The organism is Nocardiopsis mangrovi, assembly GCF_042653925.1.
In the GTDB taxonomy this organism is placed as follows: Bacteria; Actinomycetota; Actinomycetes; order Streptosporangiales; family Streptosporangiaceae; genus Nocardiopsis_B; species Nocardiopsis_B mangrovi.
Window position 1 is genome coordinate 57672 of record NZ_JBHSFQ010000013.1, and the last position, 57671, is coordinate 115342.

Here is a 57671-nt window from a genome sequence, read left to right on the forward strand (position 1 = left end):
GACGGCGTTGTAGCCCTCACCCTGCTTCAGCTCGGCGATCTTGTAGGTGACGACGTAGCCCTCGGCGCCGGCGTTGACGGCGATCCAGCGGGCCGGCTCGACCAGCGCCTTGCGCACGATGGCCACGCCCGTGGCCTCGTCGCCGGTGCGGCCGAGGTCGTCGAGGGCGGCCGCGGCGTGCACCAGGGAGGCGCCGCCGCCGGCGATGATGCCCTCCTCGATCGCGGCGCGGGTGGCCGAGATCGCGTCCTCCAGGCGGTGCTTCTTCTCCTTGAGCTCCACCTCGGTGGCCGCGCCGACGCTCAGCACCGACACGCCGCCGGACAGCTTGGCCAGGCGCTCCTGGAGCTTCTCGCGGTCCCAGTCGGAGTCGCTGGCCTCGATCTCCTTGCGGATCTGCGCGACGCGGTCCTCGACCTCGGACTGCGCGCCGGCACCGTCGACGATCGTGGTGTCGTCCTTGGTGACGGTGATGCGGCGGGCGCTGCCCAGGGTGTCGAGCTCGGCGTTCTCCAGGGTCAGGCCGACCTCCTCGGCGATGACCTGGCCGCCGGTGAGGGTGGCGATGTCCTGGAGCATGGCCTTGCGGCGCTCGCCGAAGCCGGGCGCCTTGACCGCGGCGACGTTGAGGGCGCCGCGCATCTTGTTGAGGACCAGCGCGCCCAGGGCGTCGCCGTCGACGTCCTCGGCGATGATCAGCAGCGGCTTCTTGGTCTGGGCGACCTTCTCCAGCAGCGGCAGCAGCTCGTTGAGGGAGGAGACCTTGCCCTGGTTGATCAGGATGAGGGCGTCCTCCAGCACCGCCTCCTGGCGGTCGCCGTCGGTGACGAAGTAGGGCGACACGTAGCCCTTGTCGAACTGCATGCCCTCGGTGAAGGCGAGGTCCAGGCCGAAGGTCGGGGCCTCCTCGACCGTGATGACGCCGTCCTTGCCGACCTTGTCGAACGCCTCGGCGATCAGGTCGCCGATCTGGGCGTCCTGGGCGGAGTTGGTGGCCACGTAGGCGATGTCGGCGCGCTCGCCGACCTCGCGGGCGGCGTCGAGCAGGATCTCCGAGACCCGCTCGGCGGCGGCGTCGATGCCCTTCTTGAGCGACATCGGGGAGGCGCCGGCGGCGACGCTGCGCAGGCCCTCGCGCACGAGCGCCTGGGCGAGCACGGTGGCGGTGGTGGTGCCGTCGCCCGCGGCGTCGTTGGTCTTGGTGGCGACCTCCTTGACGAGCTGGGCCCCCAGGTTCTCGTAGGGGTCGTCCAGCTCGACCTCACGCGCGACGGTGACACCGTCGTTGGTGATGGTCGGGGCGCCGAACTTCTTGTCGATGACGACGTTGCGGCCGCGCGGGCCGAGCGTCACCTTGACGGCGTTGGCGAGGTGGTCGACACCCCGCTCGAGGGCGCGCCGGGCGTCGTCCTCGAATTCCAGGATCTTGGGCATGGTGAGCTTTCCTCAATCCGTGCGCGTTCGTCGGGAGTGGTATCCGCTCGCCCCGGGGTCACCGATGCCCCGGTGGCTCGCTCAGCGAAGAAAACCGCCCCGTCCGGCATCGAGCCGGCCGGGGCGGGTGTCACGCGGATGGGCGTCGAGGCCGATCCGGGGTCTACTTCTCGACGACCGCGAGCAGGTCGCGGGCGGAGAGGACGAGGTACTCCTCGTTGTTGTACTTGACCTCGGTGCCGCCGTACTTGCTGTACAGGACGACGTCGCCGACCTTGACGTCCAGCGGGATGCGGTTCTCACCCTCGTCGTCCCAGCGTCCCGGGCCCACCGCGAGAACCTCGCCCTCCTGGGGCTTCTCCTTGGCGGTGTCGGGGATGACCAGGCCGGACGCGGTGGTCTGCTCGGCCTCGAGCGTCCTGACGACGACGCGGTCCTCGAGCGGCTTGAGCACAGTCTTGGTGGCGGTCGACACGGTTGTGACCTCCCCCTTCAGGTTCATCGTGATCCGTAAACGGCATGCTGCACAAGGGGCGACCACGGCGGCCTGTCGTCGCGGGTGTCAGACCGGCCTCGTCGCGGTTAGCACTCTATCGTGGAGAGTGCCAAGATGGAAACCGGCGGCGTCCCCGCGCCCGCGGGCCCCGCACTGAACACATCAGGTCAACACAACAGGTCACAACAGGTCATTGGGGGCGAGTTGGCGACCAGCGCGCAGTCGGCGGCGTTCCGCGCGCTCCGCACACCGGCGGGGCGGCGGCTGCTCGACTCGATCGACCCCGCCGAGGTCGACGCCGACCCCTTGGGCGCCGCCACGCGCCTGCGCCGGGCCGGCCCGGCGGACGCGCCGGACGCGCCGGACGCGCCGGACGCGGAAAACGGAGGGGAGCCCGGAGAGGAGCCCGGCGTCCCCCACGCCGACCTCGTCACGGCCGCCCTCACCCAGGCGCGGCTGCGCGGCCGGGCCCGCTCGAAGTTCGGCGACCTCGCGGCGCGCATGTACTTCACCCCCGACGGCCTCGAACAGGCCACGCGCCGCACCGTCGCCGAATACCGCGCCCGCCGCTTCGCCGCCGGGGTCGCCCCGGGCACGCTGGTCGGCGACCTGTGCTGCGGCATCGGCGCGGACATGCTCGCCCTCGCCGCCGAGGGCCTGGACGTCGAAGGGGTCGACTCCGACCCGTTCACCGCCGCCGTGGCCGAGGCCAACGCGGCGGCGCTGGGCCTGGCCGGGCGCGCCCGCGTCCGCGGCGGCGACGTCGCCCTGGTCGCGCCGGGCGACTACGGGGCTGTGTTCTGCGACCCGGCACGGCGCGGGAAGAAGGGCCGGATCTTCGACCCGCACGCCTACTCCCCGCCGTGGGGCACCGCCATGGACCTCGCGCGGGGCGCTTCGGCCGCGTGCGTGAAGGCGGCGCCGGGCATCCCCCACGAACTGGTGCCCGACGGCGCCTCGGCCGAGTGGATCTCGGTCGACGGCGACGTCAAGGAGGCGGCGCTGTGGTTCGGCGCGCTGTCCGACGTCCCGCGCCGCGCCACGCTCCTGCGCGGCGACGGGCGCGGCCCCGCCACCCTGACCGCCGACCCCGGGCTGGGCGCACCGCCCGTCGCCGCGCCGGGGCGCTACCTCTACGAGCCCGACGGCGCCGTGATCCGCGCCCACCTCGTCGCCGAGGCGGCCGCCGCGGTCGGCGGCGCGCTGCTCGACCCCCGCATCGCCTACATCACGTCCGACCGGCTCGCGGCCACCCCGTTCGCCCGCGCCTACGAGGTGACCGACGTCCTGCCGTTCTCCCTGAAGCGGCTGCGGTCGGTCCTGCGTGAACGGGGCGCCGGAACCGTAACGATTAAGAAACGCGGATCGGCCGTGGACGTGGAGAAACTCCGCCGCGATCTCCGGCCGTCGGGGCCGGAATCCGTTGTCGTCGTCCTCACCCGGATCGGCGACCGCCCCATTTCCCTCCTGTGTTCCGAGGTCACAGGCCCGCGGTGACTCCACGGCACCGGAACCCCCGCCCCGCGGGGGCTGCAGCGGGATGACGGGCCCGCCCATCCGTACTACCGTGACGAGTGCGGTCATTCCGCGGCGATCGGCACAACGCACATTTTCCCCGCTTCAACCCGGCGAGCACGGCTCATGTCGGTAAACTGACCCCGCTGAATCCTTTCCCCTTCTCGCGGATTCCCGGGGCCGGCGTTCCCGGGGACGGCCGGCGGTATGCGCCGGTTCTCCACCCTTTCGCCATGCACTGGCCGCTAACGGCGAGTGCGCATGCCATGTCCGTGTGTGATGACCACACGTCGGGCCCTATCCCGCCCGCGCCCGCTGCATCCGTTGAGAACACCACCCATCCGCGTGCGGACGCCGATGGGGGCGCCAGATCAAAAGGAGCACCTCGGTGGAACAGAGCAACCACAACTTCCTCAACGGGGGAGGGCAGACCGGGATCTCCGACCGCATGCGCGACCTGCTCTCGCGGGCGGCGCAGGACCAGGTGTCCGAGCAGAAATCGCAGGGCGCGGTCAGCGAGGAGATGCGCCAGCGGCTCGAGGGCATGGAGTGGCTGCTGCGCGAGTTCCGCGAGCGCGAACTCGCCTCTCTCGCCGAATCGGTCACGGCCGTCCGGTCCCGGGTCGACGAGCTCAGCTCGCGCCCGCCCGAATGGGCCGAGACCCTGGCCGAGCACATCGCCCTGGTCGGCGAACGGGTCAAGCCGCTCTCCGAACTCCCCGCGCTGCGCGCGGACGTCCGCGGGATCAACGGCCACCTCGAATCCGTCATGTCCCGGCTGAAGGGCCTGGCCGACGCCGAAGAGGCCACCTCGGCCAAGGTCGGGGTCCTCACCGAACGGCTTGAGGGGCTGGCCACCGGGGTCGAGGCGCGCTTCACCCAGATCGACGAGGCCATCGAGTCCGCCGCCGCACAGGCCAAGGCCATCGACGACGCACTTGCCGGCGCCGCCGAACTCGCCGAGCGCCGCCACGAGGCCGCCATGACCGCCGCCGGCGAGCGGCACGCGTCCCTCGCCGCCGCCGTCACCGAAGGCCGCGAGGCGCTGGAGCAGGTGGTGGCCGACGGCCGCGAGACGCTGCTCGGCGCGGTCTCCGAGCGCTCCGACGCCGTCGACGCCACCCTGCGCGAGCAGCACCAGGCCGTCACCGACCGGTTCGCCGCCGCGGCCGAGGAGCTGCGCACGGGCACCGAGGAACTGCGCGCCGCCGCCGAGGAGCGCCACGCCGCCCTCACCGCCGGGCTCGACACCGCCGCCCAGGAGATCCGCACCGAGGCCGCCGAACACCACGCGGCACTCACGGAGCGGGTCGACGCCGCCACCGGCGAGATCCGCACCGCCGCCGAGGAGCGCCACGCCGCCCTCGTCGAACGGCTCGACACCACCGCCGACGACCTGCGCACCACGTTCGAGGAAGGGCACACCGCCCTCTCCGGGAACCTCAACTCCACCGCGGCCGACCTCCGCACGACCGCCGAAGAGCACCACACCGCGCTCAACGAGCGGCTCGACAACGGCGCCGACGACCTCCGCGCCACAGCCGCGGAGCTGCGCGTCGCGGCCGAGGAGCGCCACGCCGCCCTCACCGCCGGGCTCGACACCGCCGCCCAGGAGATCCGCACCGAGGCCGCCGAACGCCACGCGGCGCTCACGGAGCGGGTCGACGCCGCCGCCGACGAGCTGCGGACCGCGTTCGGCGAGCGCCACGACGCGCTCGGCTCCCGGCTCCAGGCCACGGCCGAAACCCTGCGCTCCGCCGCCGAAGAGCGCCACACCGCCCTCTCCGCCGAGCTCGCCGACGGCCTGCGGGACCTCGCCGCCCAGACCGACCGGCGCCACGAGGAGGCGGCCACCCGGTTCGCCGAGCGGCTGGGCCTGCTCACCACGCAGGCCGAGGAGAACCACGCCGAGGCGACCGCCGCCATCGCCGACGCCAACAGCGCCGTGGTCAAGCTCGCCGAGTCCACCGACGACAAGCTCGGCGACCTCCGCACCCACCTGCGTCAGCGCCTCGGCGAACTCCACGAGCAGCTGGAGCTGCACCGCGCCGAGCTGCGCGAGCGCGACGACCAGCACAACGAGGCCGTCACCGCCCGGCTGGACGAGACCGCCACGGCGCTGCGCGACAAGGCCGACGCGGACCTCGCAGCGTCCACGGCCGCCCTGGCCGAGCTGCGCGACTCCGTCACCGCGAGCGTGCGCGGCCTCCACGAACAGGGCGACGAGCGGCACACCGCGCTCGCCGGGCTGGTCGAGGAGCACCGCGAGGCGGTCGACTCCCGCCTGGCGCAGCGGCAGCGCGAGCTGTCCGACCGCGTCGACCAGCACCTCAGCGCCATCACCGGGAAGTTCGAGCACGGCCTCGGCCGGCTCGGCGACCGCTTCGACACCTTCGAAGGGCACTTCGAGGGCAGCTTCGAGGGCCTCGAAGGCAAGGTCGAAGGTGTCGACGGCCGGCTCGACGGTGTCAACGGCCGGCTCGACGGCATCGAGGGCCGGGTCAACGGCGTCGAAGGCCAGTTCGAGGGCGTCAACGGCCAGATCGACGGGGTCGACGGCCGCCTGGAGGCGGTCGACGACCGGCTGGAGGCGCTCAACCAGCGGCTCGCCCAGCTGCCCATCGCCATGGAGGTCAGCGAGGTGCACCGGCGCCTCACCGAGCTCGTGGAGCGGCCGGTCATCGACCCGTCGCAGCGGCTCGACTCGCTCGACGCCCGCCTGCTCGAATCGCTCGAACCGCTGCTGCGCGAGGTGCAGGCGCGCCCCGACCGGCACGAGTTCGAGGAGGCGCTGACCGAGGCCGTCGAGACCTCGCACGACGACGTCACCAAGCGCCTGGCGGCCTTGGAGGAGACCATGCTCGCCCTGGCCGAGGCGCTGCTGACCCCGGTCCGCGACGGCAAGAAGAAGCGCCGCCGCGACCTCGACGAGGACGACGACGAGTAAGGCGGGTCACCCGCCGCGCGGCGCACCGCCCGCCGGGTAGGCGGCCGCGCGGCCGGGCACCGGGGCCGGTCCTCTCCGAGGGCCGGCCCTTCGCCTTCCCGCCCGGCGGAGCACCCGCCGGAGCCCTTACGGCGGCCACGTTCCGGCCGCCGTGAACAGGGATGCTTTCCTCGACCGCGGGGATTTGTAACAATCCTCCGACCGCACACCGGCACATCGGAGGAAACCGCCATGCCCCCCGAATTCAGCCATGGACCGACCCGACGCTCCCTGCTCGCCGCCGGCGGCGGGCTCGGCGTCGCGGCCGCACTCGGTTTCTCCGCCACGCCCGCCGGCGCGGACGTGCCGTCATCCCCCCGCTTCGACCTGAGCACGCCGTCGCACGACCTGTTCCGCCACAAGGCGCTCCAGGACGACACGGTGATGCAGTCGTTCACCTTCGACAACGTCAACAAGCGCCTGTTCGTGGCCCAGCTGAAGAACGGCGGGTCGTCCAACGCCAACGGCGACCTGTGCGTCACCCAGCTCGACTTCGCCGGCAACCGCCAGGGCCACATGTACCTGATGGGCTTCGGCCACGGCGTCTCCATCGGCGTGGAGCCATCGGGGTCATCGTCCTACCTGTGGACCGAGGTCGACTCCGTCGACACGCGCGGGACCCGGCTGGCGCGGTTCCGCTTCAGCAACGGGACCACGCTCACCAACACGTCATCGGCGCTGGCCAAGCACACCCCGGTCCCCGGCTCCGACCTCATCACCTGCGCGACCGACCCGGTCAACGACACCCTGGTCATGCGCTACCGCAACAGCAGCGGAATCCGCTACGCCGTGTACCGGATCTCCGACGTCCGCAACGGGAACTACGGCGCCAAGCTCGCCGACATCGCCCAGCCGCCCCGCTTCTCCGGCTCCGGGGCGCCCACGTTCCAGGGCTACGCGGTCTACGGCCGGTACCTGTACCTCTACGACGGGACCGCCTACGGCGACGCCAACCCGCCCCCCGGCAACGCCCACATCACCTCGGTGGACCTGAACACCGGCGCAGAGATGGAGCGCAGGTTCACCCGGGCCGGCGAGAGCCTGGTCTTCCGCGAACCGGAGGGCATGGGGGTCTACCGCACCGACGCCGGGCAGGTCCGGCTGTTCCTCGGGCTGGCGTCGGGCGAGAGCGGCGACCGGCGGGCCAACCTGTTCTACAAGAACGTGTTCGTCTGACCGCACCGGATACGGCGGGCGGGCCGCGGCATGCGCCGCTTCCCGCCCGCCCGCCGGCCGGGAAGCGGCGTCCGCCCGGGTCAGCCCGCCAAGGGCTGCTCGACCGGCAGCGAGGTGTCGGTGGCCAGGTCCAGCGCCGACGGCGGCAGCCCGGCCGCCACGACCTCGGCGCCCAGCGCCGCGATCATCGCGCCGTTGTCGGTGCACAGCCGCGGGCGCGGCACGCGCAGCTCGATGCCCGCCGCGGCGCAGCGCTCGGCGGCCAGTGCGCGCAGCCGCGAGTTCGCCGCCACTCCCCCGCTGATCACCAGGTGGCCGACCCCGTGCGCGGTGCAGGCGTCCACCGCCTTGCGGGTGAGCACGTCGACCACCGATTCCTGGAACGCGGCGGCGATGTCGGGCACCGACAGCGCGCGCCCGGTGCGCCCGGCGTCCTCCACCCACCGGGCCACGGCGGTCTTGAGGCCGGAGAAGGAGAAGTCGTAGGTGCCGTCGCCCCACTTCCCGCGCGGGAAGCGGATGGCCGCGGGGTCGCCGTCGCGGGCCGCGCGGTCGACGTGCGGCCCGCCCGGGTAGGGCAGGCCCAGGAGCCGGGCGACCTTGTCGTATGCCTCCCCCGCCGCGTCGTCGACGGTGTCGCCCAGCGAGCGGACATCGGTGGCGAGGTCGCGGACCAGGAGCAGGGAGGTGTGCCCGCCGGAGACCAGGAGCGCCACGGTCGGCTTGGGCAGCGGGCCGTGTTCCAGCTGGTCGACGGCCACGTGGCCGACGAGGTGGTTCACCCCGTAGAGCGGTTTGCCCAGCGCCATGGCGTAGGCCTTCGCGGCCGACACCCCGACCAGCAGCGCGCCGGCGAGGCCGGGGCCGGCGGTCACGGCGATCGCGTCGATGTCGGCCGGCTTCACCCCGGCCGCGTCGAGCGCCCGGCGCACCGTGGGGGTCATCGCCTCCAGGTGGGCGCGGCTGGCCACCTCGGGCACGACCCCGCCGAAGCGCGCGTGCTGGTCGACACTGGAGGCGACTTCGTCGCCGAGCAGCTCGCAGCCGCGGACCAGGCCGACGCCGGTCTCGTCGCAGGAGGTCTCGATCCCCAGGATCAGGGGCAGGTCGCGCGCGCTCACGGGGTGGCCTCCTCGCCGGACGCGCCGTCGGAGCGGCGCATCACGATCGCGTCGGCGCCGGCGTAGTAGCCGCGCCGGATGCCGATCGGGGTGAACCCGAACCGGCGGTACAGTTCGCGTGCCCGGGGGTTGTCGGAGCGGACCTCCAGGAACACGTCCTCCACGCCGAGCGTGCGCGCCCGGCTCAGCAGCTCGGTGAGCAGCGCCCTGCCGACCCCCCGGCCCTGGTGGGACGCCGCGACGGCGATGGTCTGCACGTCGCCCTGGGGCGGCACCGAGCGCAGCCCGGCGTAGCCGACCATCTCGCCGTCGATGCGGGCCACGAAGTAGTGGCGGGAGTCCTCGGCGAGTTCGGAGCGCATCATCTGCTCGGTCCAGGCGTCCTTGGGGAACAGGGCGCGCTCCAGCTCCATGACGCCGGCGATGTCGTCCTCGGTCATCGGGCGCAGCTCGGCGCCCCCGGTCACGCCTGCCACTGGCGCACCTTCTTGGGTGCTCCGGGCACGGTGGCGTCGGGGCGGCGCAGGTAGAGGGGGCGGGGCTCGGGGAGCCCGGCCCCGGCCGACAGCCGGTGCAGCGCGAGTTCGCCCAGGGCCCGGGCGGTGGGGTAGAGCGGCTCGGCGGCGCCGGCGTCCTGCCCGAAGACGTCGGCGTAGATCCGGGCGCCGTGGCCGATCACCGGCAGCCCGCCGGTGTCGAGCTCCGCGGGCCGGCCGACCGCGATGTCGCCGGTACGGGTGGTGGCGTCGTCGTAGCGGGCCCAGAACACCTCCTTGCGCCGCGCGTCGGTGGCAGCGATGAAGGGGGTGCGGCGGCCGGAGGCGAAGGCCACGGCGTCGAGCGTGGCGACACCGTGGCAGGGGATGCCCAGGGCGTCGGCGAGCGCGTCGGCGGTGGCCAGCCCGACGCGCAGGCCCGTATAGGGGCCGGGGCCGATCCCCACCGCGATGTGGGTGAGTTCGCCCAGCCCGGCGCCTGCCCGGCGCATGACGTCGTCGATGCCGGGGGCGAGCAGCTCGCCGTGGCGGCGGGCGTCGACGGAGGAGAGTTCGGCCCGCACGCGGACGGTGCCGTCGCGGGATTCGCAGACCGCGGCGGTGACCGCCGGGGTCGCGGTGTCGAAAGCGAGGAGCAGCACGGTCGCCCAGCCTATTCCGTGCCGAGGTCCGCGTCGGCCCACCGGGCGCCGACGCCGGTCAGCCGGAGGACGCGGGTGTCGTCGGCGCGGCGTTCGATGACGATCTCCAGCCGGTCGTCGGACAGCTCCTCTGCCACGCCGGCGCCCCATTCGACGATGGTCACGGAGTGGGGCAGCTCGCTGTCGAGGTCCAGATCATCGATCTCGACGGAGTCGCCGAGCCGGTAGGCGTCGACGTGCACCAGCGCGGGGCCGCCCGAGAGGGACGGGTGGATGCGCGAGATCACGAAGGTCGGCGAGGTCACCGGGCCGCGCACGTCCAGCCCTTCGCCGATTCCCTGGGTGAGGGTGGTCTTGCCCGCCCCCAGCGGGCCGGACAGGATGAGGACGTCGCCCGCGCGCAGCAGCCGGCCGAGGCGGCGGCCCAGGGCGCGCATGGCGGAGTCGGTCGCGGCCTCCACGGTGGCGGCGACGGTGTCGGAAGTGCGGGTGGTGTCGGTCATCGGCTCGCAGGGTCGTCTCGGAGAACCGGGGCGGTCGGCGCCCCTCACCAGGGTAGGCACAACGCCGCACCGCTGCGACGTCATTCCCGGGACCGGCGGGGTCAGGCTCCGGTATAGGTCCGCGGGACCCGGGGGCCGACCCGGGTGACGATCTCGTAGGGGATGGTACCGAGGGCGTCGGCCCAGTCCTGCGCGGTGGGCTCGCCCCGGTCGCCCGGGCCGAACAGGACGGCGTCGTCGCCGGCGGCGGCCGGGTCCTCGCCGATGTCCAGCATGAACTGGTCCATGCACACGGTGCCCGCGATGCGGCGCCGCCGTCCGGCGGCCAGCACTTCTGCGGTGTTGGTGGCCGCGCGCGGGACGCCGTCGCCGTAGCCGACGGGGACGAGGGCCAGGCGGGTGGAGCGGTCGGTGGTGTAGCGGTGCCCGTAGGAGACCCCGCTGCCCTCGGGGACCCGCTTGACCAGGGCGATCCGGGCGCTGAGGGTCATGGCCGGCCGCAGCCCCGTGCCGGTGAGGGCGGGGATGGGGGTGATGCCGTAGCCGGCGATGCCGGGGCGGATCAGGTCGAAGTGGGTCTCGGGCAGGGTGAGCGCGGCCGCGGAATTGGCGAGGTGGCGCACCTCGGGCCGCAGCCCGGCCTTATCGGCGATCTCCAGCGCCTCGTGGAACGCCGAGATCTGCATCCCGATGGAGGCGTGGCCGGGCTCGTCGGAGCAGGCGAAGTGGGAGAACAGTCCGGTGACCCGGAGCAGGCCGTCGGCCTCGGCGCGCGCGGCGGCGGCGACGGTGTCGGGCCACTGGGCGGCGGTCACCCCGCCGCGGTTGAGGCCGGTGTCGGCCTTCAGGTGGACGCGTGCGGGGCGGCCGGTCTCGCGGGCGGCCAGGCCGATCGCGTCGACCAGCTCGGGGGTGCTGACACCGAGGTCGATACCGGCCGCGATCGCCGAGGCCAGCGGGGCGCCGGGCGGCAGGATCCAGGCCACCACGGGGGTGTCGACCCCGGCGGCGCGCAGCTGGAGCGCCTCGTCGATGAAGGCGGTGCCCAGCCAGGTCGCGCCGCCGGCGAGCAGGGCGCGGGCGGCGGGCAGCATGCCGTGGCCGTAGCCGTCGGCCTTGACCACGCCCATGACCTGAGCACCGGGCGCGGTGCGACGCAGCAGCTCGGTGTTCTCACTGATGGCGCCCAGGTCGATCCGGGCTTCGGCGTGGTGCGGAGGCATACCCCAAGTCTGGCACGCCCGCCTGCGCGGACGTGCCCCGATGGGCGCGGTGCCCCGGCCGGGCGCGCGCCGGTGCGCACCCGGCCGGAGTGCCCGTCAGGAGCGGAACTCCCAGCCGGGATGGTCGGGCGACGGGCCGTCGAAGAGGTCCGTCGGCTCTCCGCGCAGGTGGAGGTCGAAGAAGGCGGTGGTGTAGGCCCGCTGCGCGGCGAGGCTGCGTTCGGGGTCGGCGGTGCCTATGGCGGCGGCCACGGCCTCCTCATCGAGGTCCAGCGAGCGGCCGATACCGGGCAGCACGACCTGGAAATCGGTGAACCCCATGTGCTCGCCCGCGGGCAGGTAGGGGGCCCGCTTCCACCCGGTCGAGCGGTCCGTGAACCCGCGCCACCCGAGGCCGTGGTCGAGGTCGTGCGGGTCGCCGTCGCCGTTGGAGCCCGCGCCCATCAGCATGAACGGTCGGTCCGTGCCGCGGACGTCCGTCTCCAGGGCGTAGTTCGGGCTCATGTCGCCGTCCATGTTGATCCCGGCCCGGATGCGGGGGTCGGCGAGCATGGCCTCGGCGGTGGCGAAGCCGCCGGCGGAGTGGCCGAACATCGCCGTCCGCGACAGGTCCATGGCCCCGCCGAGCCCGCGCGGGAGGCCCCGTCCGGCGGCGTCGCGGACGCCGCCGCCGGCCGCGTCCGCCAACCGGTCGAGCACGAACCGGAGGTCGGCGACGCGTTCCGAGACCACCTGCGCGTAGTCGGGTCTGGGGGCGGGCGGTTCGAACCGGTCGGGCAGCTGCACCGGCGCCTGGTAGGTGTGGTCGACGGTGACGACGATGTAGCCGCTGCCGGCGAGCTCCTCCACCAGCGTCGTCCCCATGGCGCGCGACATGCCGCCCCCCGGTGAGTAGACCACCACCGGGGCGCCGCGGAGCCCGCGGGCCACGGGGGCGCGCACGCCGGCGTGGCTGAGCGCTCCGGCGAAGTCCACGTCGCCCGGGTCGATGCCCACGGACGCGGAGGTCCGATCGAGGTGGTCGGCGACGCCCGCCGAGAGGTAGGGGGCGCGCGGGACGCCGCGGACGTGCTCGGCCGGGTACCAGACGTTCGCCATGATCTCGCGGGGGCGTCCCTGGTCGTCCCAGGGATCGGGGCGGTCCTCGTCGACCAGGTGGAGCTCGACGGTGCCGATGTCGTGGTCACCGGTCGGCTCCGGCAGCGCGATCTCGACGGGACCGCCGGAACCGCCCGCCGCCGGGTCCCCGGCGAGAGCGGGCGGCGCCACGAGGCCGGCCGCCGCCAGCGCGGCGGCGACGGATACACCGAGCACCCGCCGCGGGGAGAAAGAAGATCGGAGTGGTGTCATGGGCTTCAGCGTGCCGACGCGGCCGCGGCGTTCCATCCGACCTTCGCTTCCCGTCACCCTGCCGAAAGTGATAGACGATCCGCCGTGGCGGAGGGCGGCCGGGAAGGCGCGGGCGGCACGGCTCCGCGGCACGGTTCCGCAGCGGCGCGGTCCGGGCGGCTCCCGGCACCGCGGAAGGGCCGGGCGGCGACGCGTCCGTGCCCCGACCGACCGCGGATCGGCGCCCGCGCCGGAACTCCACCGCCCTGGGACAGCGGTCCGCGGCCGAACTCACGGGCGGGCGGGCGCTGCGGGCCTCGCTCTCCATGGGACGGGTCCTGACCGTGGGAGGGGACGGCACGCAGCGAGACGCGGCCGTCCCTCTGCCTTGGCGCCCTCGGGCCGTGGCCGGATCGGAGCCGGCACGGGGCCCGCGCGTCAGAGGTGGCCGTCCACGAGGCCGGCCTCGTAGGCGATGACGGCGGCCTGGACACGGTTGCGGACGCCCAGGGAGCGCAGGATCGCGCTGACGAAGACCTTGACCGTCCCCTCGACGACGTGCAGCCGGCGGGCGATCTCGGCGTTGGAGGAGCCCGCGCCGACCAGGGCCAGGACCTCACGCTCCCGGTCGGTCAGCCGGGCGACCTGCTCGCGTGCGCGGGCGGCGCGGGTCATCCGGCCGCCCGCGGCACCGGAGGTCAGGGCCGTGATGACCCGCTGCGCGATCAGCGGCGAGAGGTAGGCCGCTCCCCCGGCGACCGCGTGCACGCCGGCCAGGAGTTCGCCGGGCGCGCCGAGCTTGAGCAGGTATCCGCTCGCTCCCCCGTTGAGCGCGCGGGCGATGTGGTCGTCCTCGGCGAACGTCGTCAGCATGATCACGCCGGTGCCCGGGACCCCCGAGGCGATCTCGGCCGCGGCGGCCAGGCCGTCGAGCCGCGGCATCACGATGTCGAGCAGCGCCACATCGGGGCGGTGTGCGCGGGCCAGCTCGACGGCCTCGCGTCCGTCGGCGGCTTCGGCGACCACCTCGATGCCCTGGTCGGAGCCCAGCACGGCGCGCACACCGGCGCGGATGAGCGGCTCGTCGTCGGCCAGCAGCACGCGGATCACAGCGGGCGTCTCCGGTTCTCGGTCGATCGGTTCACTGGTTCGGCGACAGGGCGCTCAGCGGCAGGGCGTCCTTGGCCGCGAGCCGGTCCTCCGCGAAACATAGCCGGAAGAACTTCCGCTCGTCGGTCTGCTGCGCGGACCAGTAGTAGACGCATTCGGCATCCGCCGGAGCGGCCGGCATGTCGCCGACCGGATCCGCGAACATCCGGAAGAACGGCAGCCGCCGCTCGACCTCCCCTCGGTCGTGGCCGACGCGCAGGTCGGCGTAGACGGCGGGGTCGAGGCCGTTGACCGTGGACACCGCGCCGTCGGCGGCGAGCTTCAGCACCCCGATCGCGGCGGGCACCGCCACCGGGACCAGGAGGAGGACGGACAGCCCGCGGCGCACCCTGAGCCGGCGCTCCTCGTACTGGCGGGCGGACTCCGTCGCGGGCCCGCCCCCGACGCGCCCCGGACCGGCGGCGATGCGCCCTTGGCCGACGGAGACGCGCCCCTGGCCGGCGGCGCCGACGTGCTCCGGGCCGGTGGCGCCGATGCCGTCCGCCCCCATGGCGGTGGCGGCCTCCGTGCCGCCGCCGTCGGTGCTGTGCGGACCCGCGACGTCGGTGCGGTGCGGCAGAACGGCGTCGACCGCGAACCCGCCGCCGTGCGGGGCCGCGCGCAGCGTGCCGCCGAGCAGCCGGGCGCGTTCCGCCATGGCGGCCAGCCCCGTGCCGGTGCCGGGCACCCTACGCACACCCGCGTCCGGCCCGAGTGCCTCAGGGGCCGGGGCGTCGGGCGCCCCGTTGACGACCCGGACCTCGGTCGCCGTGGCCGTATGGCGCAGGAGCACGGTGACCGCGGAGCCCGGCGCGTGTTTGGCGGCGTTGGTGAGGCCCTCCTGCACGATCCGGTGCGCGGCCCGCCGGACCGTGTCCGGAACCCCGTCGAGGCCCCCGTCGCCCGTCAGCTCCACCCTCATCCCCGCCGCGGCGGCCCGGTCGACGAGCCCGGAGATATCGGGCCGGGTGGTGCCGTCCGGCCCGGCGACATCGGGACGGGTGACGCCGATGACCCCGGAAATGGCGAGGCCCGACGTGCCGCCGAGGTCGGGAATGTCGGGGCTGGAGGCGCCGCCGGGGTCGGTGGCACCGCTAGGTCCGGCGCCTCCCTCGGGCCGCAGGACGCCGATGACGTCGCGCAGCCGCTCGGCCGCCGCGGCGACATCGGCGCGCAGTGCGCCGGCGGCCTCCCGGTGTTCGGCCGCAGCGCCGGGCGCGACCTCGAGGGCCGCGGCGCGCAAGGCGATGAGGCTGAGGTCGTGGCCCAGCGAATCGTGCATGTCCCGGGCGATCCGCGCCCGTTCGCGCAGCCGGGCGCGCTCGTCGCCGTCGCGCCGCAGCGCCTCCAGCAGCTCGGCGCGTTCCCAGCCCGCCCGGACCAGGTCGGCCGCCTGCCGCCGGTAACGCCCGAGCAGCCAGGGGGCGACCGGAGCCGCCGTTCCGGCGGCCGGCAGCAGTGGCCAGTCGAAGACGGCGGACACGGCGCCGAAGGCCCCGGCCTCGGCGGCACCGGTCGCCACCCCGGCCACCAGCCCCGCGACGGCCGCCGCCGCCATCAGGAGCAGGAACGGACGCGGTTCGGTGCCGCGCCGCCCGGCCAGGTAGCCGAGGGGAATGAGCGCCGCGAAGGGGGTGATCGAGAAAGGCGGTGCCGCCGTCAGCGCTCCACCCAGGTACGCGAGCACGGGAGCGGACACCGCCATCGCCAATGGCGGGACCAGGGACCGGAGGGGACGGGAACGCGCCAGTGCGACACTCAACGCGAGCAGCAGCGCCCCGACGACGAACTCGACCGGACGCCGCGCCGCCACGGGCCCCGCGAGGGTCTCCAGTGCCAGCACCGCGGTGAGCCCCGCCCAGAGCACGACCGCACCGGGCGCGGGCCAGTGGACCCTGCCCCGCACCCGCGAGCGAACATCAAAGGGGTTCATCACCGACCGCCATGAGCACCGCAGCACCAACTGCTCCTACAGAGACTGTAGGACGCCCGGGTGAACGGGAACGCGGCGGTGGGCGGGAGCCCCGGCTCCCGCCCACGGTCACATGGGGGTTCATTCCGCCGTCGCTGCGCGGAGTGCGGTGAAGATGTCCTCGGCCCTGCTCACCTTGGTCGCCCGCGCGATCCAGAGGAAGAGGGTGTCGAAATCGTCACAGGCCAGAACCCGTTTCTCCACGGAGTCGGGAACGTCGACCACTTTGAGGACGAGGAACGCCAGCAGGGCCGTTGCGATGCCGTGCGCCGTGCTGCCGCCGGACGCGGCTTCCGCCTGGACTTCGGCCCGGCCGCACACGTACCCCAATCCGTATGGGATGCGAAAGATGTCTGACTTATACCGATCGTTCTTCATGGCGAATTTTCACTCGAAGAGCTCTTCTACGCGGTCCGCTGTGACCGCACGCCCGAGCCAGAGGGTGAGGGTGTCGATGTCGCCACAGGAGGCGATCCGCGTCCGCGCCTCACCGGAGATCTCGATCCCCCTCTTCTCGAGGACCAAGAGGACATCCTCCGCACGGCTCTTCATCTCACCTTCGAGGAAGGGGCGCTTGAATGCCTCCGTCTCATAGCCGTCGATCCGCAGGTTCATGGCTGCCTCCAGGTACTTCTTGGCTCGGGCCGGAAGGGCCGTGAGTACGTACTCAACATATCCGGTGCTCGACGCTTCGATACAGGCGCGCAGGGCCGGGACCAGCGCGTCCAGCGCCGTACGGTCATCGGTGCGGCTTCCGGCCGCCGCGAGCATCGCGAGCTCGGGATGGCGGCGCACCTTCTCGTGGTCGGTGAACGGCTTCAGACCGGTCAGGGACAGCGCCACGGGCCGGACCTCGCCACATCCGAAGTCGATGGGGGCGGCGCACCACTTGGCGACGCTGTCATCGGGGGTCAAGACCAGCAGCGCCACGGGGCATGCGAGACGCGCGTGGAGATTGGTCGCGTACTGGGGCCAGCTCCGGCGTTTCCCCTTAGCGATATTGAGCTGGACCTCGGTGATGATCGCCAGCTGCGGCTCACCGCGTCCGTCCTCACAGACCACGACCGAGTCGGCCCGAAGTTCGGTGGGAGCGATGGACGTGACGTCACCGGATTCACAACGAACCCGGGAGAAATCAGGCAATTCCCGGGGTGCCACGCGTGAGAACAGGTCGACGGCCATATCCGGGACGTTCCGGATCATTTCCAGGGGGACCTCGTGTTGGATTGAGGGCATGCCAGGAACATAGGGGTATCCGCAAATCGCCGTGCTCGCGAACGACGGAATGCCGGGAAATGCCCCTTTGATTTCTCGCGGAATTATTTTCGCTCAGGACGAAAGTAGCCCCTGCCGAACCCGATTCCCGGAATACGGTCACTGCCCCAGGCCGCTCGGGGTGTGTTCGGCGGGGCGGCGGCCCGGTGGGGCGGCGGCCCCGTTCGGGGTGTCAGGCGGGGTTTTCGGCGATGGCCTTGAGGCGGGGCAGGGTACGCTCGATGCTGCGGGCGTTGCGCTGCGGAAGGCCGCCGAGGATGTAGAGGGCGGCCGTGGGGCCCGAGTAGTCGAAGGTCTCGGTGACCCGGGTGCTGCCGTCGGCCAGGGGCTCCAGCTCCCAGCGCCAGCGGTGGGGACCCATGTGGCGCCAGGCCAGCAGGCGGTTCTCGTCGAACTCCACCACGCGGTTGGCGATCTTGTACCCCACCCCCATCCGCATGTCCATGCCGAAGCGGTCGTCGGGGCCGAGCCGCTCCGGGCCGTGGACGAGCTCCTGGACGGTGCCCGATCCGTCGATCTCGGCGTGCCGGCGCGGGTCGGCGATGATGTCGAAGATCTTCTCCGCGGGAGCGTCGATCACGACGCTGCGCGAGATTTTGTGTTCGGCCATGGCCGCATCATCTCAGCCCCTGCCCGCTTCCCCCATCCCCGGGCGGGACGCCGTCCGGGTCCCTGTCCCGGACGGAACGCAGCCCTGGTCCTCGCCTCGCGGTGGAACACCGTCCGGGTCCCGCCGTGGGGCGGGGCTCCGGCCCGGTTCGCTACCCGCGGGCGGAATGGCGTTCGGCGCCGGCCAGGGTGCCGTCGGCGGCGTCGAGGTGGATCACCCAGAACGATCCCTTGCGCAGGCCCGGCTGCTGCGGGATCGCCGCGCCCAAGCGGCCGAGTGCGTCGCGCAGCAGCCCCCCGATCAGCTCCCCGTGCGTGCACAGCAGTGTCGGACCGCGCCGCGCCAGCACGCCGGCGAACGCCTCGCGGGCGCCCTCGGCGTCGAACCCGCCGTCGGCACCCGCCCCTGCGGTGTAGGGGCGGCCGGTGGCCACCGTCGCCGAACGCGCCATCGCGTAGGGCAGCACCGTCTCGGTGCACCGGGCGGCGGCCGAGCTGACGACCTCCATCGGGCCGAAGGCGCCCAGGACGTCAGCCAGTTCCACGGCGTCCGCGCGCCCGGCGGTGTCGAGCGGGCGGAGCAGGTCGTCGTCGGCGGCGGCGGAGCCCTTCTCCCCCGCGGTGGCGTGGCGGAGGACGACGACCGGCACGGTGCGCGCCGGCCCCAGCGCGAAGTTGTCGAGCACCTGGACGTCGTGGTCGTAGGTCAGCCGGTCGCGGGCCGCGCCGAGGCCGACCCACTCCGCGGCGTCGATCTCGTCGTTGGGGGTGAAGGCGGAGGCGCCCGCGGGGGTGGCGGCCCACCATTCGACCTGCTTGGGCCAGCCGTTCTTGAGGTAGCGCTGCGGCGGCAGCCGCCGGCCGAGGACGGGCGCGCAGCCGGTCTCCTCGGTGACCTCGCGGACCGCCGCCGTGAGCGTGTGCTCCCCGCTCTTCAGCTTGCCCTTGGGCAGGGACCAGTCGCCGCGGTCGGGGCGGTGGACGAGCATGACCTCGCGGTCGGAGGCGGCCGTGTCGCCGTCCCCGGCGGGGCCGCCGCGGCGCGGGCGCCACAGTACGGCCCCCGCGGCGCGGATGGGCTCCAGGTAGCCGCCGGGGGCGGTGTCGCGCGGCGGAAAGGCGCTGGTGACGACGGCCTCGCCGAGCGGGGGCCGGGACGGCTCAGACATCGACGACCCTCAGGTGGCGGTCGCCCCGCAGGGTGTTCTGGAGGTCCAGCAGCGGTTCGCCCGCGTCGTCGCGGGTGGCGCGCGTCCAGGAGCCGTCGGCCGCCATGCGCCATGCGGAGGTGTCGTCGGACATGGCCAGGTCCATGAGCCCCACCAGGCGCGACACGTGGTCGGGCTCGACCACCCGGATCATCGCCTCGACCCGGCGGTCCAGGTTGCGCGGCATCAGGTCGGCGCTGCCGATCCACACCTCGGGCCGTCCCCCGTTCTCGAACACGAACACGCGGGAGTGCTCCAGGTAGCGGCCGAGGACGCTGCGCACGCGGATGTTCTCCGACAGCCCGGGGACGCCGGGCCGGAGCACGCAGCTGCCGCGCACCCACAGGTCGATGGGCACGCCGGCCCGCGACGCCGCGTAGAAGGCGTCGATCATCTCCTCGTCGACCAGCGAGTTGACCTTGACGCGGATGCGCGCGGGCGCGCCTTGGGCGTGCTGCTCGATCTCGTTGCGGATCAGCCGGACCAGGTCGTCACGCAGCCCGGTGGGGGCGACCAGCAGGCGGCGGTAGTCGCGCTTGCGGGAGAATCCGGTGAGGTGGTTGAACAGGTCGGTGAGGTCGGCCCCCACCTCGGGGTCGGCGCTGAACAGGCCGAAGTCCTCGTAGGCGCGGGCGGTGCGCGGGTTGTAGTTGCCGGTGCCGACGTGGCAGTAGCGGCGCAGCGAGCCGTCGTCCTCCTGGCGCACCACGAGCGCGAGCTTGCAGTGGGTCTTGAGGCCGACCACCCCGTAGACGACGTGGCAGCCGGCCTCCTCCAGCTTGCGCGCCCATTGGATGTTGTTCTGCTCGTCGAAGCGGGCCTTGATCTCGACCAGCGCCACGACCTCCTTGCCGGAGCGGGCCGCCTCGATCAGGGAGTCGACGATCGGGGAGTCGCCGCTGGTGCGGTAGAGGGTCTGCTTGATGGCGACGACGTCGGGGTCGGTGGCGGCCATCTCCAGGAACCGCTCCGTGGTGGCGGCGAAGGACTCGTAGGGGTGGTGGACCAGCACCTCGCCCGCGCGAAACGCCGCGTACAGGTCGTCGCCGGTGAGGGGGCGCGGCTCGATCGGCACCATCGGGGGGAAGGTCAGCTCGGGCCGGTCGATGTCGGCGATCTGGGACAGCCCGGCGAGGTTGAGCGGCCCCGGCACCCGGTAGATCTCCTCGGGCTCGGCGCCCAGCTCGTTGCTGAGGATGTCCAGCACCTCCGGGGAGATGGTGGGCTCCACCTCCAGCCGGACCAGCGGGCCGAAGCGGCGCCGCAGCAGCTCGTTCTCCAGCGACTGCACGAGGTCGTCGGTCTCGTCCTCGTCGACCTCCAGGTCGGCGTTGCGGGTGACCCGGAACGCGTGGTGCGCCTCGACCTCCATGCCCTCGAACAGCTCGGGCAGGTGCTCGGCGATGACGTCCTCGACCGGGACGAAGCGGTGGTCGTGGAGTTCGATGAAGCGCGGCAGTACCGAGGGGACCTTGACCCGGGCGAACATCCGCCGCGCCGTGCGGGGGTCGCGGACGGTGACGGCGAGGTTCAGGGAGCGGCCGGAAATGTAGGGGAAGGGGTGGGCCGGATCGACGGTGAAGGGGGTCAGAACCGGGTAGACGGAGCGCGTGAAGAACCGGCGCATGCGCCGGCGGTCGGTGTCCTCCAGCTCCGCCCAGCGGACGATCCGGATCCCGGCCTCCGCCAGGGCCGGGGCCACCGATTCGTCGAAGCAGCGGGCGTGGCGGAGCATCAGCTCACGGGTGACCTTGGAGATGCGGCTCAGCAGGTCGCGGGGGTGGTGGCCGCTGGGGGACGCGACGGCTACCCCGGTCGCCAGCCGGCGTTTGAGCCCGGCGACGCGGACCATGAAGAACTCGTCGAGGTTGCTGGAGAAGATCGCCAGGAACCGGACTCTCTCCAGCAGGGGGATGGAGGTGTCCTCGGCGAGTTCGAGGACGCGCTGGTTGAAGCGCAGCCAGCCTTCCTCCCGATCGAGGAAGCGATCGAGAGGGAGGTCGTCGCCACTGTGATCCATGCGTACCGGTTCCACACTCACGGCTCGCAGATTCCCCCATTCTCATGAACGAGCGAGAACGAGATGACGTCCGAAACATGATCAATATTGATCTTCCATACCCGTTATGCGGGCGAATCCTCCTCCGACCTCCGGATCCTCCGGAGGAGAAGGGTCACATCCGGAACGGCGCGCGCCCCCCGAAAGGCCCGTCCGCCGGCCGCTATCCCCAGAACGACAGGGGAACCGGGGCCAGCAGGGTGATGAACGAGTGCAGGACGATGTTCAGCCACATGTTGCGGTAGCGCGTCCACAGATACCCGAACATCACCCCGGCGACACCCTGCACGCAGACCGACATGGCCAGCGCCACGGGGAACCCGTTGGGCACGCCGCTCCCGACCAGGCTGAAGAGGGAGTAGGCGAAGGAGGCGGCCACGATCCCCGGCCAGCGGCCCAGGACGAACTCCAGCCGTGTCTGGAGCATGCCGCGGTAGAAGATCTCCTCCAGGATCGGCGACGACAGCAGGCTGATCGTGATCACCAGGACGGCGGTGAAGCGGTCGGGTACGGTGCCGCCCGCCATGGGCGGCTGCACGGCCCACGGCGACACCGCGACCAGCGCGTAGACCGCGATCGCGGCCAGCCCGCCCCACCGCCACCCCTCGGAGACCCGCAACGACAGGCGCGGCAGGTCGGGGCCGCTGTCGTAGCGCAGCACCCCGAACCCGCCGACCAGCATGACCGGCACCAGGAACAGGAAGAACGCCTTGGCGAGGAAGTAGGACAGCGGGGTGAGGGCGGTGCTGATGACGTGCAGCACCGACTCCAGCACGGGGTCGGCGGCGGCGAAGCCGAGCAGGCACATCGCCAGCACGAACAGGTCGAGCCGCGGCCACCGCCCGCGCATCTTGCCGCGCAGCCGCTCGTCGACCGGCCCGCTCGGGGTGGTCCAGGGCACCAGGCGGATGGCCACCATCGCCGCCACCACCGGGACCCACACCCGCCACACCGGCCCCGGCCGGTAGTCCTCGGACCCCGGGACCACGGTGTGGCCGGTGGCGTAGAGCAGCACCGCCGAGGCGACGAGCAGCGCGGCGCCCGCGGCGACGATCGCCCGCCGCGCCGCTGTGCTCTCGTTCACCCGTCGCATCCGGCTCACCCGATCAGTCGCAGGGTCGGGGCCACGGCGAGGGTGAGGATCCCGCCGCGCAACAGGATGCTCAGCCAGATGTTGCGGTAGAACGACCAGGTGCAGCCGTAGAGCAGTCCGAGCACGCCGTAGGTCGCCGCCGAGGAGTACCAGGGGGCGGCGGTCGACCCCTTGTCCATCGGCGACAGCTCGACGTAGTCCTTCATGACGGCATAGGTCACGGCGAACACCAGCGCGGTGATGGCGATGCCGCCCCAGCGGCCCACCAGCCACTCCAGCCGGGTCTGCACCATGCCGCGGAAGAAGATCTCCTCCGGGACCGCCACGGCGATGAAGGCGACCACCGCGGTCAGGAGCACCAGCCGGACGTCGTAGAGGGCCACCGGGTGGATCGTCAGCGGGACGAGCGCCAGCGCGGCCAGGACGGGGATCAGCCCGGCCCACCGCCAGCGGTCGCCGACCGCCATGGCCAGCGACGGCATCGCCGTGGCCTGGCCGCTCACGTTGAAGCCGGCCTGGTCGACGAACAGCACCGGCAGCACGAACAGGAACAGCACGCGCACCGCGGGGACCGCGATGACGAAGGGGATGTCGGTGCTGATGGAGTGGAACAGCGCCGACAGCCCGATCGTCCCGCCGATGAAGCCGAGCAGGAAGACCGCGAGCCAGCAGAGTTCGCGGTGCACCGGGTGGCCGTCCAGGACCGAGAACGTCCGGGCGTCGAGGTCGTGGCGCCGCTGGTGCCCCGTCACCGCCAGCATCACCAGGATGCCGATGACCGAGGGCAGCCAGACCGACAGCCCCACGATGCCGCCCTGGCCGGCCGCGGGCAGCGCCGGGTGCAGGAGCAGCACGGCGAGGAGCACGGCCGCGGCCCCCGCCGCAGCCGCCCGCAGCATCCGGCTGTACGCCTTTGTCACCGACTTCTCCCCCAGGTCAGAGCCTCAGTCTGCCCCGAGAGAAACTAAAAGTGACGCAATGACAACGGTATGTCGCCACTCGGTGTGCGCGGCCGGCCGCCCTCCCGGGGGCGGCTCCGGCGGTCCGCTCCCGCCCCTGGTGCGGCGGAGGCACCCCTGACTTTCGTCGGGGGTGGTTCCGGCGCATGGGCGGGTCCGCTGGGGCCGGGTGCGCTCCTAGATTCTTCTCCGCCCCACCCGAAAGCGGAGAAGGAGAAGGTGTGCGGAAGAAGACCACGGCTCTCGCCGCAGCGGTCGCGATCGCCGCCGCCGCGGTGTCCGGCGCCGCTCCGGCGCTCGCCCGGACGGCCTACGACGTCCCCGGGCCCGGCGGGGAACTGGCGCCGGAGACCATCGACGCCTACCTCGGCGACGTCATGGACGCCACCGGGCAGCCGGGGATGGCGGTCGCCGTCACCCGCGGCGACGACATCGTGCACACCGCCGGCTACGGACACGACTCCGCCGGCGCACCGGTGACGGCGGAGACGCCCATGCGGATCGCCTCGGTCACCAAGTCCTTCACCGCCATGGCGGTGATGACGCTGGTCCGGGACGGCAGGATCGACCTGGACGGCACCGTCGCCGGACAGCTCCCCGGGTTCGCCATGGACGACCCCAGATCCGACGAGGTCACGGTGCGCCACCTGCTCAACCAGACCTCCGGGTTCTCCGACACGACCATCGACGTCGAGGCCCTGCGCGACGCGTCGTCGCTCACGGAGTACATGTCCCTGCTGGAGGCCGGGTCGCTCGCCGCGGACCCCGGCACGGACCACCGGTACTGCAACGTCAACTTCGAGGTCGCCGCGCGCCTGGTCGAGGTGGCGAGCGGGCGGCCCTTCGACGCGTACATGCGGGAGGCGGTGTTCGACCCGCTGGGGATGGCCCGCACCACGCTGGACGAGGCCGAGATCGCGCCCGCCGACGGCCTGAACTCCCTCTACGGCCTGTGGATCCCCCGTGCGGAGATGCCCGGGTTCCGGACCTTCAGCGGCGCGGGCGGCGTCATCACCGACGCCGCGGACATGGGCCGCTGGCTCACGGCGCACACGGGCGGCGGCGCGCCGCTGGACCGGGACCTGCTCGACACCATGTACGCCCCCTCCGACGTCGACGACTACGCGATGGGCTGGAGCCCCGAGCCGCTGGCCGGCGGCGGAGAGCTGATGGTGCACAGCGGCAACCTGTTCACCTACAGCGCGATCCAGGGGTTCTCCCCCGAGACCGGTTACGGGTTCGCGGTGCTGACGAACGGCGCGGCGCTGACCGACGCGACCTACCCCGTCCTGCTGGGGCTGGCCGCGTTGAGCGAGGGCCGCCAGCCCGAGGCGCCGGGCAGCGGGCGCGCCGCGGCCGACGCCGCCCTCGCCGCGGCGGCGGTCGCGGCGATCGGCCTCGGGGCGGTGGGCGTGGCCCGCTCCCGGCGGTGGGCACTCCAGCGCGCCGGCCGGCCGGCTTGGCTGACCGCGCTGCGCATGGTCCCCGTCCTGCTGCCGGTGGCGCTGTTCGCGCTCTACCCGACGGCCGTCGAGGCCCTCAGCAACGGCCGGGAGGTGACCTGGGAGCAGATGACCTACTTCCCGCTGCCGCTGACGCTGACCCTCGGCGCGGCGTCGGCAGCGGGGCTGGCCACCGCCTGTTCCCGGGTCGTCCGCACCGCGCGGGTAAGGTCGCACCCATGATCCACGGCGTTGTGCTGGCGGTCCTCGCCCTGGCCGGCGCGCTCAACGGCCTCGACACGGTGACGCTGCCCCTGTGGCGCCAGGTCCTGTACCTCCCGCTGGGCGCGGCGTCCTACCTGCACGGGCGCCACCTGCCGTCGGCGTGGGACCGCTGGGTGCTCGCCGCCGCCGGCGCCGCGGGCGCGGCCGTCGTCCCGTTCGACCGCGGCACGGGCGCGGCCGTCCTGTTCTCGCTGACCCTGGGCGTCGTGCTGCCGTGGCTGGCGGGCCGGTTCCGGCGCCAGCAGAACGACCTCGTGGAGGCCGGTCGGCAGCGGGTCGCCCAGCTGGAACGGGAGCAGGGGTTCATCGCGGAGAGGGCCCGGCTGCGGGAGCGCGCCCGCATCTCCGCGGACATGCACGACACGCTCGGCCACGAACTGGCCCTGATCACGGTGCGCGCGGGCGCGCTCGAGCTGGCGGCCGACGCCGATGCGCGCACCCGCGACGCGGCGGCCGGGCTGCGCTCCTCGGCGGTCGCGGCCACCGACCTCCTGCGCCGGACCATCGGGATGCTGCGCGAGGACCCCGGCGCCGCCGCCGAGCCCCCCGGCGAACCGGTGACGGCGCTGGTCGCACGGGCCCGCGACGCCGGGATCGCCGTCGACCTCACCCTGCGGGGGGCGCGCGGGCCGCTGCCGCCGCTGGTGGACCGGGCGGTGCACCGCGTGGTCCAGGAGGCCCTGACCAACGCCGCCCGCCACGCGCCGGGCGCGCGCGTGGCCGTGGCGGTGGAGCAGGGGCCCGACTGCGTCGCCGTCACGGTGGCCACCTCGGCGGCCGAACCGGCGCCCGCCGGGCCGGTCGCGCCCGGCCCCGCCGCGGGCGGCGGCAGCGGCCTGGCGGGCCTGCGCGAGCGCGTCGGGCTGCTCGGCGGCGAGCTGCGGGCCGGACCGTCCGGCGGGGGCTTCGCGGTGGCCGCCCGGATACCGGTCGAGCCGCGCGCCGCTGGGCAGGGGGACGCGCCGTGATCCGGGTGCTGGTGGCCGACGACGAGGCCGTGCTCCGCGCCGGCGTGCGGGCGATCCTGCACACCGACCCCGGGATCGAGGTGGTCGCCGAGGCCGCCGACGGGCGCGAGGCGGTGGAGCTGGCGCGGGCGCACCGGCCCGATGTCGCGCTGCTCGACATCCGGATGCCGCGCATGGACGGCCTGGACGCGGCGGCCGAGCTGCGCCGCGGCCTGCCCTCGGTGGCGGTCGTCATGCTGACCACCTTCGACGAGGACGCCTTCGTCGCCCGCGCGCTGGAGGAGGGCGCCAGCGGCTTCCTGCTGAAGGCGTCCGACCCGCGCGAGCTGGTGGCCGGGGTGCGCGCGGCCGCAGGCGGCGCCGCCTGCCTGTCGCCGCGGATCGCCCGCCGGGTGATCTCCGTGCTGCGGGGCGACCGGCGGTTCGCCCGTTACGAGCAGGCCCGAGCGCAGGTGGTGGCGCTCACCGGGCGCGAACGCGATGTGCTGGCGCTCCTCGCGGAGGGGCTGTCCAACCGGCAGATCGCCGACCGGCTCTTCCTCTCCGAGGGGACGGTCAAGGGCCACGTCAGCGCGATCCTGGTGCGGCTCGGTGCGGACAACCGCGTCCAGGCGGCGATCATCGCCTACCGGGCGGGGATGGTGGACGGCTGACAGGCCGCCGCCCGCCTCCCGGGGTCTCCCGGGGGGCGGGCGGCGCGGCCGGCCGGGGACGGACCGGCCGGCCGGGGTCGGGTGGTCGGCCGCCGTCAGCCGGTTTCGAGGACGGCCTTGAGGAACGTCTTGGTCCGCTCCTCCTGGGGGTCGCCGAAGATCTGCTCCGGCGTCCCCTCCTCGGCGATCCGGCCGGCGTCGAACATCAGCACCCGGTGGGAGACGTCGCGGGCGAAGCCCATCTCATGGGTGACGCACAGCATCGTGATGTCGGTGCTCTGGGCGATGTCGCGCAGGACGTCGAGCACCCCGGCCACCAGCTCCGGGTCGAGGGCGGAGGTGACCTCGTCGAGCAGGAGGATCTCCGGGCGCATCGCCAGGGCGCGGGCGATCGCCACCCGCTGCTGCTGGCCGCCGGAGAGCTGCGTGGGGTGCGCGTCGATCTTGTCGGCGAGCCCCACCATGTCGAGGAGCTCCGCGGCCCGCTGGTTCGCCTCCTCCTTGTCCACCCCCAGGGTGTGGACGGGGCCCTCGGTGATGTTGCGGCGCACGCTCATGTTGGGGAACAGGTTGAACTGCTGGAAGACCATCCCGATCTTCTTGCGGGCCTGGCGCAGGTGGGCCTCGTTGGCCTTGACCAGCCGGCCGTTCTTGTGCATGTGGGTGAGCGGCTGCCCGTCCACCCAGATGACGCCGCCGTTGATGGTCTCCAGCGTCATGAGCAGCCGCAGGATCGTGGTCTTGCCCGACCCGCTGGGCCCGATGAGGGTGACGCGCTCGCCGGCGGCGACGTCGAAGTCCAGCTCGCGGAGCACCACGTTGTCGCCGTACCGCTTGACCACCTGCTCGAAGCGGATGAGCTTCCCGCTGTCAGGGGTCTGCCGGTCGCCGTCGGGAGCGGGGTCGGGCTCGATGGCCTGCGTGTTGTCAGACAGCGGCATAGCGTCGCTCCAGTCGTCGGATGAGGACAGCGGAGGGCACGCTCACCAGCAGGAAGAGCAGGCCGACCAGCGTGATCGCCTCGAAGTTGCGGAAGTACTGACCACCCAGGCCGCTCGCGTGGAACATCATCTCCTGCACGGTGATGGCGTAGAGGAGGGGCGTGTCCTTGAACATGGCGATCAGGTAGTTGCCCAAGGCGGGGATGACCTTGCGGATGGCCTGGGGCAGCACCACGGCGCCCCACACCCGCGCGGGGGGCAGGCTGAGCGCGCGGCACGCCTCCCACTGGCCTTTGGCCACTCCTTCGATCCCGGACCGGTACACCTCGGCGGTGTAGGCGGCGTAGTGGACGCCGAGGACGGCGATGCCGAGTGTCAGCGCCGAGACGCTCGACGGCGCCAGGAAGAACACGAAGAGCAGCTGCACCAGCAGCGGGGTGGTCCGGATGAACTCCATGACCGCGTGCACGACCGGGCCGATGAAGCGGACCCGGCGGACGATCGCCACGAGCAGCCCCAGGGCGAGCGCCACCAGGTAGCCGACCAGTGTGGCCAGCACCGTGATGACCAGGCCGTCGAGCAGCCGCGGGATGACGATCGCGGTGAAATCCCAGTCCCACAGCATCAGCGGGCTCCCCCTGTCGTCGTGCCCACCGAGGGCGGGCGCAGCAGGGCGAGCAGCCCGCCGCCCGCGGGCGCGCGGCCCAGCCGCCGGTTGGCCCGGCGCTCCAGCAGGCGCACCCCCAGGATGAGCACCTGGGCGATGATGAAGTACATGATGAGGGCGCTGCCGAACGCCCAGATGGTCTCACCGCTGGACTGGCCCTGGAGGCGGGCGACCTGGGTGAGGTCGGCGACTCCGATCAGCGAGACGATGGCGCTGGCCTTCATCAGCTCGATGACCAGGTTGCCGAAGGTGGGCAGCATCTGTGCCCACGCCTGCGGCAGCAGCACCAGCCACATCCGGCGGGCCCAGGTCATGTTGAGGGCGATGGTGGCCTCGGTCTGCGCCCGGGGCACGGCGTTGATCGAGGAGCGCACCACCTCGGCGCCGTAGGCGCCGACGTTGAGGCCGAGGGCGAGCACGGCGGCGAAGTTCACGTCCAGCTGGTACGGGGTGATCTGCGGGATGGAGAAGGCCATCCAGAACATCAGCACCAGCGCGGCGATACCGCGGAAGGTCTCGGTGTAGAAGGTGGCGACTCCGCGCGCCACCGGGTTGCGGAGGGTGCCCAGGATGCCGATGGCCATCGCGAGCACGAAGGCCAGGGCGATGCCCAGGACGGTGATGGTGAAGGTGACACCGGCGCCTTCGAGATAGAGCGGCAGCCGGTCGATGAGGAAGTCCACTGCGCGGCCGCCGCCTATTCAGAGCAGAGCTGCTCGGTGGTGAGGTCGCCGGGATGGGCCTCTTCGTCGAATCCGAAGGGCTCCCCGATCTCGGTCAGGCGGCCGTTCTCCTTGAAGTCGGCCAGCACCTGGTTGAAGGCCTCCAGCAGCTCGGTGTCGCCCTGGCGGAACGCGAAACCGCCCGCGGGGGTGACCTCCTCGCCGTCCACGACCGGGGTGAAGCCCTCGGTGACCTCGAAGTCGTCGCCGGTGCCGCGCTGCTCCAGCTGGTAGTTGAGGGAGAACGTGCTCAGCGCCACGGCGTCGACCCGGCCGTTCTCCAGCAGGTCGATGGCTCCCGCGGCGTCGCCGGGCAGCTCCATCTGCCCGGTCGGCACGTTGGCGCCCTGGGCGTACTCCTGCTCCACCGACGCGTTGAGCACGGCGATGGTGACGTCGGGGTTGGCGGCGACGTCGTCGAAGGTCGCCAGCTCCATCGGGTTGCCCTTGGGCACCATGAACGCCTGGAGCACCTTGTAGTCGGGTTCGGAGAACGCGACCTCGGCGCACCGGTCGGGGGTGATGTACATGCCCGCGGCGACGACGTCGAAGCGGCGGGCCTTGAGCCCTTCGATCAGGCCGTCCCAGGCCACGGCCTCGGCCTGGATCTCCTCGACGCCGAGTTCGGCGAAGATGGCGCGCAGCAGCTCGGGCGCCTCGCCGGTGGCCTGCCCACTGTCGTCCATGTAGCCGAACGGCGGCTCGTTGTTGATCGCGGCCCGGATGAAGCCCTGCTGTCTGAGCGAGTCCAAAGTCGTGGCGCCGTCGGTGCGTGAACAGGAGACCAGGGCGGGCCCGAGCGCCGCCGCAGCCAATCCGAACCCGCCCGCGCGGAAGAGGTCGCGTCGGCCCATTCGGCCGAGCACCTTGGGGTGGACGATGTTGACCATTGCTCTCTCCTTATTGAGGGCCGACCCGGCAAACGACGGGGAAACGACACGGCGCCCCCTCCCAGTGCGGAGGGGGCGCCGTGCAACAGTGCGGGACCAAACGCGGCCGTCGGAGATCCCCAGGTCAGGGGGGATGATCACTGCCGGACCACCAGGGCCACGCGGTCGTCGACCGGGCGCCTGAAACGTCAGTGCCCATGATCGTCCGCGTATAACTGCGGTGGAATGGCACGTTATGCACTGGTTATCTCGGCCCTTGGCCGGATCCGGCCCCGTAACGATCGGGACACGTATAGTGCGTGTTCCCGCTAATAGCCGATTCCGTTCTCATTTCACTGGTGTGAAATCGCGCGCGGCCAGGAACGCCGGCCGGCGCTCTTCCGCCGCGAACGGCTCCACACAGGCGTTGTCCACACTGTTGAACACGATGAACACGTTCGAGCGGGGGAACGGGGTGATGTTCCCGCTGGAGCCGTGCATGCAGTTGGAGTCGAAGACGGTGGCGCCGCCCGCCGGGCCGCTGAGGACGTCGATCCCGTGCTTCTCGGCGAGGATCGTCAGGCTCCCCTGGTCGGGGGTGCCGATCTCCTGGCTCGTCAGCGATGCCCGGTAGTGGTCCCGGGGGGTCTCCCCCACGCAGGACACGAACGTCTTGTGGGATCCGGGCATGATCATCAATGCGCCGTTGTGCTCGTAGTTGTCGGTGAGGGCGATCGAGACGCTGACCGCCCGCATCCGCGGCATGCCGTCCTCGGCGTGCCACGTCTCGAAGTCGGAGTGCCAGAAGAAGTCGGTGCCCGAGAAGCCGGGCTTGTAGTTGACCCGGCTCTGGTGCACGTACACATCCGAGCCGAGGATCTGCCGCGCCGGGCCGACGACGCGGGGGTCGCGCACCAGCTCGGCGAAGAGCCGGCTGAACTTGTGCACCTCGAACACGGAGCGGACCTCATCGGACTTGCGCTCGACGATCACGCGTTCGTCGGAGCGCAGGTCGGGGTCCTCGCGGAGGCGGCGCAGCTCGTCGCTGTAAAGGGCGAGCTCATCTGCGGTGATCAGGGCCTCGACCTGCAAATAGCCCTTGGCGTCGTAGCCGGTGAGATCCGTATGGTCGAGCGGTCCCGCCCCGGGTTCGCCCCACACAGCGGGGTCCCTGCGGTAGAGCAGGGCCGGTTCGGGGTCCTTGCGAGTCGGGTAGTCGTCCATGGTCGGCTGCTCGAAGTGCGTCGTCAACAGAGTCATGGCCACACCCCTCAGGGGGTTCTCTCCTCGGTCCTCGTCGGGAGCTGTTCACTCTTGAGTTGAATCCTGCGGTGGTCCTTCTGCGATTCCTGCGGGTGGTACTGCTGCCGGCGAACGGCGGGGGGTCGGTGGGCGGGCGGGACGCCCGGGGTACCGCGCGAGGAGCAAGGCCCGCGCGGGCGCCCCGCCCGCGGCCGGCGGATCAGCCGACGACGGGCTCGGAGCCGTTGGCCGAGACCTGGTCGGGGCCGTCCTCGACGATCAGTGGGTACACGCCGTTCTCGTCGTGGACCTCGCGCCCGGTGACGGGCGGGTTGAAGACGCACAGCACCCGGAAGTCGGTCTTGGGCCGGATGATGTGGTGCTCGTGCCCGTCGAGCAGGTAGAGCGTGCCGGGCGTGATGGTGTGGGTCTCGCCGGTGTCCTCGTTGACGAGCTCTGCTTCGCCTTCGATGCAGTGCACCAGCTCGACGTGGTTCGCGTACCACATCCGGGTCTCGGTGCCCGCGTAGAGCACGGTCTCGTGGAAGGAGAAGCCGACGCCCTCCTTCGCCAGAATGAGACGCTTACTCCGCCAGGTCTCGGTCTGGATGTCCCGTTCGGTGTCGGTGACCTCATCCAGGCTGCGAACGATCACGGTGTGCTCCTCTTGGCGCATCTGCGTACGTGCCGCGGACGGGCCCGGACACGGGGTCCGGGGCCGCCCCCGGCGGCTTACGGATCCGGTCTATCAGGCCGGAAGGGCGATCTTCACCGCCGCGCGCGCCGCGTCGGCGATGATTTCGAGCCCCTCCTCGAGCTCTTCCTCGGTGGTGGTGAGCGCCGGGAGGAGCTTGGCGACCTCGTCCTCGGGGCCGGAGGTCTCCAGCAGCAGGCCGCGGCGGAACGCCTCCTTGGCCAGCGCCTTGGCCGTGCTCCCCTGGTCGAAGGCGAGCCCGCGGGCCATGCCGCGGCCGCGCACGTGGGCTCCCTCGTCGGCGAACTCGGCGGCGATCGCGGTCAGCCGCTCCTCGATGAGCGCCCCCTTGGCCAGGGTGGACCGCTGGAGTTCGTCGTCGCGCCAGAACAGGTCGAGCGCCGCCTTGCCGGTGACGAAGGCCGGGCTGAACCCGCGGAAGGTGCCGTTGTGCTCGCCGGGCTCCCAGACGTCCAGGTCCCGTTTGAACAGGGTGAGCGCGAGCGGCAGGCCGTAGCCGCTGATCGACTTGGAGACCGTGACGATGTCGGGCACGATCCCGGCGTGCTCGAAGCTGAAGAACGGCCCGGTGCGCCCGCAGCCCATCTGGATGTCGTCGACGATCAGGAGCATGTCGTACTCCTTGCACAGCGACTCGAGGCCGCGCAGCCATTCGGCGCTGGCGACGTTGATGCCGCCCTCGCCCTGCACGGTCTCGACGATCACCGCGGCCGGCTTGTCCAGGCCGCTGCCGCTGTCCTCCAGCAGGCTGCGCAGCCACAGGAAGTCCGGGGTGCGCCCGTCCATGTACTTGTCGAACGGCATGGTCGCGGCGTGGCTGAGCGGAACGCCGGCGCCGCCGCGCTTCATCGAGTTGCCGGTGACGGCCAGCGCGCCGAGGGTCATGCCGTGGAAGCCGTTGGTGAAGCTGATGACGGTCTCGCGCCCGGTGTACTTGCGGGCGAGTTTGAGCGCCGCCTCGACCGCGTTGTTGCCCGCCGGACCGGGGAACTGGACCTTGTAGTCGAGTCCGCGCGGGCCGAGGAGGACCTCGCCGAAGGTCTCCAGGAAGTCGCGTTTGGCCGCGCTGTAGGCGTCGAGGCTGTGGACGATGGAGTCCCGCGTCAAGTAGTCGATCAGGTGGGTTTTCAGCTCCGGATGGTTGTGCCCGTAGTTGAGCGATCCGGCGCCGGCGAAGAAGTCGAGGTAGGGGCGCCCCGACTCGTCGTAGACATGGCTGCCCCGCGCCTTGTCGAACACGACGGGCCAACTGCGGCAGTAGCTGCGGACGTCGGATTCGAGTCGGTCGAAGATATCCATCTGGATTCCTTGGTTCCTTTCCCCGGGCTCGTGGGCTCGCGGCGGTGACGACGGGGTGGGTTCAGGAGGATCGTTCGGAGGGTCCGGACCGCGCCCGGCCCAAGGGGCCGATCCGCACGAGCTCTTCGGGCTCGTGGCCGTCAGGGCCGTCGTGCGGGAAGTGGTCGCGCTCGAACAGCGGGCTCCACCGGGCTTCGGCACCGCGGTCGCGGGCGAAGGACGCGAAGAGGCGCCGCGAGGCGGTGTTGTCCGGTGTGACCGTGGCCTCCAGGTGGGTGACGCCGCGGGCCTCGATCCGGTCCCCGATGTGGTCGAGCATCCGGCGCGCCAGGCGCCGCCCGCGGAAGGCGGGGTCGACCCCCACCTGCCACAGGAAGTAGGTGTCGGGGGCGTCGGGCCGCACATAGCCGGTGACGAACCCGCGCAACTCGCCGCCCGGATCGCGCGCCGCGACGCTGGTGGCGGCGAAGTCGCGGCACCAGAGGGCGTAGGCGTAGGGCGAGTTGAGGTCGAGCCCGGCGTCGCGTGCGAGCCGCCACAGGAGCCGGCCGTCGTCCACCGACGGCGGCTCCAGGATCACGCCGTCGGGAGCCGGGGAGACGGTTACAGCGGGGTCATCCCCTGGGGCTCCGGAGGCGCTGTTCTCGGCACGGATCTGTTCATGAGGCACGTCGCAGGAACATAGCGAACCTTGCTGAGCAGCGTTTTTCTTGGTTTTCCGGGGTGTGTTTCAACGGCGTTTCGCGGGGTAGGGCTCGTTTATTTGGCCGCGATCGGCCGCCTCGGTCACTATCCGTCGCCGTCCGCGAGGGGTTCGTCGGCACGTGGAGTGCCGGTGGTCCCGGGTGGCTCACCAGGAGGTTCGGAGGTAGGCCGGGGGTGGCCCGAGTGCACCGAACGGGAGAGGTCTCCAGGGAGATTCTGCCGCGCAACAGCCAAACATGGCAGCAACGCAGCGAATTTTAAGGGTGACTTAAGTCATATTGATTCGGGTGAAAGGTCAGTACAGACGCGCCGGGGCACACACCTCCCCTTTCCACCGCTTCCCTCCAGGCCCGTCGCCGCACCGCCGTCCCCGTGGCACGCGGGCTTCCCGGGCGGGCCACGGCCACCTCCCGCGCCACCACAAGGGGCGCAGATCAGGGCTTGCGCGGCGCACGAATATTTAGCAGACTGCGTGTAGTACGACCGAATGTAGTACTACGACAAGTCGAGTCGACCAGGCGTACCCGGACGAAGCCTCCGCGCGGACCATCCCGGCTTCGGCGGAGCACGCAGTGTCCTCGACGTTCTCTCGTGGCCCGGTGCGAACGCCGGCCGCACGAGGTCACCGGCCAGCGAACGGAGGCGCCTGGTGAACCGCCTTTACCACGAAAGCGAAGACTGGGTCGCGCAGGGATCCTGCCGCCAGTACGACCCGGAGCTGTTCTTTCCGGTCAGCACCACCGGCCCCGGCCTGCACGACGCCGAACTCGCCAAAGCGATCTGCCGCGGCTGCGCCGTCCGCACCGAGTGCCTGCAATGGGCGCTGCGCGCGGGCGAGCCGCACGGCGTCTGGGGCGGGACCACCCCCGAAGACCGCCGCTATATGCGCCGCGACCTGCTCCCCGCCGCGAGCTGAGCGGGAACCCCATCGAGCGAGCCCGAGGGGACCGGCGGCCTTTTCCCGTCCACGGCCCCTCGGCTAGGTTCTAGAGTCGTGCACTCTCCCGGACACGGCCCATTGCGGGCGATACGCACGGCGTTCCTCGCCGGGGCGTGCGCCGGGCTCTCCTGGGCCGGGCACGCGCTCTGGGCCGACACCCCGGCCTCCCCCATCGCGGCGCCGGCGGCCGCGGTGCTCCTCGCCCCCCTGCTCGCCGCCCTCACCCGCCACCAGCGGACCTTCGGCGAGATCTTCGCGATCCTCGCCGCGGCGCAGGTCGCCCTCCACCTGGTCTTCCTCGCCTCGGCCCCCGAATCGCCCGCGCTCGCCGAAGGGCACGTCGGCCACGGCCTCGCCGGGTACTTCCCCGGCATGCTCGTCGGGCACCTGTGGGCGGCCCTGCTGGCGGCCGCGCTGCTGGCACGCGGCGAGGCCGCCCTCTGGTCGCTCATGGCGGCCCTCGGGGCCGTCCTGCCCTCCCTGACCGCCCCGGCCGCCGTTCCCGCGCCCGCCGGCACGCCTCCGTGCGTCCCCGCGCCCCCGCTGCTCCGCCCCGGCGGAGGCGCACCCCGCCGCGACCGCTCCCGCGCACCGCCGGTACCCGTCCCCACCCCACCGCGCGTCCCCCCGACGCGCCTTGCACGGACGGACACCGACCGCCTGAAAGGGCACTTCCATGACACACGCGTTCACCGCGCGGCGCGGCGCCACCCTGCTCGGATCGCTCGCCGCGGGGCTGCTGCTGGCCGGCGCCCTGGCCCCCTCGGCCCTCGCGCACAACACCCTCATCGCCTCCTCGCCGGAGGACGGCGCCGAACTCGACGCCGCCCCTGACGAGGTCACCCTGACCTTCAACACCTCCGTGGGCGAGGGCGGCAACGCCATCGTCGTCACCGGCCCCGACGGCTCCACCTACGAGGACGGCGAGGTCGCGGTCGACGGCCCCGACGCCTCGGTGGCCCTGAAGGCGCCGGAGGAGGCGGGCGAGTACACGATCGCCTACCGGATCATCTCCGCCGACGGCCACCCGCTGGAGGAACAGCTCACCTTCACCCTGTCCGAGGAGGCCGTCCCGGAGGAGACCGCCGCGGCCGAGGAACCGCCGGCCCCCACCGACGCGGCCGGCGGCGACGACGCGGGCGCGGACGCCTCACCCGCCGCCCGGACCGGGGTCGCCGACGACCCGATGTCGGCGCTGGGCCCGGTGGGCGGCGTCGTGGCGGCGATCGCGGCGATCGCGGTCGTGGCCATCCTGGTCGTGCGCATGCGCAACCGCCCCGGAAGCGGCGGCGACGGCGGCAACGGGAACAGCGGAGCCTGACGGCGGCCGCCCGGCGCTCGAGAACACGTACGGCCCGGAGCGTGTGCTCCGGGCCGTACGTGTTCCGCCGCGCGACCGGGGCCTGAGGCCGGGACCCGGCGGTCGGGAGACCGTGTCAGCGGCGGCGCGCCAGCAGGATGCTGATGTTGTCGCGGCCCGACGCCTCCATGGCGGCCTGCCACAGCGCGTGCACGGCGGCCTCGTCGCTGCCGGCCTCGGCGATGATGCGCTCCATGTCCTCCAGCAGCACCAGGTCGGAGAGGCCGTCGCTGCACATCAGCCAGGCGCCGGGGTCGGGCTCGTGGTCGCGGCCGACGTGCGGGACCATCGCGGTCGAACCGCTGCCGCCCAGCGACTGGGTGATGAAGTTGGTGGTGACGGGCTTGCCGTCCTCGGAGGGGGGCAGCGGCGGGGAGTCGTCCTGGGACAGCTGGCGCAGGCGGGTCCCCTCAAGCCGATAGGTCCGGGAGTCGCCGACGTTGAACCAGAAGTTGCCGTCGGCGTTGAGGAGCACCCCGGCCACGGTGGTCCCCATGCCGGAGAACTCGGCGTGCTGGGTGGCGTGGTCCTTGATCTCCTCGTCGATGTTCTTCAGCAGGACGTCGACGTCGTCGGGGGAGACCAGGCGGGGGCTCATCTCCGCCATGCGGTGGACGGCGTGCTCCGAGGCGATCTCGCCGGCCGCGTGGCCGCCGAGGCCGTCGGCCACGGCGAGGATGACGGGGTCGCTCACGGGCAGCACACAGCGCACGGGCAGGGTCATGTTCGCACTGGCGATGGTCATGGCGCCCATGACCACGGCGTCCTCATTGGCCGGGCGGACCGCACCCCGGTGCGTGAGGGCTGTGACCGTGACTTCCCCACCAGCGAGTCCCATACGCCCAAACCTCCTGTTTCATCGGCAGTTCATGCCGAACGGCCCCAAGCGGCGCCTCATCCGGACGGGGACGAGGCGCGTTGATCATGCAACCGTATCGGGGCACCGCTGATCGTGGTCAAAATCCGCGTACATCATGGCGGAAATCGCCCCGATACGCAGTTCCCGACGGGGCTCCCACCCCGGCCACACCACCAAAGGTACGGGCCCCGCAGCCTGGCCGCGACCGGCCCCGGGCGCGGTCAGATCAGGGCGCCCGGGACCCCCGGTCCGGGGCGCGCCCCGCCGCCCCCGCGCCGACCACCGCCACCTGCGGCGTCGACGTACGCGGACGCGATGTCGCCGAGTGTGTCCCCCGCTCCGGCGACCACACGGCGCACCCGGATCCCGTGCCTGCGCAGCGCGTCCCCGAGCGGCCCGGGCAGCTCCACCGCCCCGACGACCGTGTCGACCGCGCCGTCACCGCCGATGGTTCGGTCCCCGCCCGGCGCGCCGCCCGCCGCGTCCCAGCCGCCCGCGTCGCCGGCCGCCGCCGGGCCCGAGCCGTCGGGACCCGGGAGGACCACGGTGGCGCCGTCGGCCAGGAACGCGCGTGCGGCCCGGACCAGCCAGAGGGCGCTGGACGGTTCGCGGCGCAGCGCGCCCGCGCACACCACGAGGATGTCGAGGGCGCCGAACTCCAGCGCCGCGTAGGCCGGGACGCCCTGGCAGTCGGCCTCACGGGCGAGGTCGCAGTGGATGGCGACGGACGCGGCACCGAGTTGGGAAATGCGCCGGGCGGTCCCGGACAGCGGGCCACCGTACCCACCGGGAAGCGGCCGCGCACCGGGCCTCCGGCCGGTGTCCCCGGCGTCGTCGGCCACGGCGACGGCGGCGCCGGCCTCCGCCAGCGCCAGGGCGATGGCCCGGCCTTCGGCCCGCATCCCGCCGGCGACGAGCGCACGCCGCCCCGCGAGGGGCCGTCCCGCCCTGCCGGGGAACGGCCGCCCGGCCACCGGATCGCCCGCCGCACGGGCCCAGGGCACCCCCTTCCCCCGCGACGCCGGACGCTCGCCTGCGCCCTTTCCCCTCCACGGCCCCGCCGCAGATCGCCCCGGATCCGAACCACCCGAGCCCCCCGTACCCCGGTGACCCGACATCCCTTGGCTCCGGTCGCCCGAGGCCCCCGCACCCGGGCGACTCGCAGGCCCTGGTCCCGGGCCACGTGGGGAGCCCGTGTCCGGGAGGTCCCCGTCCCCCGCCCGCGGGCCACCCGAAGCCCCAGTGTCCCGCTGCCCCGACACCCGCGCACCCGTCTGCTCCGGACCGTCCCGGGCGGTGCCGCCCACCGCTCCCCTCCCGGGCCCGGGCACCGGCCCTGTCCCGGGAACGGGGACCGCTCCTCCCTGTTCGGAGCGGGCTCCGGAGCGCGTCGCGGTGTGCCGGTCACCGTCATCGCGCCGTGCATCGGAGGCGGCCGTCCACGCGGACCCCAAAGGTCGCCTGGCCGGATTCCCCGTCATCGCCGCCCCCGTCCCTGCGTCGCCGGATCACCGTCGCGCCCCAATGTGCCCGTGAGACCCCCCTGCAAACACAGGCGACACACGGCCGGCGTCGGCCACACCCCGCGGACGCCCTCCCGCCCACCCCGGAACCCCGGACGGAAACGATCTTTCCCTCCCGGTCGCAGGCGCCGCCGCATCCGCCCCTCCAGCCGCACTCGCGTCCCCCATCGACCTCCGGGAACACCCCGCGCCCGCCGCCCGCCGGCGTCCCGCCCGGCGTGCGCGGGTCCGGTTCCGAGCCCCTACGCAGGGCGTACGGTGCCGCCCGCCCCGCTGGGCCATTGTCGGAACCGGGAGCCGTCTGGCACAATGGGCCCGTCGGGTGTCTAAGACGCAGACACACCAACATCCTTCGCGCGCTCGCGCGCTGGCGGCTCCGCCGGTGCCCTCTTGCGAGCGCTTTTCTCATTCCCGCGAACGGTTGGTGTGATCCTCATGCGTCTTCCCGCTTCTTCCTCCTTTCCCGCCATCGGGTTCCGGCGTGCCGCCGGGCCGGTGGTGTCGCCAGCAACCCATCCCCGCCGCCGGCCGCGGCACCAGCGCCCGTGCGCGCCGGTGCCGCCGCGCGTCCGGGGCCGCCGCCACGCCGTGAGGAGTCCCACGTGAAGATCGCCTTGGTCGCCGAGCACACCAATCCGCTCCCCGCGCACAAAGGAGAGCCCACGTGCGGGGAGAGCGTCCACATCGCGGCGGTCTCCCGGCAACTGGCCAGGCTCGGCCACCGCGTCACCGTGTACGCCCGCCGCGGCGCCGCGAACCTGCCCGACCGGTCGCGGATGGGGCGCGGGGTGAACGTCGAGTACCTGTCGGCCGGTCCCGAGCGGCCGCTGGCGGAGCACGAGCAGGCCGACCACACGGGGGCCTTCGCCGCCGCGCTCTCCGCGAGCGTCGCCGAGGACACCCCCGATGTCCTGCACGCGTTCGGCTGGACCAGCGGTCTGGCGGCGCTGTCGGCCGCGCGCGGCGACTCCGGCGGCGCCGGCCGGGTGCCGGTCGTGCAGACCTTCCACTCCCTCAACATCTCCGAGCAGCGCTCCGGGCTCGCGCCGCGCCCCGACCGGGTGCGGCTGGAGGCCGCCATCGCCGGGCGCGCCGACACCGTCGTGGTGAACTCCGCCGACCAGCGCTTCGAGCTGGCGCGCATGGGCGTGCCCCGGTGGCGGGTCAGCGTGGTGCCCTTCGGCGTCGACACCGACCAGTTCAGCCCCGAGGGCGGGACCACCGCCGAGCCCTGGCACGGCCGCCGCCAGGACCGCACGCGCATCATCTCGGTCGCCCCGATGTCGGCGGGCGGCGCCGACACGCTGATCGAGACCATGACCCGGCTGCCCGATGCCGAGCTGACGGTCATCGCCGGGCCCGCGCCGGTCGAACTGGCCCTGGACGAGGACGCCTGCCGCCTGGAACTCCTGGCGAAGGAGGCGGGGGTGAACGACCGCGTCACCCTCACCGGGCCCATCGAGCGCAAGGAACTGCCGCGGCTGCTCCGGTCGGCGGACATCTACGTCTCGGCCGCCCCGTACGACCCCTATGGGGGTGCCGTCCTGGAGGCGATGGCCTGCGGGCTCCCGGTCGTGGCCAAGGCGGTCGGCAGCGTGACCGGTGCGGTGCTGCACGGCACGACCGGGCTGCTGCTGCGCCACGCGCGCCCCGACACGCTGGCCCGGGCCCTGCGCGGGCTCATCGGTGAGAACACCATGCGCAGCGCCTACGGCATCGCCGGCGCCGACCGGGCGGTGTCCCGTTTCACGTGGCAGCGCGTCGCCCAGGAGACGGAGCAGATCTACGACCGGACCCTCGCTTCCCAGGGCGGGCTGCCGCTGGCCGCAGGGGATGATGCACACTAGTCCCGAACGGCGGTGAACCGCACCGGGAAGTACCGAGTCGAGTCAGCCCAGGCCGGGAGGGACGCCCGGGATGATGCCATGACGTCACGCGCCGGATCCGCGCCCACCGGGACCGCGGGTTTCGACCACCAGGCCGTACTCGTAGGCGCGCCAGAGGACCTGCGCGATGTCGTCGCCCCCCGCATCCGCGCGGCGGCCGACGGCGGCGGGCGGGTACTGGTGGCGGTGGCCCTAGCGGCGCGTACCGTTCTCCGGGACGCCCTCGGTGACCTTCACCCCTCCACCGTGCGCTTCATGGAGCGCGACGAGCTCTACGACGCCCCCGGCCGCACCCTCGTATCCCTGCAGCGCCTGGCGCAGAGCCTCGCACCGGACGGCGGCCCGCTGACGGTGGTGGGCGAACCCCCGATGCCGCTGCGCGACCCGCTGCGGCTGCGCGAGTGGCAGCGCATGGAGTCCGTCATGGCCACCTGCCTGGCCGGATCGGCGCTGCGCCTCATCTGCCTGCACGACGCCCGTGCCGCGCCGCCCGCGATCCGCGCCGGGGTGCGGCGCACGCACCCCGTCCTGCTCGACCGCGGCGGCCGGCGGCCGAGCCCCGACCACGTGAGCCCGGCGGCCTTCAGCGCGCGCGACACCGGGCGGCGGCTGCCCGCCCCGGTGGGCGACCTCGACTCGGTCGACATCCACCCCGATCTGCCCGCGCTGCGCGAGGAGATCCGCGGCCTCGCCGCCGCCTCCGGGATGCCGGGCGACCGCGCGGGCGACCTCGTGGTCGCCGCCAACGAACTCGCCGCCAACGCCCTGGAACACGGGGCGGGCAAGGGAACGGTCTCGGTGTGGCGCCGTCCCGGCTGGGTGGTGTGCGACGTCATCGACGAGAACGGCGGGCTCACCGACCCGCTCAGCGGCTACCTGAGCGCCACCCCGCCCGGCCCGCGCGGCTACGGCCTGTGGATCACCCGGCAGATCTGCGACTTCATGGAGATCAGCGGGGGCGACCACGGCTCCCTGGTGCGGCTCCACTTCCGCGTCCCGCAGTAGCGGGCCCGCCCGGGATGCCTAGGCCAGGACGGTGTCGACCGCCACGCGGGTGTCGTTCTCGATGGTGAGGACCTGGTCGATCCCGGCGATCACGAAGAGGCGCAGGACCGTGCGCTGGGGCGAGGAGACCGCGAGCTTGATCCCGCGGTCGCGGGCCTGGCGGTAGGCCGCGACGAGCACGCCGATGCAGCGGGAGTCACAGAAGGTCACGCGGGAGAAGTCGATCACCACGCCGCGGCACGGGCTGTCGGCGCCGAGCACGCCCTCAAGGGCGGCGGCGAGGTCGGGGGAGGTGATGGCGTCCAGCTCCCCCGCCGGCGTGACCACGACGACGTCGCCTTCGGCACGGATCGAGATATCGGACGCCACTCTCACACTCCTCGGCGGCCAGGGGTGGGCGCGCACTGCTCGGTTGCGAACTCCACGCAGCCCACATTAGCGCCATCGCCAAAGGCGAGACAGGTTCCGGCGGCGGACGTCACCACAACGATACTGCGCGTCGCCGCCCCGTACGCGCCCTCAGCGCCCCGAGCGGGCGCGCGGGGCGGGCCGGCCGCCCGTCGCGTCGTTCTCGGCCACGAGGCTGCGCGCGACGTCGGCCACCTTCATCCGGTTGCGCTGCGCGACCCGGCGCAGCTCGTCGAACGCCTCGGCGGCGTCGCAACCGCGCGCGTGCATGATGATGCCCTTGGCCTGGTCGATGACCGCGCGCACCGACATCGCCCGCCGCATGTGCGCGGCCTCGCGCGCCACATCGGTGTAGCGCCCGGCGCTGTGCAGGGCCATCGCGGCGTGCTCGGCGAGCAGGGCCACGAGCGGGGTGATGGTCTCGGCGTCGAAGGCGTCGCCCCGCCCCGAGTGCACGCCGAACGTCACGACCTCGCCGCCCAGCGCGCAGGGGTAGGTCACCGACGAGCGGTCGCCGCACTGCACGGCCATACTCGTGTACCCCGGCCAGCGGTCCTCGCGCAGGACGTCCCCCACGCTCACCGGCCGCATCTCGCGGACCGCCTCGACCGTGGGGCCCTGGTCGGTGGTGTACTGGTGCTCGAAAGCGGTGGCCAGGTCGGAGTGGGAGGCCCCATAGTCGGCCACGACGTGGCGGCCGGCGACCTCTTCGGACCGCTCATCGCCCCGCCCGACGTCGTGCCAGACGACCACCAGCGCGGCCGAGCACCCGGGCACGGCGCGCGCCGCGGCCACGCTCATCTGGTCCAGGGCCCGCTCGGGCGAACCCCCCTGTGCCTGGCCGACCGCTCCGATGTCGCGTGCCAAGCGTTCGATCCACATCGGCGCCCCCCTTGTTGCCGCTCGGACGGTACCGCCCCCGGTTCGTGCCGCGTTCCGGGTGTCCGGCGGAAACGGGCCCCGACCTGACTCCACGGTAACCATCGAACCGATCACATCGGACATGCGTTAGCGTCGTTGAGGGGCGGCGCCGTCGCACGCGACCGCCGGCCCCGACATCCGCATCGTCTGGAGGTCCGAGCGTGCCGGAGAACCTCGCAGCTCTGCGCCGCCAGATCGCGGAGCTGAGCGAGCGCGTGGCGGCATTGCGGTCCACACATGCCATGTACCCCGATGACGCCGCGGGAACGGCCGAGGCCGCGCTGGCCGAACTCGGCTTCGCCGAAGAGCTGCTGGGCGACTGCGGGCGCCGGCTCGCCGCCGACAACGACGCCGACGCCCACCGCCGGTCCACGTCATCGGCCGGCGACGACGAGCGCTCGATCCTGCGCGCCGTGTTCACCCAGCTGAGCGTCCCCGTCGTCCTGCTGGACCACGAGGGCTACATCCGCCGCATCAACGCCATCGGGGCCGACCGGCTGGGCAGCGCCAGCGGCTACCTGACCGGCAAGCCCTTCGCGAACTTCGTCGACCTGCGCCGCCGCGCCGCCATGCGGTCGTGGCTGGCCGCGGTCGCCCGCAGCGGGGAGCCCGCGTCGTTCGAGTCGCGCCTGGCGCAGCGGGGCTGGGCCGAGGACGTCCACCTCACGCTGACCCGGCTCGACGTGCTCACCGAGGCGACACCTCTGGTGCTGGTGGTGGTGTCGCCGCCGCTGGACGGCGAGGACCCCGGGCCCGCCCCGTTGGAGGCCGAGGTCGAGGACCAGGTCGTGGTGCTGGCGGCGCGCCGGCTCGACGTGCTCACCCGCATGACCCGGCTCCTGCTGAGGAGCGCGGGCCCGGGCGGCGCCGGCCGCCCGCTGGCGCTCGACGACGCCGGCGCGCTGCTGGCCGATTCCTACGCCGACTGGGTGGTCATCGACGTCTGCGACTCCCCCGACGACCCCGACGCGGCGCGCCGGGCGGTGGTGGCGGGACCGCCCGGGGACGAGCAGCACGGCCTGGTCGCGGCGGCCGACCCCTTGGCGTCGGCCCTGCCGCGTGAGGTGCTGGTCAGCGGGAAATCCGTGCTGCACCAGCAGATCGAGGACGAAGGGGTCCTGGGCAGCGCCGGGAGCGGCGTCCCGGTGCTCAGCGTGCTGGGCGCGGGATCGCTGATGTGCGTGCCGCTGCGCGGCAGCCGCGGCGTCCGCGGCGCGCTGACCCTGATCCGCCGCAGCAACCGGGGCTCGTTCCGGCTGGCCGACCTCGGCCTGATCGAGGAGATCGGCGAGCACATCGGGCTCGCGCTGCCGCCCCGCCCCACCGCCTGAGCCGTACCGCCACCGCCGGAGCCGGCCGGCGCCGCCCTACCCGTACGGCGGACCGTAGGGGTCGCCGCCGCGGCCGAAACGCGGGTCCTCGGAGGTGTCGGGGCCGCGGTCGCCGAACGGCGGGCCGTAGGGATCGGCGGGCGGCCGCCCCAGCGGCGGTCCCGCGTTCCCCGGGAACGGGGCCGGCGGTGGCGGGAACGGGCCCGGCGGCGCTTGCGGGAACCCCGGAGGCGGGGGGACCGCGTGGGCGCCGGCAGGGGCGGACGCGGGCGGTCCGGCGGCCGGCGGACCGTGCCGGGACGTCACCAGGCCCGCGAGGTCGTGCGCGGCGACCGCGCCCAGCACGGCGAGGGTGATCCAGAACCCGGCGCGGGTGCCCGCCACGGCATCGGTGGCCAGCCACGCCGCGTCGGACCGCAGCCGCTCCTCCAGTTCGGCCAGGACCACGGCCTCGTTGACCGCGATCGACGCCGCGGCCGCGCCCGCGGCGATGAGGCCGCCGAGCGCCCGGGAGAACGCCGTCGGCAGCACCACGCCGAGGACCAGTGCGACCAGGACGGCCAGGACCCCGGCCAGCATGAACGGCTGGACGCCCACGCGCTCCTCGGCCCCGGCCTCGGAGAACTCGCGGACCAGGCCCGGCTGCCCGGTGCCGTCGGCCCCCAGCAGCCCGGTACCGGTGATGGACGGATGGCCGCTCACCGCCATGTCCCAGCCGCTGACGCGCACCTCCAGCGTGCCCAGGCCGCCCTCGCACGAGACGCCGATGAACGGCAGGAAGAGGCAGAGCAGCACGAATGCGAGGCCCGAGGGGCTGAGTAGCCGTCGGCGCCAGGAGAGATCCGCAGGACTGGCCATCGCTCCCTTTCTACTACGCGCAGCGGCCCTTCACGGCGAAAGGCGGACACCCCCTTCCGGGGGTGCCCGCCTTCGTCCGGAGCGCTCGCGCTAGCGGCGGCGCAGGAGGGTGATCAGCACGCCGAGGACCACCGCCGCGCCGACGAGCATGATGCCGCCGACCACGGCCGCCACGACCATCAGGGTCCGCCCGGAGTCGGCGGAGTCGGCCTGGGCGGCGCCGCTGCCGTTGTCACCGGGGTCGCCCTGCGGGTCGGATGCCGCGGGGCTCTCCTGGGCGGGGTCGCCGGCGACGGTCACCGTGGCGATGGCGTCGGTGGCGGAGTCCGGGGTGCACACCGTGGTGGAGGGGCCGACCTCCTGGTCGACCTCGATGGTGACATCGCCCGGGGACAGGGAGATGTCACCGGGGTCGGTGGGCGTGAAGCTCGCGGTCAGCGCGGACTCGTCGAAGGTCTCTTCGTCGTCCTCGCCGAACGGGGTCTCGGCGTCGACCGAGGCGCTGACGCTGCCCTGCGGCGCGGCCTCGCCGCCGAGCAGGATCTCGATCGAGAGGCTGCCCGTGGTGATCTCGCCGCCGTCGGTGAAGCTGAAGAAGCTGTAGTTGGCGGGCTCGGCCGACACCTCGACGGCCTGGCCGACCTCGGCGTCGGCGGGGGCCTCGATGGTGACCTCGATGGAGTCGGACTCGGTGTAGGAGGAGTCGTCCTGGTCGGTGCAGGTGTAGGAGAAGGATTCCGTGCCGGAGTCCGTGGTCGCCCAGGCCGCCCCGGGGTAGGCGAGGCTCAGGATGACGGCGGATGCGCCGACGGCTGCGCGGGACAACGTACGGGGCACGGTGGCATCTCCAAGGAGTCCGATTGTGGAAGGGAGACTCACGTCCCGCGTCGTCGCTCGGTTCTGGAAAGGTGGAGGACCGGCGGTCCGGACCGAGGCCGGGGGCGAGAGTCGGGTGCCGCCGGGGCTGGACGGCGCGTGGTTTCCGGAAGTCATGGACTTCGGCCGGCGAACGGCCGTGTCGAGTCTACCGATCTTTCCGAAACGGGACGGTCTCCGCTACGCCACAGCCGCATATACGCAGGACCACCGGCCACACGGGCACCGCCCGCCCACCCGGGCGGCCGGATCCGGCCACGGGCATGACGGGGATCACGCCGCCGGGCCGCGCCCGCGCGCACCGGGGGCACGGCCGGCGGGACCCGTGCGGCTCACGCGGGCCCGTGGAGCGCGTCCACCAGGGCGGTCAGTTTCGCCACGGAGCTGTCGAGGTCGCGGACCGCCTCGACGGTGCGGGCGTCGGTGTCGCGGTCGTCGGCCACCACCAGGTCGCGCACCAGCCTCAGGTTCGCGTTGACGTCGGCGACCCGCCGCGACAGCCGCGCGGCCACCGGGCCGGCGGAATCGCCGGCCTCCTCGGTCAGGGCCCGTTGCAGCATCCGCGACTGGTCGCGCAGCTGCTGCTTGGTGTGGTAGAGCTCCACGAACACCTCGACCTTGGAGCGCAGCACCCAGGGGTCGAACGGCTTGGTGAGGTAGTCGATCGCCCGCGAGGCGTACCCGCGGAACACCTGGTGCCGGTCGATCCCGGCGCCCGTCAGGAAGATGATCGGGACGTCCTTGGTCTTCTCGCGCTGCTTGATGTGCGCGGCGGTCTCGAACCCGTCCATCCCCGGCATCACGACGTCCAGCAGGATGACCGCGAACTCGTCCTCCAGCAGGGCTTTGAGGGCGGCCTCTCCGGAATCGGCGCGCACGAGGTTCTGATCGAGTGAGGTGAGGATCGCCTCCAGCGCCGTGAGGTTCTCATCGCGGTCGTCCACGAGGAGGATGTTGGCCTTCTGCGGCACGCTACTGCTCCTGCTCATTGTCCGTACTCCCGGGCCCGTCGCCCCCGTCGTCGGAGGTGCCCCGATCCAACCACGTGCGGATCACATCCAACAGGTAGTCGAGGTCGACGGGCTTGGTCACATAGTCCGAGGCCCCGGCTTCCAGGCTGCGTTCGCGGTCGCCCTGCATGGCCTGGGCCGTCAGCGAGATGATGGGCAGCCCGGCGAACTGCGGCATCTCGCGGATCGCGCGGGTGGTGGCGTTGCCGTCGAGCTCCGGCATCATGATGTCCATCAGCACCAGCTCGACGTCCTCGTTGGCCTCCAGCTTCTCGATGCCGGACTTCCCGTTGTCGGCGTAGAGCACGAGCAGCCCGTGCGCCTCCAGCGCGCTGGTCAGCGCGAAGACGTTGCGGATGTCGTCGTCGACGATGAGCACCCGGCGGCCCGATAGGACGGCGTCGCGCGCGGGGTCGTCGCGCACCTCGTCGGCGGTGTCGGCCCCCTCGGCGGGCTCCTCGGCCGGGCGCAGCACCGGCACCGGCTCGGCCTCCAGGAAGTCGGTGTCGTCGGGGTCGTCCATCAGGTCGGCCGGGCTGTCGGGGATCTCGACGTCGACGTCGGTGAGCGGTTCGATGTCGACCCGGGAGACCACCCCCGTGAGCTCCGGCGGGGTGTCGGCGGGCTGCTCCAGCCGCTCCGCTGCGCCCTCGGGCAGCCGCACCGGGAGCAGGAGGGTGAAGGTGCTGCCCTCGCCGACCAGGCTGTGCACCCGGATCTCGCCGCCCATCAGGCGGGCGAAGTTGCGGCTGATGGACAGCCCCAGGCCGGTCCCGCCGAAGCGGCGGCTGGTACCGCCGTCGCCCTGGTGGAACGCCTCGAAGATCACTTGGAGCTTGTCGTCGGGGATCCCGATACCGGTGTCGGCCACCGAGAACGCGATGACCTCCTCGTTCTCGCCGAACATGTCGAGGTCGGCGTCCTCGAGCGCCCAGGCGGGCTCGATGAGGAGCCGGATCTCGCCGGACCCGGTGAACTTCACGGCGTTGGACAGCAGGTTGCGCAGGATCTGCTGGAGCCGCTGCTCGTCGGTCCACAGGTAGTTGGGGATGTCGGGCGAGACCTCGACCGCGAACGCGAGCCCGCGCTCGGCGGTCATCGGCCGGAAGGACGCCTCGACGTAGTCGACGAGCTGGCTGATCGACACGTCGGAGGGCTGCACCTCGGCGCGCCCCGCCTCGACCTTGGCGAGGTCCAGGATCTCGTCGATCAGCTGGAGCAGGTCGTTTCCGGCCTTGTGGATGGTCTGGGCGAACTCCACCTGCTTGGAGGTCAGGTTCTGCTCGCTGTTGTCGGCGAGCAGCCGGGCCAGGATGAGCAGGCTGTTGAGCGGGGTCCGCAGCTCGTGCGACATGTTCGCCAGGAACTCGGACTTGTACTTCGACGACACCTGGAGCTGGTGCGCCCGGTCCTCCAGCGACCGCCGCGCGCGCTCGATCTGCCGGTTCTGGAGTTCGATGGCGCGGTTCTGGCTGGCGAGCTGGCCGGCCTTGCTGTGCAGCTCGGCGTTCTTGCGGCGCAGCTCCTCCTGCTGGCGCTGGAGCTCGTTGGAGCGCTCCTGGAGCGCGTTGGTGAGCTGGCGCGACTGCAGGAGCAGGTATTCGGTCTTGGAGTTGGCGAGGATCGTGTTGACCGTGGTGCCGATCAGCGACATCAGCTGGCGCAGGAAGTCCAGGTGGACTTCGCGGAACTGCTGGTAGGCGCCCAGTTCGATGACGCCGAGGACACGGCCCTCCGAGATGATCGGCAGGATCGCCAGGGACAGCGGCGGCGCCTCGCCCAGGCCCGACTCGATCCGGACGTAGTCGCCCGGGACGTTGTGGATCAGCATCTCGTTCTTCTGCGCGATGACCTCGCCGGCCAGCCCCTGGCCCGCGTGCACGTGGCGGCGGGACTCCTCGGGCTGGTAGCCGAACCCGGCGTAGAGGCGGAAGCTCTCCTCCTCGTCCTTCTCCTCGGGCAGGTAGCAGGCGCCGTGCTGGGCCTCGACCAGCGGCGTGACCTCGGTCATGATCAACCGGGCCAGTTCGTGGAGGTCGCGGTGGCCCTGGATCCGGCCCGATATGCGGGCCAGGTTGCTCTTGAGCCAGTCCTCGTCGCGCTGGGCGGCCGTGGTCTCGCGCAGGTTGCTCACCATCAGGTTGATGTTGTCCTTGAGCTGCTGCATCTCGCCGCGGGCGTCGACCTGGATGTTCTGGGTGAGGTCGCCGCGGGTGACCGCGCTGGCGACCTCGCCGATCGCGCGCACCTGCGTGGTCAGGTTGCCGGCCAGCTCGTTCACGCTGTCGGTGAGGTGCTTCCAGGTGCCGGAGACGCCCTTGACCTTCGCCTGGCCGCCGAGCTGGCCCTCGCTGCCGACCTCGTGGGCGACGCGGGTGACCTCCTCCGCGAACGCCGACAGCTGGACGACCATGTTGTTCACGGTGTCCTTCAGCTCCAGGATCTCCCCCTGGGCGTCGACCGTGATCTTCTTGCTCAGGTCGCCGTTGGCGACGGCCGACGTGACCTGCGAGATGTTGCGCACCTGCGTGGTGAGGTTGTGCGACATCGAGTTGACGTTCTCGGTGAGGTCCTTCCAGATGCCCTCGACGCCCTTGACGTTGGCGCGGCCGCCCAACTGGCCCTCGGTACCCACCTCGCGGGCCATCCGGGTGACCTCGTCGGCGAAGGCGGACAGCTGGTCCACCATCACGTTGATGGTGTCCTTGAGTTCGAGGATCTCGCCCTTGGCGTTGACCGTGACCTTCTTGGTGAGGTCGCCCCGGGCCACCGCGGAGGTCACGGTGGAGATCTGCCGCACCTGGTGGGTCAGGTTGTTGGCCATGGAGTTGACGTTGTCGGTCAGGTCCTTCCACACCCCGGAGACGCCGCGCACGTGCGCCTGGCCGCCGAGTGTCCCCTCGGTCCCCACCTCGCGCGCCATGCGGGTCACCTCGTCGGCGAAGGACTCCAGCTGGTCGACCATCGTGTTGACGGTGTCCTTCAGCTGGAGCATCTCGCCTTGGGCGTCGACGGTGATCTTCTTGGTCAGATCGCCCTTGGCGACCGCGGTGGTGACCTGCGAGATGTTGCGGACCTGGTAGGTCAGGCTGTTCGCCATGGAGTTGACGTTGTCGGTGAGGTCCTTCCAGATCCCCGACACGCCCTTGACGTTGGCGCGGCCGCCCAGCTTGCCCTCGGTGCCCACCTCGCGCGCGACTCTGGTGACCTCGTCGGCGAACGAGTCGAGCTGGTCGACCATCGTGTTGACCGTGTCCTTGAGCTGGAGCATCTCGCCCTGGACGTCGACGGTGACCTTGCGGCCCAGGTCGCCCCGCGCCACGGCGGTGGTCACCTGGGAGATGTCGCGCACCTGGTTGGTGAGGTTGTCGGCCATGGAGTTGACGTTGTCGGTGAGGTCCTTCCAGATCCCCGACACGCCCTTGACGTTGGCGCGGCCGCCCAGCTTGCCCTCGGTGCCCACCTCGCGGGCCACCCGGGTCACTTCGTCGGCGAACGTCGAGAGCTGGTCCACCATGGTGTTCACGGTGTCCTTGAGCTGGAGCATCTCGCCCTGGACGTCGACGGTGACCTTGCGGCTCAAGTGGCCCTGCGCGACGGCCGAGGTCACGGTGGAGATGTCGCGCACCTGCGCGGTGAGCCGCGACGCCATCTGGTTGACCGACTCGGTGACGTCGCGCCAGGCGCCGGAGACCCCCTCGACCCGCGCGCTGCCGCCGAGCTTGCCCTCGGTGCCGACCTCGCGGGCCACCCGGGTGACCTCGTTGGTGAACCCGTGCATCTGGTCGGCCATGCGGTTGACCGATGTGGCCAGGCCCAGCAGGTCGCCGTGGAGCGCCCCGTGCCGGCTGGTGAGGTCGGCGCGCTGGGAGAGGTCGCCGCCGGCGACGGCGTCGAGGATCTGGGCGACCTCGGTCACGGGCTCGCTGACCTCGTCGAGCAGCTGGTTCAGCGAGCGCACGGTGGTGCCCCAGGCGCCACGCGCCGGGCTGACCGAGATGCGCTCGGTCAGCCTGCCCTCGCTGCTGATGACGCCACCCACGCGTTGCAGCTCGCTGCTGAGCTGCTCGCAGTGGTCGAGCACCTGATTGAACACCGACGCCAGTTCACCGGCCTTGCCGTCGCGCCGGGAGTTCAGCCGCACGGTGAAATCCCCGTCGCGCATCTCGTAGAGTGCGCTCAGCAACTCGTCCAGCTGCGCTTCGGTGTCCCGTGCTCGGGTGGCTGCCTCTGGCATGGATCCCCCTCCTCTGCTGCTCGTCGCCGGCGACCCGGCGAGGGCCGGGCTCCACCTGGGGTGGGGCATCCCACTCGGCGGAGGCGTTCGCCGTGGTGTCCAACGCTACGTACTGATACGCGCGGCGACCAGCCCGGAACGGCGTCCGCGGGTGAGCGCCGTATCGCACCACGTTATGCGGCCCGGCTGCTCTTCACATGGGCGTTCTGACATCATGACTTCGTCGCCGCCCGCACCGCGGCCACGGACCGGCCCTGGACTCGCCGGGCCCACCGCGCCGGGCGGCAGAACGTGACAGGGGTAGACAGGGGTAGTGGGGTGATCGAGCCGCCGAACCTGCGCGACCCGTCGTCCCGCTCGACGCCGAAGGAAACCGTACGGCTTCACCATGCCACATGACGAGATGAAGGTCGCCCGACAGCAGTTCTCCCCCGCCCCCGAGACCGCGGGCGATGCCCGGTCGTTCGTCCGCGAGACCCTGGCCAACTGGAGCGTGGAGTCCGACGCGGACGACATCATCCTGCTGGTCAGCGAGCTGGTCACCAATGCGGTCGTGCACGCCGAGAGCGTGCTCGAACTGACCGTGCGCCGGCTGAACGGGGCCGTCGAGGTCGTGGTCGCCGACCGGGTGCCCGGCCGCGCCGTGCCCCAGGCGGGTCCGCTGACCGTCGACACCTCCCCCTCCCACGAGAACGCGCGAAGCGGCGGGCTGGGCCTGGCCCTCGCCGCTGCGATCGCCACCAGTTGGGGCGTGAGCTACAGCAAGGAGGACAAGGCGGTCTGGTTCCGGATCCAGGACGAGAACGGTGCGCCCCACGCGGAATTGACTCCCCCGCTGCCGGTGCGCCCGCTGACGCGCCGCCCCACCCGGCCCAGCCCGTGGGCCTCGCTCGACGCCGCGCTCTCGGCGCGGCTGTCACTGCCCGACCTGCTCGAACGCACCGTCGAATACGCCCGATCGGCCCTGGGCGGCGACGCCGCCTACATCGCGCTGGCCACCACCGACGAGACCGAGTGGGAGGTCCGCGCCGCCGTGGGCGTGACCAGCGGGCCCTGGCGCAGGTTCCGCAGCCGCACGGAGGAGACGTTCCCCTCGGTCGCCCCGGCCCCGGGCGCCGTCATCAACGACGACCTCATGATCGCCCGCGCCCACCGCGGCCGGCTCGCGGAGGCCGGCATGCGGTCGCTGGTGACCGCCCCGCTGATCGTCGAGGGCAGGATCACCGGGCTGATCGGGGTGGCCTCGCGGCGCATCCGGCACTTCGGCGACACCGCGGCGCGCCGCCTCCAGGACGGCGCCGACCGGATCGCGCTGCCCATGGAGCGCGCCCGCCTGGCCGAGGTCGAACTCGCCCGGCGGGCGTCGCTGAGCTTCCTCGCCGAGGCCAGCGACCTGCTCACCGGAACCCTCGACGAGCAGATGACCGCGGCGCTGGCCGCGCAGCTCATCACGTCGCGGCTGCACGCGTGGTGCGCGGTGCACACCACCACGGACCTGGGCGTGTCCCGGCTGGTGCACACGATGCACGGCAACGAGAACTACAACGACGTCCTGCGGACCCTGCTCACCGAGCTGCCGCCGCCCGAGCAGCGCGAGCCGCGTCCGCTGTGGACCCGCGACGCGCTCGTGGCGGCCAACCTGGGCGACGAACTCACCCTGGAGCTGGCGGAGTCCCCGGCGATCAGCGTGCCGCTGGTCGCCCACGGCCAGAAGCTCGGCCGGATGACGCTGGGCAAGCAGACGGGCGAGGACTTCACCCTTGAGGACGTCGACATCGTCGACGACCTGGCCCGCCGGGTCGCCTCGGCCATGGAGAACGCGCGGCTGTACGCGGCCCAGACCTCGATGAGCGAGGCGCTCCAGCGCAGCCTGCTGCCCGCGAAGGAGAAGGTGCCGGTCGTTCCCGGGGTCGACCACGCGGTGTTCTACCGGTCGGCCGACGAGCGCACGGTGGTGGGCGGCGACTTCTACGACATCTTCGCCATCGACGGCCGCTGGTGCTTCGCGATCGGCGACGTCTGCGGGACGGGGCCGGAGGCCGCCGCGGTCACCGGGCTGGCCCGGCACACCCTCCGGGCGCTGGCCCGCGAGGGGTTCTCCCCGTCGCACATCATGCAGCGGCTGAACCTGGCGATCCTGGATGAGAACACCAGCACCAGGTTCCTCACCATGCTCTACGGCGAGATGACCCCGCTGGGCCGGCCGGGCGATGGGATGCGGATCCGGCTGGTGTCGGCGGGCCACCCGCTCCCGCTGCGGCTCAACCAGAAGGGCGAGGTCGAGCCCATGGGCAGCTCGCAGCCGCTGCTGGGCGCGTTCGAGGACGTGGACTTCCACACCGAGACCATCGAGGTGGCGTCGGGCGACGTCCTGCTCGCGGTCACCGACGGCGTGACCGAGCGCCGCAACGGGTCCGACATGCTCGGCGACGAAGGGCTGACCCGCATCTTCTCCGCCTGCTCCGGCCTCACCGCCCACGCGATCACCGTCCGCCTCGACCGCGACCTGGAGGAGTTCGCCCCGGGCGGCCACACCGACGACACCGCCATGCTGGTCCTGCGCTTCCTGTGAGCGGCCCGCGTTCCGGCCTCGGGACCGGGCGGACCCGGGGTTCCAGGCTCAGAGCCAGCCCATGTCCTGGGCGGTGCGGATGGCGGACATGCGGTTGTCGGCGCCCGTCTTGGTGATGGCGCTGGAGAGGTAGTTGCGCACGGTTCCCTCGGTCAGGTGGAGGGCGGCGGCGATCGCGCTCACCGGCCGCCCCTCGGCTGCGCCGCGCAGGACCTCGGCCTCGCGGGCCGTCAGGGGGTTCTCGCCCGCGGTCATGGCCGCGGCGGCCAGTTCGGTGTCGATGTAGCGGCCGCCCCCGTGCACCTTGCGGATCGCGCCGGCCAGCTGGTCGACCGGGGCGTCCTTGGCCAGGAACCCGCGCGCGCCCGCGGCCAGCGCGCGGCGCAGGTAGCCGGGCCGGCCGAAGCTGGTGAGAATGAGCACCCCGCACCCGGGGGCGGCGGCCTTGAGGTCGGCGGCCACCTCCAGACCCGATCCGCCGGGCATCTCGATGTCGAGCACCGCGATGTCGGCGTCCCCGCCGGTCACCGCGGCCACCACGGCGTCACCCCGCCCCACCTCGGCGACCACCTCCAGGTCGTCCTCCAGGCCGAGCAGGGCGGCGATCGCCCCGCGGACCAGGTGCTCATCGTCCGCCAGAACGATGCGGATCACACGGTCACGTCCTCTCGTCCGTCGCGCGGGGCACCGCGCTCCCGCGCCTTCGTCCCGGGGGCGGGCAACACCGCCCGCAGCAGGAACCCGCCGTCGCCGGTGGCGCTGGCCGACAGCGATCCCCCGGCCGCCGCGACGCGCTCGGTGAGGCCGCTGAGCCCGTTGCCGTAATGGGGGGCGGACCGGTCGCGGGCGTCCGCGCGCACGCCGTCGTTGTACACCTCGACCACCACGGCGCGCTCGCCGATGCGCACGGAGAGGTCGCAGGACTTCGCGGTGCTGTGCCGGAGCGCGTTGGTGGCACCCTCGCGCACCACCCACGCGGCGAGGGAGGCGGAGCCGGCCGGAAGCGCGTCGTCGTCGGGGACGTCGGCCGTGCAGCGGATCCCGGCCGCGCCGAGCACCGCGCGCACGCCGGCGACCTCGGAGGCGAGGTCGACCTCGCGGTACCCGGAGACGGCGGTCCGCACCTCGCGCAGCGCCTCGCGGGCCAGCCGCTGGACCTCGGCCATCTCCTGGGCCGCCCGGGCGGGGTCGCGCTCGGCCAGCCGCGCCGCGAGCTCGCTCTTGACGGCGATGCCCGACAGGCTGTGCCCGAGCAGGTCGTGCATGTCGCGGGCGAACCGCAGCCGCTCCTCGCTGACGGCGAGCCGGGCACGGGCGTCGCGCGCGGCCAGGGCCTCGGTCGCGACGTCCCACATGAACAGGGTCGCGGCGTTGGCCCCGAGCATGAACAGCCCCCAGACGATCGCCCCCGCCCAGACCCGGAACAGCAGCAGGAAGTCGGGGGCGGGCAGCAGCCCGATCCGGACCCACGGCACCATGAGCAGGACGACGGCGATGGCGGCCATCCGCGCGCGCGGCGCGACCAGCGCCGCCATCGACCACCACGCGCCGATCAGCATCAGCGTCCAGGTATAGACGTCCAGCAGCACGGCGATGGCCGCGACCAGCGCGAGCGAGGCCCAGAACATCCGTTCCGGGCTGACCGCGCGATCGGCCAGCCGGGAGGTGACCATCCGGACGCAGAGCCAGGCCAGCGGCAGGCTGAGCGCGAACGCGGGGGCGTTGCGCCACAACGGGATCTCACCCGTGGCGAGGGAGTTGAGCACGCCGAGCCCGGCGAAGAAGGGGATCGCCAGGGCGAGGATGACGAACGCCGACATGACGAGCCATCGGGCGTAGCGCAGTCTCCGCAGTTCGGCCCGGCTGGATCCGCCGCCCAGCCCCGTGCCCGGTGCCAGGCCGGCTCCGCCGGCGGAAGGGCCGGGGGTGGCTGCGGCGGCCTCGATGGTGCGGCCGTCCGCCTCGGCGGCGGTGTCGGACCCCGAGTCCGGCATCGTCCGTCCCCTCTCTCCCCGTCGTCGCGCCAGCTTATCCGGGGTGGGCGGCCCGCCGTCCCCGGGCCGCCCACCCCTCCGCGGGAGTGAGGCCGCGTGCCCGCGCCTCCCCCGCGGCGATCGTCCGTTCACCCCGCCTGGCGCGGATCCCAGCGGAAGTACCTCAGCAGGGACACCGCGACGGCGGTCCACACGATCAGGATCCCGATCGAGGGCAGGGCGGCGGTCCACAGCTCGGCGAACCCGGCGGGTTCGCCCCCGGCGACCCCGCCGAACAGGTCGTGCCCCCAGTAGCCGGAGCGCACCAGGCCGGCCGCCGCCGTCGTCGGCAGCAGCGCGGCCGCCGCCGCGATCGGCTCGGGCAGCAGGTCGAGCGGGACCACCAGGCCGCTCACCCCGTACAGCAGCATGAACGGCACGATGCACATCATCTGCGCGCTCTCGGCGTTGCGCGTGAGCCTGGTGAACGCGATCCCGAACAGCGACATGGCCACGGTGACCAGGACGACGCCGGCCAGCACGAGGAGGGGGTCGGCGGGCAGGGCGCCGTAGCGCGCCGCGACGATCCCCGCTACGACCGCGGTGAGGACGGCGACGACCAGCAGCACCGACAGCGTCGTCGCCCCGAACAGGGCCGCGGGCGCGACCCCGCTCGCACGGAACCGCTTGAGCACCAGCTGCTCGCGGCGGGCCGCGTACACGTTGGGCACGTGCATGAGCCCCAGGGAGAGCGCCGCCAGAACCGGGATGCCGCTCATGTTCAGGGCGGCGGCGTCGATCCCGGGGACCGGTTCCTGGCCTTCGAGGGGCAGCGCGAACGCGACGAACATCAGGGGGAAGGCGGCGAAGAACAGCGCCACCCGGTAGCGGTAGAACAGCACGAGCTCGGTGCGCAGCAGCCGGACGGTCTGGCGGTACCGGCTCACGGGCGTACGGCCCGCGCCCGGCCGCCGGGAGGTCCCGGCCCGGGCGGTGGCGGCCTGCGCGGAGGTGGTCATGGTTGGTGTCCTTTGCGGTGCGGCGGTTGCGTCGGCGGTCGGGGGCGGCGGCGCCGGCGTCATCCGGGCCGGTCCGCGACGAGGCCGGCCGCGCCGTCGGCGACGCCGAGGAACACGTCCTCCAGCGACGCGGAGCGCAGCTCCAGCCGGTCCAGGGTGAGGCCGCGCCCCCGGGCCCACTCCATGAGCGGGGCCAGCGCCCGGTGGGCCCGGCCCTCGGGGTCGTCGCCCAGGACGGTGTATCCGGCCCATGCCCCGCCGTCGCGGGACTCCACGGCCGCGGTCGCTCCCGGCAGGTCGGGCAGGTCGCCGGCGCGGACGTCGGGCGGCAGCCGGAAGCCGATCCGGTCGCCCCGGCCGACCACCACCTCGCGCAGGGTGCCCGACACCCGGATCTCGCCGCGGTGCATGATGGCGATCCGGTCGGCGAGGCGCTCGGCCTCCTCCAGGTAGTGCGTGGTGAGCAGGACGGCGGTTCCGCTGTCGACCAGGTCGGCGATGAGCGTCCAGGTGGCGCGGCGGGCTTCGGGGTCCATGCCGGTGGTGGGCTCGTCCAGGAACAGTGCCTCGGGGCGCGAGAGCACCGCCAGCCCGAGGTCGAGGCGGCGCTTCTGGCCGCCGGAGAGCCGCTGGACGGCGACCGCCGCCTTGTCGGCCAGGCCGATCAGGTCCAGCACGTGGTCGCGGTCGAGGGGATCGGCGGCGAGGTCGCGGGAGAGGTCGACGGTCTCGGCGACCGTCAGCTCGGCGAACACCCCGCTCTGCTGGAGCACGGCGTCGACGCGCTCGCGCAGCGCGGCGGGCCGGCCGTAGGGGTCGGTCCCGAAGACGCGGACGGTCCCGGAGGCCGGGCGGCGGAAGCCCTCCAGGGTCTCGACGGTGGTGGTCTTGCCCGCACCGTTGGTGCCCAGCAGGGCGAACAGCTCGCCGGGGGCGACGTCGAAGGAGATCCCCCTGACGGCTTCGAAGTCGCCGTAGCTCTGGCGCAGGTCGCGCACGCTGATGGCGGCGGGGGCGGCGGCGCCGGCGTCCTTGGGGAGGTCCTGGTGTCCCGTGCTCATGCCGTCGATTCTCGGCCGCGGCCGCCCGGGCGGGTAGACGCGGCTGTCACCGGCCCGGCATGAGCTTCACGGGTACCGG

General features: G+C 72.8%; 49 protein-coding genes (1 of these 49 only partly in view). 12 read left to right on the top strand and 37 right to left on the bottom strand.

Annotated features, from left to right (window positions below):
• A protein-coding gene (groL, locus tag ACFO4E_RS14790; protein WP_378574925.1) for a chaperonin GroEL crosses the window boundary here: on the bottom strand, window positions 1-1434 show its 5' portion. It extends 180 nt beyond the left edge of the window; the window shows 1434 of its 1614 coding nt (coding positions 1-1434); the start codon lies at window positions 1432-1434; its stop codon lies off the left edge, out of view.
• Between the two features lie 163 nt (window positions 1435-1597).
• Complete coding sequence (groES, locus tag ACFO4E_RS14795) at window positions 1598-1909, bottom strand: co-chaperone GroES (protein WP_378538468.1); 312 nt, start codon at window positions 1907-1909, stop codon at window positions 1598-1600.
• Window positions 1910-2134: 225 nt separating this feature from the next.
• On the opposite strand from groES, the gene ACFO4E_RS14800 reads away from it, so the two are divergent.
• From ACFO4E_RS14800 to ACFO4E_RS14810, 3 genes are all read left to right on the top strand, one after another.
• Window positions 2135-3427, top strand: coding sequence for a THUMP-like domain-containing protein (locus ACFO4E_RS14800; protein WP_378574930.1), 1293 nt, complete (start codon window positions 2135-2137; stop codon window positions 3425-3427).
• Window positions 3428-3833: 406 nt separating this feature from the next.
• Window positions 3834-6392, top strand: a complete 2559-nt coding sequence (locus ACFO4E_RS14805) for an apolipoprotein A-IV repeat region-like domain-containing protein (RefSeq protein WP_378574932.1) — start codon at window positions 3834-3836, stop codon at window positions 6390-6392.
• A 231-nt stretch (window positions 6393-6623) separates the two neighbouring features.
• On the top strand, window positions 6624-7607 hold the full coding sequence (locus tag ACFO4E_RS14810; protein ID WP_378574935.1) for a phage baseplate protein: 984 nt from the start codon (window positions 6624-6626) through the stop codon (window positions 7605-7607).
• 80 nt (window positions 7608-7687) lie between these two features.
• Here the strand turns inward: ACFO4E_RS14810 and tsaD are convergent, their stop codons facing one another.
• From tsaD to ACFO4E_RS14885, 15 genes are all read right to left on the bottom strand, one after another.
• Window positions 7688-8728, bottom strand: coding sequence for a tRNA (adenosine(37)-N6)-threonylcarbamoyltransferase complex transferase subunit TsaD (gene tsaD, locus ACFO4E_RS14815; RefSeq protein ID WP_378574938.1), 1041 nt, complete (start codon window positions 8726-8728; stop codon window positions 7688-7690).
• Window positions 8725-9168 (bottom strand): ribosomal protein S18-alanine N-acetyltransferase, encoded by a 444-nt coding sequence (gene rimI / locus ACFO4E_RS14820; RefSeq protein ID WP_378575144.1) that lies wholly within the window; start codon window positions 9166-9168, stop codon window positions 8725-8727. Before rimI ends, tsaD begins: the two co-directional genes overlap by 4 nt.
• 23 nt (window positions 9169-9191) lie before the next feature.
• The gene (tsaB, locus tag ACFO4E_RS14825; protein ID WP_378574940.1) at window positions 9192-9866 is read right to left on the bottom strand and encodes a tRNA (adenosine(37)-N6)-threonylcarbamoyltransferase complex dimerization subunit type 1 TsaB; all 675 of its coding nucleotides are present in this window, start codon (window positions 9864-9866) and stop codon (window positions 9192-9194) included.
• Between the two features lie 11 nt (window positions 9867-9877).
• A complete protein-coding gene (gene tsaE / locus ACFO4E_RS14830) occupies window positions 9878-10369 on the bottom strand; it encodes a tRNA (adenosine(37)-N6)-threonylcarbamoyltransferase complex ATPase subunit type 1 TsaE (protein ID WP_378574943.1) in 492 nt (163 codons plus the stop codon).
• A 101-nt stretch (window positions 10370-10470) separates the two neighbouring features.
• Window positions 10471-11592, bottom strand: a complete 1122-nt coding sequence (gene alr, locus ACFO4E_RS14835; protein WP_378574945.1) for an alanine racemase — start codon at window positions 11590-11592, stop codon at window positions 10471-10473.
• Between the two features lie 96 nt (window positions 11593-11688).
• A complete protein-coding gene (locus ACFO4E_RS14840) occupies window positions 11689-12942 on the bottom strand; it encodes an alpha/beta hydrolase family protein (RefSeq protein WP_378574946.1) in 1254 nt (417 codons plus the stop codon).
• A 417-nt stretch (window positions 12943-13359) separates the two neighbouring features.
• Window positions 13360-14031, bottom strand: a complete 672-nt coding sequence (locus tag ACFO4E_RS14845; RefSeq protein WP_378574948.1) for a response regulator — start codon at window positions 14029-14031, stop codon at window positions 13360-13362.
• A gap of 31 nt (window positions 14032-14062) precedes the next feature.
• On the bottom strand, window positions 14063-16003 hold the full coding sequence (locus ACFO4E_RS14850; RefSeq protein WP_378574950.1) for a sensor histidine kinase: 1941 nt from the start codon (window positions 16001-16003) through the stop codon (window positions 14063-14065).
• 120 nt (window positions 16004-16123) lie between these two features.
• Entirely contained in the window at window positions 16124-16420 is a 297-nt protein-coding gene (locus ACFO4E_RS14855; RefSeq protein ID WP_378574952.1) for a hypothetical protein, read from the bottom strand.
• A gap of 9 nt (window positions 16421-16429) precedes the next feature.
• Window positions 16430-17224 carry a hypothetical protein gene (locus ACFO4E_RS14860; protein WP_378574955.1) on the bottom strand — a complete coding sequence of 265 codons (795 nt, stop codon included), beginning with the start codon at window positions 17222-17224 and terminating at the stop codon, window positions 16430-16432.
• Between the two features lie 265 nt (window positions 17225-17489).
• The gene (locus ACFO4E_RS14865) at window positions 17490-17927 is read right to left on the bottom strand and encodes an SRPBCC family protein (protein WP_378574958.1); all 438 of its coding nucleotides are present in this window, start codon (window positions 17925-17927) and stop codon (window positions 17490-17492) included.
• A gap of 151 nt (window positions 17928-18078) precedes the next feature.
• Window positions 18079-19095, bottom strand: coding sequence for an NUDIX hydrolase (locus tag ACFO4E_RS14870; protein WP_378574960.1), 1017 nt, complete (start codon window positions 19093-19095; stop codon window positions 18079-18081).
• Window positions 19088-21154 carry an RNA degradosome polyphosphate kinase gene (locus tag ACFO4E_RS14875; protein ID WP_378574963.1) on the bottom strand — a complete coding sequence of 689 codons (2067 nt, stop codon included), beginning with the start codon at window positions 21152-21154 and terminating at the stop codon, window positions 19088-19090. The genes ACFO4E_RS14870 and ACFO4E_RS14875 overlap by 8 nt, the downstream gene beginning before the upstream one ends.
• A 202-nt stretch (window positions 21155-21356) precedes the next feature.
• Window positions 21357-22277, bottom strand: a complete 921-nt coding sequence (locus ACFO4E_RS14880) for a CPBP family intramembrane glutamic endopeptidase (protein WP_378574966.1) — start codon at window positions 22275-22277, stop codon at window positions 21357-21359.
• A 14-nt stretch (window positions 22278-22291) separates the two neighbouring features.
• Complete coding sequence (locus ACFO4E_RS14885; RefSeq protein WP_378574968.1) at window positions 22292-23206, bottom strand: CPBP family intramembrane glutamic endopeptidase; 915 nt, start codon at window positions 23204-23206, stop codon at window positions 22292-22294.
• Between the two features lie 260 nt (window positions 23207-23466).
• Between ACFO4E_RS14885 and ACFO4E_RS14890 the strand changes: the two genes are divergently transcribed.
• Genes ACFO4E_RS14890 through ACFO4E_RS14900 form a run of 3 tightly spaced genes read left to right on the top strand, consistent with a single transcriptional unit; the run spans window position 23467 to window position 26593 of the window.
• Window positions 23467-24930 (top strand): serine hydrolase domain-containing protein, encoded by a 1464-nt coding sequence (locus ACFO4E_RS14890; protein ID WP_378574971.1) that lies wholly within the window; start codon window positions 23467-23469, stop codon window positions 24928-24930.
• Window positions 24927-25940, top strand: coding sequence for a sensor histidine kinase (locus ACFO4E_RS14895; protein ID WP_378574974.1), 1014 nt, complete (start codon window positions 24927-24929; stop codon window positions 25938-25940). The genes ACFO4E_RS14890 and ACFO4E_RS14895 overlap by 4 nt, the downstream gene beginning before the upstream one ends.
• Entirely contained in the window at window positions 25937-26593 is a 657-nt protein-coding gene (locus ACFO4E_RS14900; protein WP_378574977.1) for a response regulator, read from the top strand. The genes ACFO4E_RS14895 and ACFO4E_RS14900 overlap by 4 nt, the downstream gene beginning before the upstream one ends.
• A gap of 95 nt (window positions 26594-26688) precedes the next feature.
• Here ACFO4E_RS14900 and ehuA read toward each other — a convergent pair whose 3' ends face one another.
• The 8 genes from ehuA to ectA form a co-directional block, all read right to left on the bottom strand.
• Window positions 26689-27534 (bottom strand): ectoine/hydroxyectoine ABC transporter ATP-binding protein EhuA, encoded by an 846-nt coding sequence (gene ehuA, locus ACFO4E_RS14905; RefSeq protein ID WP_378574979.1) that lies wholly within the window; start codon window positions 27532-27534, stop codon window positions 26689-26691.
• Entirely contained in the window at window positions 27521-28159 is a 639-nt protein-coding gene (gene ehuD / locus ACFO4E_RS14910; RefSeq protein WP_378574980.1) for an ectoine/hydroxyectoine ABC transporter permease subunit EhuD, read from the bottom strand. Before ehuD ends, ehuA begins: the two co-directional genes overlap by 14 nt.
• Complete coding sequence (gene ehuC, locus ACFO4E_RS14915) at window positions 28159-28884, bottom strand: ectoine/hydroxyectoine ABC transporter permease subunit EhuC (protein ID WP_378574982.1); 726 nt, start codon at window positions 28882-28884, stop codon at window positions 28159-28161. Before ehuC ends, ehuD begins: the two co-directional genes overlap by 1 nt.
• A gap of 14 nt (window positions 28885-28898) precedes the next feature.
• The gene (ehuB, locus tag ACFO4E_RS14920; RefSeq protein ID WP_378574984.1) at window positions 28899-29813 is read right to left on the bottom strand and encodes an ectoine/hydroxyectoine ABC transporter substrate-binding protein EhuB; all 915 of its coding nucleotides are present in this window, start codon (window positions 29811-29813) and stop codon (window positions 28899-28901) included.
• Window positions 29814-30140: 327 nt separating this feature from the next.
• The gene (gene thpD, locus ACFO4E_RS14925) at window positions 30141-31052 is read right to left on the bottom strand and encodes an ectoine hydroxylase (RefSeq protein WP_378574986.1); all 912 of its coding nucleotides are present in this window, start codon (window positions 31050-31052) and stop codon (window positions 30141-30143) included.
• Between the two features lie 202 nt (window positions 31053-31254).
• Window positions 31255-31689, bottom strand: a complete 435-nt coding sequence (locus ACFO4E_RS14930; RefSeq protein WP_378574989.1) for an ectoine synthase — start codon at window positions 31687-31689, stop codon at window positions 31255-31257.
• Between the two features lie 93 nt (window positions 31690-31782).
• The gene (ectB, locus tag ACFO4E_RS14935; RefSeq protein WP_378574992.1) at window positions 31783-33048 is read right to left on the bottom strand and encodes a diaminobutyrate--2-oxoglutarate transaminase; all 1266 of its coding nucleotides are present in this window, start codon (window positions 33046-33048) and stop codon (window positions 31783-31785) included.
• Window positions 33049-33109: 61 nt separating this feature from the next.
• A complete protein-coding gene (ectA, locus tag ACFO4E_RS14940; RefSeq protein WP_378574995.1) occupies window positions 33110-33718 on the bottom strand; it encodes a diaminobutyrate acetyltransferase in 609 nt (202 codons plus the stop codon).
• Between the two features lie 684 nt (window positions 33719-34402).
• Here ectA and ACFO4E_RS14945 point away from each other — a divergent pair.
• Window positions 34403-34669: a WhiB family transcriptional regulator gene (locus tag ACFO4E_RS14945; RefSeq protein WP_378574998.1), complete on the top strand. Its 267-nt coding sequence runs from the start codon at window positions 34403-34405 to the stop codon at window positions 34667-34669.
• A gap of 700 nt (window positions 34670-35369) precedes the next feature.
• Window positions 35370-36014 (top strand): copper resistance CopC family protein, encoded by a 645-nt coding sequence (locus ACFO4E_RS14950; RefSeq protein ID WP_378575000.1) that lies wholly within the window; start codon window positions 35370-35372, stop codon window positions 36012-36014.
• A 115-nt stretch (window positions 36015-36129) separates the two neighbouring features.
• On the opposite strand, the gene ACFO4E_RS14955 is transcribed toward ACFO4E_RS14950, so the two are convergent.
• Together ACFO4E_RS14955 and ACFO4E_RS14960 are read right to left on the bottom strand one after the other, a co-directional pair.
• Complete coding sequence (locus ACFO4E_RS14955; protein ID WP_378575002.1) at window positions 36130-36891, bottom strand: PP2C family protein-serine/threonine phosphatase; 762 nt, start codon at window positions 36889-36891, stop codon at window positions 36130-36132.
• A 242-nt stretch (window positions 36892-37133) separates the two neighbouring features.
• Complete coding sequence (locus ACFO4E_RS14960; RefSeq protein WP_378575004.1) at window positions 37134-37916, bottom strand: hypothetical protein; 783 nt, start codon at window positions 37914-37916, stop codon at window positions 37134-37136.
• Window positions 37917-39037: 1121 nt separating this feature from the next.
• Here ACFO4E_RS14960 and ACFO4E_RS14965 point away from each other — a divergent pair.
• Complete coding sequence (locus ACFO4E_RS14965) at window positions 39038-40282, top strand: glycosyltransferase (protein WP_378575005.1); 1245 nt, start codon at window positions 39038-39040, stop codon at window positions 40280-40282.
• A gap of 78 nt (window positions 40283-40360) precedes the next feature.
• The gene (locus ACFO4E_RS14970) at window positions 40361-41326 is read left to right on the top strand and encodes an anti-sigma factor RsbA family regulatory protein (protein ID WP_378575007.1); all 966 of its coding nucleotides are present in this window, start codon (window positions 40361-40363) and stop codon (window positions 41324-41326) included.
• A gap of 18 nt (window positions 41327-41344) precedes the next feature.
• Here the strand turns inward: ACFO4E_RS14970 and ACFO4E_RS14975 are convergent, their stop codons facing one another.
• Entirely contained in the window at window positions 41345-41695 is a 351-nt protein-coding gene (locus ACFO4E_RS14975) for an STAS domain-containing protein (RefSeq protein WP_378575009.1), read from the bottom strand.
• 150 nt (window positions 41696-41845) lie between these two features.
• The gene (locus ACFO4E_RS14980) at window positions 41846-42616 is read right to left on the bottom strand and encodes an ANTAR domain-containing protein (protein ID WP_378575011.1); all 771 of its coding nucleotides are present in this window, start codon (window positions 42614-42616) and stop codon (window positions 41846-41848) included.
• A 200-nt stretch (window positions 42617-42816) separates the two neighbouring features.
• On the opposite strand from ACFO4E_RS14980, the gene ACFO4E_RS14985 reads away from it, so the two are divergent.
• On the top strand, window positions 42817-43986 hold the full coding sequence (locus ACFO4E_RS14985) for a GAF domain-containing protein (RefSeq protein WP_378575014.1): 1170 nt from the start codon (window positions 42817-42819) through the stop codon (window positions 43984-43986).
• A gap of 36 nt (window positions 43987-44022) precedes the next feature.
• Here the strand turns inward: ACFO4E_RS14985 and ACFO4E_RS14990 are convergent, their stop codons facing one another.
• The 4 genes from ACFO4E_RS14990 to ACFO4E_RS15005 all read right to left on the bottom strand — a co-directional run bounded on the left by ACFO4E_RS14990 (window position 44023) and on the right by ACFO4E_RS15005 (window position 50967).
• The gene (locus ACFO4E_RS14990) at window positions 44023-44844 is read right to left on the bottom strand and encodes a hypothetical protein (protein ID WP_378575016.1); all 822 of its coding nucleotides are present in this window, start codon (window positions 44842-44844) and stop codon (window positions 44023-44025) included.
• A 90-nt stretch (window positions 44845-44934) separates the two neighbouring features.
• The gene (locus ACFO4E_RS14995; RefSeq protein WP_378575019.1) at window positions 44935-45681 is read right to left on the bottom strand and encodes a hypothetical protein; all 747 of its coding nucleotides are present in this window, start codon (window positions 45679-45681) and stop codon (window positions 44935-44937) included.
• Window positions 45682-46052: 371 nt separating this feature from the next.
• Window positions 46053-46691, bottom strand: a complete 639-nt coding sequence (locus tag ACFO4E_RS15000; protein WP_378575146.1) for a response regulator — start codon at window positions 46689-46691, stop codon at window positions 46053-46055.
• Between the two features lies 1 nt (window position 46692).
• The gene (locus ACFO4E_RS15005; RefSeq protein ID WP_378575021.1) at window positions 46693-50967 is read right to left on the bottom strand and encodes a hybrid sensor histidine kinase/response regulator; all 4275 of its coding nucleotides are present in this window, start codon (window positions 50965-50967) and stop codon (window positions 46693-46695) included.
• A 403-nt stretch (window positions 50968-51370) separates the two neighbouring features.
• On the opposite strand from ACFO4E_RS15005, the gene ACFO4E_RS15010 reads away from it, so the two are divergent.
• Entirely contained in the window at window positions 51371-53539 is a 2169-nt protein-coding gene (locus tag ACFO4E_RS15010; RefSeq protein WP_378575148.1) for a SpoIIE family protein phosphatase, read from the top strand.
• A 48-nt stretch (window positions 53540-53587) separates the two neighbouring features.
• On the opposite strand, the gene ACFO4E_RS15015 is transcribed toward ACFO4E_RS15010, so the two are convergent.
• The 4 genes from ACFO4E_RS15015 to ACFO4E_RS15030 form a co-directional block, all read right to left on the bottom strand.
• Window positions 53588-54193: a response regulator transcription factor gene (locus ACFO4E_RS15015; protein WP_378575023.1), complete on the bottom strand. Its 606-nt coding sequence runs from the start codon at window positions 54191-54193 to the stop codon at window positions 53588-53590.
• Window positions 54190-55533, bottom strand: coding sequence for a sensor histidine kinase (locus tag ACFO4E_RS15020; protein ID WP_378575025.1), 1344 nt, complete (start codon window positions 55531-55533; stop codon window positions 54190-54192). The genes ACFO4E_RS15015 and ACFO4E_RS15020 overlap by 4 nt, the downstream gene beginning before the upstream one ends.
• Before the next feature lie 128 nt (window positions 55534-55661).
• The gene (locus ACFO4E_RS15025) at window positions 55662-56531 is read right to left on the bottom strand and encodes an ABC transporter permease (protein ID WP_378575027.1); all 870 of its coding nucleotides are present in this window, start codon (window positions 56529-56531) and stop codon (window positions 55662-55664) included.
• A gap of 59 nt (window positions 56532-56590) precedes the next feature.
• Entirely contained in the window at window positions 56591-57592 is a 1002-nt protein-coding gene (locus ACFO4E_RS15030) for an ABC transporter ATP-binding protein (RefSeq protein WP_378575030.1), read from the bottom strand.
• Window positions 57593-57671: the final 79 nt, after the last annotated feature.

Excerpts from the sequence above, each read along its gene's own strand:
- ehuD (WP_378574980.1), bottom strand. The coding sequence starts at position 28,159 with ATGCTGTGGGACTGGGATTTCACCGCGATCGTCATCCCGCGGCTGCTC.
- alr (WP_378574945.1), bottom strand. The coding sequence starts at position 11,592 with ATGCCTCCGCACCACGCCGAAGCCCGGATCGACCTGGGCGCCATCAGT.
- ACFO4E_RS14865 (WP_378574958.1), bottom strand. The coding sequence starts at position 17,927 with ATGGCCGAACACAAAATCTCGCGCAGCGTCGTGATCGACGCTCCCGCG.
- ACFO4E_RS14990 (WP_378575016.1), bottom strand. The coding sequence starts at position 44,844 with ATGGCCAGTCCTGCGGATCTCTCCTGGCGCCGACGGCTACTCAGCCCC.
- ACFO4E_RS14870 (WP_378574960.1), bottom strand. The coding sequence starts at position 19,095 with ATGTCTGAGCCGTCCCGGCCCCCGCTCGGCGAGGCCGTCGTCACCAGC.
- rimI (WP_378575144.1), bottom strand. The coding sequence starts at position 9,168 with ATGACCGAGGACGACATCGCCGGCGTCATGGAGCTGGAGCGCGCCCTG.
- ACFO4E_RS14950 (WP_378575000.1), top strand. The coding sequence starts at position 35,370 with ATGACACACGCGTTCACCGCGCGGCGCGGCGCCACCCTGCTCGGATCG.
- ACFO4E_RS15030 (WP_378575030.1), bottom strand. The coding sequence starts at position 57,592 with ATGAGCACGGGACACCAGGACCTCCCCAAGGACGCCGGCGCCGCCGCC.
- ACFO4E_RS15025 (WP_378575027.1), bottom strand. The coding sequence starts at position 56,531 with ATGACCACCTCCGCGCAGGCCGCCACCGCCCGGGCCGGGACCTCCCGG.
- ACFO4E_RS15005 (WP_378575021.1), bottom strand. The coding sequence starts at position 50,967 with ATGCCAGAGGCAGCCACCCGAGCACGGGACACCGAAGCGCAGCTGGAC.
- ehuA (WP_378574979.1), bottom strand. The coding sequence starts at position 27,534 with ATGCCGCTGTCTGACAACACGCAGGCCATCGAGCCCGACCCCGCTCCC.
- thpD (WP_378574986.1), bottom strand. The coding sequence starts at position 31,052 with ATGACTCTGTTGACGACGCACTTCGAGCAGCCGACCATGGACGACTAC.
- tsaE (WP_378574943.1), bottom strand. The coding sequence starts at position 10,369 with ATGACCGACACCACCCGCACTTCCGACACCGTCGCCGCCACCGTGGAG.
- ACFO4E_RS14860 (WP_378574955.1), bottom strand. The coding sequence starts at position 17,224 with ATGGCCGTCGACCTGTTCTCACGCGTGGCACCCCGGGAATTGCCTGAT.
- ACFO4E_RS14810 (WP_378574935.1), top strand. The coding sequence starts at position 6,624 with ATGCCCCCCGAATTCAGCCATGGACCGACCCGACGCTCCCTGCTCGCC.
- ehuB (WP_378574984.1), bottom strand. The coding sequence starts at position 29,813 with ATGGTCAACATCGTCCACCCCAAGGTGCTCGGCCGAATGGGCCGACGC.
- ACFO4E_RS15020 (WP_378575025.1), bottom strand. The coding sequence starts at position 55,533 with ATGCCGGACTCGGGGTCCGACACCGCCGCCGAGGCGGACGGCCGCACC.
- ACFO4E_RS15010 (WP_378575148.1), top strand. The coding sequence starts at position 51,371 with ATGAAGGTCGCCCGACAGCAGTTCTCCCCCGCCCCCGAGACCGCGGGC.
- ACFO4E_RS14895 (WP_378574974.1), top strand. The coding sequence starts at position 24,927 with ATGATCCACGGCGTTGTGCTGGCGGTCCTCGCCCTGGCCGGCGCGCTC.
- ACFO4E_RS14970 (WP_378575007.1), top strand. The coding sequence starts at position 40,361 with ATGACGTCACGCGCCGGATCCGCGCCCACCGGGACCGCGGGTTTCGAC.
- ACFO4E_RS14980 (WP_378575011.1), bottom strand. The coding sequence starts at position 42,616 with ATGTGGATCGAACGCTTGGCACGCGACATCGGAGCGGTCGGCCAGGCA.
- ACFO4E_RS14850 (WP_378574950.1), bottom strand. The coding sequence starts at position 16,003 with ATGAACCCCTTTGATGTTCGCTCGCGGGTGCGGGGCAGGGTCCACTGG.
- ACFO4E_RS14840 (WP_378574946.1), bottom strand. The coding sequence starts at position 12,942 with ATGACACCACTCCGATCTTCTTTCTCCCCGCGGCGGGTGCTCGGTGTA.
- ACFO4E_RS14855 (WP_378574952.1), bottom strand. The coding sequence starts at position 16,420 with ATGAAGAACGATCGGTATAAGTCAGACATCTTTCGCATCCCATACGGA.
- ACFO4E_RS14955 (WP_378575002.1), bottom strand. The coding sequence starts at position 36,891 with ATGGGACTCGCTGGTGGGGAAGTCACGGTCACAGCCCTCACGCACCGG.
- ACFO4E_RS14875 (WP_378574963.1), bottom strand. The coding sequence starts at position 21,154 with ATGGATCACAGTGGCGACGACCTCCCTCTCGATCGCTTCCTCGATCGG.
- ectB (WP_378574992.1), bottom strand. The coding sequence starts at position 33,048 with ATGGATATCTTCGACCGACTCGAATCCGACGTCCGCAGCTACTGCCGC.